Below are 56,294 nucleotides of genomic sequence, written 5' to 3' on the forward strand. Positions count from 1 at the left end.
CACTGACCTCAATGATCTATCTCTGCCTGGGCGGGCTCCACCCTCAGCTACCCACGAGAAGGTGAGGAGTAGCACACATGTTCGAACATTCTGGTATCGGGGCCGGCGGTGTGCCGGTCCACGATGCCGGCGTGGTCGACTTGATGATCCACTTCGCGCGGGTGGAAAACCAGTGCGCTGCGGGCCGGCTGACAGCCGTCGCCGACCTGGCGATGCTGCGGGTCGATGATCAGGATGGCCGGCAGTGGTGGGCCTGCGATGGTTGGGACGCCGCGGTCGCCGAAGTCGGGGCGGCGCTGGGGATCGGGAAGCGCGAGGCGTCGGGGCAGTTGTCGATCGCGGTGGCGTTGCGGTTCCGGCTACCTCGGGTGGCGGCGGTGTTCGCCGACGGTGGAGTCTCGGCGCGGACGGTCGGGGCGATCTGCTGGCGTACTCGTCTGGTCGAGGACCCCAACACGCTGGCGGTGATCGACGCCGCGCTCGCGGGAGCACTGTCGGAGTGGGCGGGGTTGTCGCGCAAGAAGATCGAGAAGAAGATCGACGGTTGGGTGCAGAAGTTCGACCCCGCCGCAGTCCTGAAAGTCCGCTCAGCAGCGCGCCGCCGTGGGGTCGGGGTGGGCAAGCCTGATGACGAGACCGGCGTGGCCTCGATCTGGGGTGCACTACTGGCCACCGATGCCGAACTGCTGGATCGGGTGCTGACCGAGATGGCCCGGCAGGTGTGCGAGAACGATCCGCGTACGTTCGGGCAGCGCCGCGCTGACGCCCTGGGAGTCCTGGCAGCACGCGGGGACCTACTGGCCTGCCAGTGCGGCAATCCCGACTGCCCGGCGGCTGGGCCTGATGCGCGGGCGACGGCGGTGATGATTCATGTGCTGACCAATGGGCTGCCGGCGCCGGTGCCTGACCCGCTGCTCAGCGGGGACCCGGCCGCGCCGCTGGTGCCCACGCCGGCCCCGTCTGCGCCGGAGCCGGTGTTCACGCCTGAGCCGGTCTTCGCACCTGCACCTGCGCCAGCAGCCGAGCCGGCGAACGACATGGCGTCGACGCCCATGCCTATGTCCGAGCCGGCGCCGGTGGCCGATTCGCGGGCCGCTGAAACCCTGGCGCCTGTTGCGTTCGAACCAGCCAGCGACAGCACGTCCACACCGGTGGTCGACGCGGCGCCCACGCCGGCGACCGCGCCGGTGCCTGAGTCGGCGCCCGCACCGGCGCCTGCGCGGCCTCCGGCGCCGGTGCGGGCGCCGGTCGGTTATGTCCTCGGCGGCGGCGTGATCCCGCCGACAGTGTTGGCGGACCTTGTCGCCCGGGGCGCGAAGGTCCGTTCGGTCGCCTCCGCCGCCGACCTGGATGAGGTGCCGCGATACCGGCCGTCGGCCGCGATGGATGAGTTCGTGCGGATGCGGGCGATGACGTGCATGTTCCCGGGCTGCGATCACCCGGCCACCGCCTCCGATATCGACCACACGGTGCCGTGGCCGGCCGGTCCCACCCATCCGGGCAACCTGAACCCCAAGTGCCGCAAACACCACTTACTGAAAACGTTCTACGGCGGCCCCGACGGCTGGCAGGACCGTCAACAACCCGACGGCACCATCGTGTGGACCGCACCGACCGGGCACACCTACATCAGCGTGCCCGAAAGCCGAATCCTGTTCCCCCGCACCATCACCGACACGCCACTGCCCAATCCACCACCAGAGACCGTCGATCTGGACACTGTCACGGCCCCCGGCCGGAGCATCATGATGCCCATCCGCCGCCGCACCCGCGCGCAAGACCAGGCCCAACAGATCGCCTACGAACGCGCACTCAACGAAGCCGAGCTGCAAAAAATCGCAGACGGCGAAGAAGCCGCCGCTCGCCGCCATGCGGCGCGCGAAGCCGCCCGCCAGGCCGAAGAACAACAGCAATCGCGGGAGGCGGCCGAGCCCCCGCCAGCAGATAGCGACGTCCCACCGCCACTCTGACCGACACGTGAATACCCCTGGAAAAGAATGAATTTCAGGGGTATGCGCGCTTGGCACTCGCTGATGAGACTACTGCTTGGCCTCGATGACGCCAGCCAACAGCTGACTGTAGGTCAAGCGCCCGAGGAGCTGAAAGCAGGCATCCTTTTGGTGCCGCGCTCGTACCAATACACTTCCCAGGCGCCTTCAGGGGACTGCTCGACAGCCCACGCGTAGTCCGCATGCCCACCGAGCGCAACGGTCGCAGGCGAGATGCCGATTGATTCCAGAGCCCTTGCCAATTCGGTGAGCGTCAACTTTGTTCTCCTTCGCCTCGGCTGCTTCCGCTACAACGCCAGTTCGGATGGCGGCCGAAGGGGGGCGAGTCGGTCGACAGGTCCTAGCCGTAGGGCGATCAGTTGGACGTGGATGCAGTACGTCCGCCACCCTCAGCCGTATCCACCATAGGGTCAGGGTCGTCGAGCGGTGGAACGTCTTGGCCGTCGAGCACTTTGCGCATGCGGTCCTTGTCGAGTTGTCCTTCCCAAGCGGCCACGACGAACGTCGCGACACAGTTGCCCAGCAGGTTCACTGAGACACGCATCGAATCCATGATGCGGTCGGCGCCCAGGAGCAGGGCCACAGCGGCAACCGGGATGGCGCCGTGGCCGATGGCGGCTACGGTCGCCGACAGCGCGAGGAATGACGATCCGGGCACTCCGGCCATGCCCTTCGATGTCAGCATCAGCACCAGGACCGCGGTGATCTGTTCGCCGAGGCTCAGGTTCACGCCCAAGGCCTGGGCCAGGAACAGCACACAGATCGAGAGGTAGAGGGTCGCTCCGTCGAGATTGAACGAGTAGCCGGTCGGCACCACCAGACCCGTCGTGGTGCGTGAACAACCGGCATTGGTCAGCTTGGCCATGATGCGCGGCAGGACGACCTCGGTGGACGCGGTGCCGAGCGCCAGGAACAGCTCGTCCTTGATGTAGACGACGAACTTCCACAAGTTCACCCCGGCAAAGACCCTGGCGACGACCCCGAGCACCACGATGAAGAGCGCGGCCGCGAGATAACAACAGCCGATCAGCTTGGCGAAACTGCTCAGGGAACCGATGCCGTACTGGCCGATGATGTAGGCCATCGCCCCGAACGCGCCGATCGGCGCAAGTCGCATCACCCAGCCGATGACGGTGAAGAACAGGTGGCTCAGGTGGTCGACGATCTCGAGGATGACGGGCGGCCCCTTCTCGCCGAACTTGGCCAACGCCAGCCCGAATAGGACGGCGAAGAACAGCACCTGCAGCAGGTTGTTGTCGGTGAATGCCTTGAACACCGACTCCGGGATGATGTTCAGCAGAAAGTCGACGGTGTGGGGCAGTTCCTTGTTCTGGGTCTTCTTCGCGATCGCGTCGGCCCCGGCCGCCAGCGTGGCGGCGTTGACGTGGAAACCTGCCCCGGGTTTGACGATGTTGCCGACCACCAGCCCGAAGAGCAGCGCGAAGGTGGTCACCGCTTCGAAGTAGATCAACGCTTTGACGCCGATCCGGCCGACCGACTTGAGGTCGCCGACGTGCGCGATGCCCAGCACGACGGTGCAGAAGATGATCGGCGCGATCAGCATCTTGATGAGCTTGATGAAGCCGTCGGCGAGCGGCTTGAGGTCCGCGCCGACTTTCGGCTGCAGCCAGCCCACCAGGATCCCGGCGACGATTGCGACGAGCAACTGCACGAAGAGCGACGTGTACCAGGGTGGCTTGTTCGCGAGCCGGATCATCTCGCTTTTGGGAGGTTCGATCTTGGTCGCCATCGCGCGAAAGTACTGATCAGGCGTCACCGTGCGATTTCTGCGATGTTTCTGTGACGTCGCGCAGCAGATATATCCAATCCAGCAATTAGTCTCGCCACGTGCTGATCGCAATCGAAGGCGTCGATGGTGCCGGGAAGAACACCCTGACCCAGGGCCTGCGGGCGCAGTTCGAGGCCCACGGCAAGTCGGTGACCACCGTGGCGTTCCCGCGGTACGGCCGCTCGGTCGAGGCGGACATCGCGGCCGAGGCGCTGCACGGCCAGCACGGCGACCTGGCGGAGTCGGTGTACGCGATGGCGATGCTGTTCGCGCTCGACCGCGCGGGCGCCAAGGCGGAGATCGCGGAACTGAGCGACGCGCATGATGTGGTGATCCTCGACCGGTACGTCGCCTCCAACGCCGCCTACAGCGCGGCCCGGCTGCACCAGGACGCCGACGGGGAAGTCGTCGCCTGGGTGCGGCAACTCGAGTTCGAGCGGTTGGGGCTGCCGGTGCCGGATTGGCAGCTCTATCTCAACGTGCCGACCGATCTCGCCGCGGAGCGGGCGGCGCGCCGGGAAGCGCAGGACGCGACGCGGACCCGCGACGCCTACGAGCGAGACGGCGGACTGCAGGGCCGCACCGCGGCGGTTTACACCGCGCTGGCGGGCGAAAACTGGGTCGGCAGTTGGGCTTTGGTGGCACCTGACGTCGACCCGGGGGAGCTGGCCGCCACGCTGCTGGGGTGATCGGGCCACGTCGCTTACCAGCAAGTTGTCAGGTAGAAGGCAAAACACCCATCGGAGATCACAGCTTTATCGCGATCTGGTGACACCATGGACGCCATGAGGCAACGCATTCTGGTCGTCGACGACGACCCATCTCTGGCCGAGATGCTCACCATCGTGCTGCGGGGCGAAGGCTTCGACACCGCCGTCATCGGTGACGGCAGCCAGGCGCTGACCGCGGTCCGCGAGCTGCGTCCGGATCTGGTGCTGTTGGACCTCATGCTGCCCGGAATGAACGGCATCGACGTCTGCCGTGTGCTGCGCGCCGACTCGGGCGTGCCGATCGTCATGCTGACCGCAAAGACCGACACGGTCGACGTGGTGCTGGGCCTGGAGTCCGGCGCCGACGACTACGTCATGAAGCCCTTCAAGCCGAAGGAACTCGTGGCGCGGGTGCGGGCGCGGTTGCGCCGCAACGACGACGAACCGGCAGAGATGCTGTCCATCGCCGACGTCGACATCGACGTGCCGGCCCACAAGGTGACGCGTCAGGGCGAGCAGATTTCGCTGACGCCGCTGGAGTTCGACCTGCTGGTCGCTCTCGCCCGGAAGCCGCGCCAGGTATTTACTCGTGACGTGCTGCTCGAACAGGTGTGGGGCTACCGCCACCCGGCGGATACCCGCCTGGTGAACGTCCACGTGCAGCGCCTGCGGGCCAAGGTCGAGAAGGACCCCGAGAACCCGCAGGTGGTGCTGACCGTTCGAGGAGTGGGATACAAGGCCGGACCGCCGTGATCGGACGGCTCGTCACGCCCGAGCCTGAGACCGTAGGGCGCCGGTGATCTGGGGATCCCGACGGCGTATCCGTGGCGGTTTCGGCTCGGGCGCTTTCGTGCGCGGGCTGGGTGCCGTCGGCCGGGTGGTCGGCTACGCCTGGCGCCGCTCGCTGCAACTTCGCGTGGTGTCCCTGACGCTGGGGTTGTCCCTTGCGGTCATTCTCGTGCTCGGTTTCGTGCTGACCAGTCAGATCACCGATCGGATCCTCGAAGCCAAGGTCCGCGCCGGTACCGAGGAGGTCGAGCACGCCCGCACGACGGTGAGCGGCATCGTCGGCGGCGAGGAGACGCGCTCGCTCAACAGCAGCCTGCAGCTGGCGCGCAACACTCTCATCGACCGCAAGGTCGATTCGGGCTCGCGGCTGGCCGGTGCGTTCGACGCGGTGCTGGTGGTGCCTGGTGACGGTCCGCGGGCGGCCACGTCGGCCGGGCCGGTGGGCGAGATTCCGAACTCCTTGCGGGACTTCGTCAAAGCCGGTCAGGTCAGCTATCAGTACGCGACGGTCCACACCGACGGGTTCTCCGGTCCGGCGCTGATCGTCGGTAGCCCGACGTCGTCGCAGGTCACGAATCTCGAGCTGTACCTGATCTTTCCGCTGAGCAACGAAGAGAGCACCATCGCTCTCGTACGCGGCACCATGGCCACCGGCGGCATCGTGCTGCTCGGCCTGCTCGCGGCCATCGCCCTTTTGGTGGCGCGGCAGATCGTGCTGCCGGTGCGCTCGGCGTCGCGCATCGCCGAGCGGTTCGCCGAAGGGCACCTCACCGAGCGCATGCCCGTGCGCGGCGAGGACGACATGGCGCGCCTGGCGGTGTCGTTCAACGACATGGCCGAGAGCCTGCACAAGCAGATCACTCAACTCGAAGAGTTCGGAAATCTGCAGCGCCGCTTCACTTCTGACGTCAGTCACGAGCTGCGGACGCCGCTGACGACGGTGCGCATGGCCGCAGACCTGATCTACGACCACAGCGAGGAACTCGACCCGGCGCTGCGGCGCTCGACAGAGTTGATGGTCAACGAGCTCGACCGCTTCGAGACGCTGCTGGCCGATCTACTGGAAATCTCCCGGCACGACGCCGGTGTGGCCGAACTGTCGGTGGAGTCGGTCGACCTGCGTGACACCGTGCAGAGCGCGCTCGACAACGTCGGCCACCTGGCCGACGACGCGAACATCAAACTCGCCGTGCATCTTCCCGACGAGGCCGTCATCGCCGAAGTGGATCCGCGCCGCGTCGAGCGCATTCTGCGCAACCTCATCGCCAACGCGATCGACCATGCTGAGAAGAAGCCCGTTCAGATCAAGATGGCCGCCGATGTGGATACCGTGGCAGTGACGGTCCGCGATTTCGGCGTGGGTCTGCGACCGGGCGAGGAGAAGATGGTGTTCAGCCGGTTCTGGCGCTCTGACCCCTCGCGGGTACGGCGCTCCGGCGGCACCGGCCTCGGCCTGGCCATCAGCATCGAGGACGCCCGCCTGCACCAGGGCCGGCTGGAGGCCTGGGGCGAGCCCGGGCACGGCGCCTGCTTCCGGCTCACGCTGCCGCTGGTGCGCGGTCACAAGGTGACCACCAGCCCGCTGCCGCTCAAACCCACTGGCCCCAAATCGGTTACGGCCCTCTCGTCCGGCGAACTGCCCGCGGGGGAGACGTCATGAAAGGGGCACTGGCGCTCTGCGCGGTGCTGATGCTGGTCCTGACGGGATGCGCCGGCGTACCCAGTTCGTCGGCACCGCAGGCTGTGGGCACGGTCGACCGTCCGGCCCCGCGGAATCTGCCGACGCCGTCGCCGGGCATGGACCCGGACCTGCTGCTGCGCGAATTCCTCAAAGCGACCGCCGATCCCGCGAACCGGCATCTCGCGGCACGCCAGTTCCTCACCGAATCGGCCTCCCGCTCCTGGGACGACGCCGGTAGTGCCCTGCTGATCGACCGCGTCGTGTTCGTGGAAACCCGTGGCACGGACAAGGTTTCGGTGACCATGCACGCCGACATCCTGGGTTCGCTGTCGGATGTCGGGGTGTTCGAGACCGGCGAGGGCGCGCTGCCCGACCCGGGCCCCATCGATCTGGTGAAGACGCCGCGGGGCTGGCGCATCGACAAGCTGCCCAACGGGGTTTTCCTGGACTGGCAACAGTTCCAGTCCACCTATAAACGGGACACACTGTACTTCGTCGACCCGACCGGCAAGACCGTCGTGCCCGACCCGCGCTACGTCGCGGTGTCCGACCCGGACCAACTCGCCACCGAACTCGTCACCAAGCTGTTGTCCGGGCCGCGCCCCGAGATGGCCAGCAGCGTGCGGAATCTCATGGCCGCACCGCTGCGGTTGCGTGGTCCCGTGACGCGGGCCGACGGCGGCAAGACCGGTGTCGGGCGGGGCTACGGCGGCGCCCGCATCGACCTCGAGAGCTTGTCGACCACCGACCCGCACAGCCGGCAACTGCTTGCGGCACAGATCATCTGGACGCTGTTCCGGGCCGGCGTCAACGGCCCGTATGTGATCAACGCCGACGGTGCCGCCCTCGACGACCGCTTCGCCGAAGGGTGGAACACCTCCGACGTCGCGGCCACCGATCCGGGTGCCGATCCCGGCGCGGCGGCCGGACTGCATGCCCTGGCCGGGGGATCGCTGGTGTCGCTTGAAGGAGACAACGCGCCGCGGGTTGCCGGCGCGTTCGGCCAACTGCCGGGCCAGACCTCGGCGGCGTTGTCGCGTAGCGGGCAGGAGGTCGCCTCGGTGGTGACGCTGCGGCCCGGCGCGCCGGACATGGCGCAGTCGCTGTGGGTGGGTCCGCTCAACGGCGATGCGGCCCAGGCGCTCGACGCGCACACGCTGACGCGTCCCAGCTGGTCGCTCGACGATGCGATCTGGATCGTCGTCGACGGCACCAACGTCGTGCGCGCGATCCAGGAGGCGGCGTCGGGCCAGCCCGCCCGCATCCCCGTCGACTCGTCGGCCGTGGCCACCAAGTTCCCCGGTCCGATCAGCGCGCTGCAGCTGTCCCGGGACGCCACCCGTGCCGCCATGGTGATCAACGGCCAGGTGATCCTGGCGAGCGTCGAGTTGCGTGAGGGCGGCCAGCTCGCGCTCACCTATCCACGCCGGCTCGGCTTCGGTCTGGGCAACACGGCGCTGTCGCTGTCCTGGCGCACCGGCGACGACATCGTGGTGACCCGCACCGACGGCGCGCATCCCGTGTCATACGTCAACCTCGACGGCGTGAACTCCGACGGACCCACCCGGAACCTGGTCGTCCCGGTGTCCACCGTGGCGGCCAATACCTCGACGGTGTACCTCGCCGATCAGCGCGGGATTCTGCAGCTGTCGGGTTCGGCAGCGGACAACAACCTGATGTGGACCGATATCCGGCCGCTGATGGTCGCGGGCGCGCTGCCCGTGCTCCCTGGCTGATCGGGCTGGTGTCGTACCCCCGAGTCATGCTGACCCCATGCTCGACCTGGTCTTGCCCGTCGAATGTGGTGGCTGCGGCGCGCCGGCGACGCGCTGGTGTCCCGCCTGCGCGGCGGAACTGACGGTCCGCCCCGACGAGCCGCACGTCGTCACGCCGCGTGAGGACCCGGGGGTGCCGGTCTTCGCGCTCGGGCGCTACGCCGGAGCCAGAAGACGGGCCGTCGTCGGACTCAAAGAGCACGGCCGCACCGATCTCGTGGCGCCGCTGGCCGACGCGGTCGCCGCGGCCCTGCGGACGTTGATCACCTGGGGTCTGATCGTGCCGCCGTTGACGGTGGTGCCCGCGCCCACCCGCAGCCTGGCCGCCCGGCGCCGCGGCGGCGACCCCGTCGCGAAGATCGCACGCGCCGCGGCCGCGGCTCTTCCGGGAGTGACGGTCCAGCCGGCGCTGGCCATGCGGGCCTTCACCAGAGACTCCGTCGGCCTCTCCAGTGCGCAACGACAGCGCAACATCCGCGGCCGGGTTCGACAGCGCACACCGGTGGCGGGGGAGACCATTGTGTTCGACGATGTGGTGACGACCGGTACGACGGCAGCCGAGGCCGTTCGGGTCCTGCAAACATCCGGAGCACAGGTGGCGGCGGTGCTCGCAATAGCACACGCGTGAGCCTCGAGACGGCACGACACGGCCGGAGCAGTACCTACATCAACTCGATATGAAGTTCTCAAAACCGGTATGCGAAATCGGTGGCACGACTAGGTGAACTCGGACTACCGTCGGCTGCAACCACCCGTGAAGCCTCACGGCGGTACCGACATATTCACTCGGTACCAAATCGCTGACAGCGGTAGGAGGTGAGTAGTCAACACCTTGCGCCGGGCTGCGGCGACTTGCAGACCCGCTCGGCGCGTAGTTCAGACCGTGTGCAAGAAGAGCCACACGTGCACTGCGAGAGAGAAGCGAGTTGCTAAGCATGACAACCCAATCCGTGGATTCTGCCCGCTCGACCATGTTTGCCGACGACACCGAGCCTGCGCCCGAACCGCACGCCGACGTCGTCGTCAAGGGCCGCAACGTCGAGGTCCCCGAACACTTCCGCATCTACGTTTCCGAGAAGCTCGCTCGATTGGAGCGCTTCGATCGCACCATCTACCTGTTCGATGTCGAACTCGACCACGAGAAGAACCGGCGCCAGCGCAAGAACTGCCAGCATGTCGAGATCACGGCACGCGGCCGCGGGCCGGTCGTTCGCGGCGAAGGCTGCGCCGACAGCTTCTACGCGGCCCTCGAATCGGCCGTCGGCAAACTCGAGAACCGGCTCAGGCGCAGCAAGGACCGCCGCAAGATCCACTACGGCGACAAGACGCCGGTGGGCCTGGCCGAGGCGACGTCCATCGTCCCGCCCGAGGATCTGCCGGAGGTGCCGAACCAGACCGCAGCCGCCGAGGTCGACGACCATGTGCCCGGTCAGGTGGTCCGCGTCAAGGAACACCCGGCCAACCCGATGACGGTCGATGATGCGCTCTACGAGATGGAGCTGGTCGGACACGACTTCTTCCTGTTCCATGACAAGGAGAGCGACCGGCCGACGGTGGTCTACCGCAGACATGCCTATGACTACGGATTGATCCGTCTGTCCTGAGGTCCCGCTGATGCGCCCCCGGCCGAACCGCCGGGGGCGCACTCTTATCTGCCGATTCCGCCGGTCACCTACGATGGTCACGTCTAACCCGCCGACGTATATCCGTTCCAGACCCACAGGGGAAAAGCGTGCTGTCGAAGTTGCTCCGCATCGGTGAAGGCCGCATGGTCAAGCGCCTGCAAAAGGTCGCCGACTATGTCAACACCTTGTCCGATGACGTCGAGAAGCTGTCGGACGACGAGCTGCGCGCCAAGACCGAAGAGTTCAAGAAGCGCATCGCCGGTGGCGAGTCGCTCGACGACCTGCTGCCCGAGGCCTTCGCCGTCGCCCGCGAGGCGGCCTGGCGCGTGCTGGACCAGCGCCACTTCGACGTCCAGGTGATGGGCGGCGCGGCGCTGCACTACGGCAACGTCGCCGAGATGAAGACCGGTGAGGGCAAGACCCTGACCTGTGTGCTCCCGGCCTACCTCAACGCGCTCTCCGGCAAGGGTGTGCACGTCGTCACCGTCAACGACTACCTGGCCAAGCGCGACAGCGAGTGGATGGGCCGCGTGCACCGCTTCCTCGGCCTGGAGGTCGGGGTGATCCTGTCGCAGCTGACGCCGGAGGAGCGTCGCGCCGCGTACAACGCCGACATCACCTACGGCACGAACAACGAGTTCGGCTTCGACTACCTGCGCGACAACATGGCGCACTCGGTCGACGACATGGTCCAGCGCGGCCACAACTTCGCCATCGTCGACGAGGTCGACTCGATCCTCATCGACGAGGCCCGTACCCCGCTGATCATCTCCGGCCCCGCCGACGGCGCCTCGAACTGGTACACCGAGTTCGCGCGCATCGCGCCGCTCATGGAGAAGGACGTCCACTACGAGGTCGACATCCGCAAGCGCACCATCGGTGTGCACGAGGCCGGCGTGGAGTTCGTCGAGAACCAGCTGGGCATCGACAACCTCTACGAAGCCGCCAACTCACCGCTGGTCAGCTACCTGAACAACGCCATCAAGGCCAAGGAACTGTTCCAGCGCGACAAGGACTACATCGTCCGCGACGGCGAGGTCGTCATCGTCGACGAGTTCACCGGCCGCGTGCTGGTCGGCCGCCGCTACAACGAGGGCATGCACCAGGCCATCGAGGCCAAGGAGCACGTCGAGATCAAGGCCGAGAACCAGACCCTGGCCACCATCACGCTGCAGAACTACTTCCGCCTCTACGACAAGTTGTCCGGCATGACCGGTACCGCGGAGACCGAGGCCGCTGAGCTCCACGAGATCTACAAGCTCGGGGTGGTGCAGATCCCCACCAACCGGACCATGATCCGCCAGGACCAGTCCGACCTCATCTACAAGACCGAAGAGGCCAAGTACATCGCCGTCGTCGACGACGTGCAGGAGCGCTACGAGAAGGGCCAGCCGGTCCTGATCGGTACCACCAGCGTCGAGCGGTCGGAGTACCTGTCCAAGCAGTTCACCAAGCGCCGCATCCCGCACAACGTGCTCAACGCCAAGTACCACGAGCAGGAGGCGAGCATCATCGCCGAGGCGGGCCGGTTGAAGGCCGTCACGGTTGCCACCAACATGGCCGGCCGCGGTACCGACATCGTGCTGGGCGGCAACGTCGACTTCATCGCCGACGCGCGCCTGCGCAAGCGCGGTCTGGACCCGGTCGAGACCCCGGAGGAGTACGAGGCGGCCTGGCACGAGGAGCTGCCGAAGGTCAAGCAGCTGGTCGAGGAGGAGGCCAAGAAGGTCCGCGAGGTCGGTGGCCTGTACGTGCTGGGCACCGAACGGCACGAGTCGCGTCGTATCGACAACCAGCTCCGCGGTCGCTCGGGCCGTCAGGGTGACCCGGGCGAGTCCCGGTTCTTCCTGTCGCTGTCCGACGAGTTGATGCGCCGCTTCAACGGTGCCACCCTCGAGGCGCTGCTGACCCGGCTGAACCTGCCGGACGACGTGCCGATCGAGGCCAAGATGGTGACCCGCGCGATCAAGAGCGCGCAGACCCAGGTCGAAGGGCAGAACTTCGAGGTCCGCAAGAACGTCCTCAAGTACGACGAGGTGATGAACCAGCAGCGCAAGGTCATCTACCGCGAGCGCAAGGCGATCCTCGAGGGTGAGGACGTACAGGACACGGCGCACAAGATGCTGGTCGACGTCGTCACCGCCTACGTCGACGGCGCCACCGCCGAGGGCTACGCCGAGGACTGGGATCTGGCCAAGCTGTGGGACGCGCTCAAGACGCTGTACCCGGTCGGCCTGGACTACCACAACCTGATCGACTCCGACGAGGTCGGCGAGCCGGGCGAGCTGACGCAGGACGAGCTGCGTGAGGCGCTGATCGCGGATGCCGAAAAGGCTTACGCCAAGCGCGAAGCCGACCTGGAGGCCATCGCCGGCCCCGGCGCCATGCGGCAGCTGGAGCGCAGCGTCCTGCTGAACGTCATCGACCGCAAGTGGCGCGAGCACCTCTACGAGATGGACTACCTCAAGGAGGGCATCGGCCTGCGGGCCATGGCGCAGCGCGACCCGCTGGTCGAGTACCAGCGCGAGGGCTTCGACATGTTCACGGGCATGCTCGAAGGCTTGAAGGAGGAGTCGGTCGGCTTCCTGTTCAACGTGCAGGTCGAGGCTCAGCAGGCGCCGCAGGTGGCCCCGGTCGCCGCGCCGCAGGGGCTCGCGCAGTTCGCCGCGGAGGCCGAGCAGAACGCCGCCCAAGAGCAGGCCGCACCGGCCGCGTTGCGCGCCAAGGGAATTGAGGACAAGGCCCCGGCCATGACCTACAGTGGTCCAGCAGAGGACGGGTCCGCGGAGGTGCGTCGCGAGGGTGGCCGGCACGCGGCGGGCCCGGGCTCGCGTCGGGAACGCCGTGAGGCCGCGCGCAAGCAGAAGCGGCGGTAACCCGCTCAACCCAGCTGCAGGGCCACGAATTGCCAACGCCCGCCGAGCATTTCGATGCGTCCGGCGGCGGCGTGCAGACGTGGCCCGCGGCTGAAGGTGGCGAACACCTCGGCGGCCGTGGGCAACCCGTCCTGTTCACGGGCGGTGCGTAGCCGCACCTTGCGCAGCGCTGCCGTGCCGTCGCTCCGGTTGTGGTGGGGCCATGACGACATGGCGTCGAACAGTGTCGAGGTGACCAGCGGACGCAGCTGCGCCATCGGCCGGCGCCGGTCGCTGACCTCCAGGACCCGGCGCAGGGCGGCGTCGGCGAACATCAGCGCGGCCGTGGGCGGCGCGACCTCGTGCCGAGATACGACGGCGGATACGGTCGCGCAGTCCGGTTCGGGATCGGCCACCACCTGCAGTCGGTTGGGGGCACGCACCGCCGCGCCGGTCTCGATCGGCGCAGGCTCGTAGTCGACGATCGGCGCCGTGAGGTCGATGTCGATGCGGGTCGATGCGGTCATGAAATCTCTCCAGCCGTCGGTCAGGTGCGTGACGCATCTGCTGGAGAGTTGCAGACCGCTAAATCATCGCACCGGTTTCACCAGGTGCTCGACGCCAATTCGCCGATCCGGTGCTGCGGGGGACCGGTCCCGGGGATACCGTGACGGGGTCGATCCGCCAGGGGTGAAGGAGAGCGGGCTGCATGGTGACCCGGTTGTCGGCGTCGGACGCGTCGTTCTACGGGCTGGAAGACTCATCGACACCCATGTACGTCGGGACGCTGTCCATTCTGCGTAAGCCGCGGGCCGGCCTGAGCTACGAGACGCTGCTGGCGACCGTCGAGGCCAGGCTGCCGCAGATCCCGCGCTACCGGCAGAAGGTCCGCGAGGTCACGCTCGGCCTGGCCCGGCCGGTCTGGGTCGACGACCGCGACTTCGACATCACCTATCACATCCGGCGCTCGGCGCTGCCGTCCCCGGGCAGTGACGCTCAGCTTCATGATCTGGTGGCCCGGCTGGGCTCGCGACCGCTGGACAAGACCCGGCCGTTGTGGGAGATGTGCCTGGTCGAAGGCCTCTCTGACAATCGCCTGGCGATCTACACCAAGACCCACCAGGCGCTCGTCAACGGCATGACGGCGCTGGAGATTGGGCACGTCATCGCCGACCGCACGCAGAAGCCGCCCGAGTTCGGCGAGGACATCTGGATCCCGGGCCGCGAACCCAGCGACGCCTCGCTGCTGCTGGGCGCCATCGGGGAGTGGATCACACGCCCGACGGCACAGCTGGCCGCCGTGCAGTCGGCGGCGGCGGACATGATCTCCAGCACCGAACAGTTCGTCGAGGCCGGCCGGCGCGTCATCGACATGGCCCGCACGCTGGTCCGGGGCACCGCCCCGAGCAGTCCGCTGAACGCCACCGTGTCCCGCAACCGGCGATTCACCGTCGCCAAACACGAGCTGGAGGAGTACCGCCAGCTACGGACGCGCTTCGACTGCGACGTCAACGACGTGGTGCTGTCGGTGGTGACCGGCGCGCTGCGGAACTGGCTGATGTCCCGCGGTCAATCGGTGTCGACGGGCCTGACAGTGCGGGCCATGGCGCCGATGTCTGTCTATCCCGAAACCGACCATCTGGAGACCGCCGGCCCCGGCCAGGCGATCAGCGAGGTGACACCGTTCCTGGTCGACCTGCCGGTGGGCGAGAACAACGCGCTCGTCCGGCTGTCCCAGATCGCGCACGCCACCGAGACCCAGGCCACGACGACCACCCCGGTCGACGCGCGCACCATCGTCACGCTGTCGGGTTTCGCGCCGCCGACGCTGCACGCCATGGGCACCCGGGTCGCGACCAGCTTCCCGGCGCGCCAGTTCAACCTGTTGATCACCAACGTCCCCGGCGCGCAGAAGCAGATGTACGTCGCGGGCACCAAGCTGCTGGACACGTACGCGGTGCCGCCGCTGCTGAACAACCAGGTGCTGGCGCTCGGCATCACGTCGTACAACGGCAGCCTCTACTACGGCATCAACGCCGACCGCGAGGCCATGAGCGACGTCGACGTGTTCCCGAGCCTGTTGCGCGAGGCGCTCGACGAGCTGCGCGAGGTGGCGCGCTGATGGCGTCCAGGAAGGCCCGCGCGAACTCACCACCTATGTGCCAGATCACGTGGCCGAGCTGATGGGCGATCCCGAGAGATCCCTTTAGAGTGCCCTGGTGCGTGTCTATATTCCGGCGACCCTGGCGATGCTGTCGCAACTCGTGGCAGACGGGGTGATGCCGGCCCGCAGCGGTACTGCGTTCGCGGTGACGCCGACGTTGCGTGAGGCCTACGCGCACGGCGACGAGGACGAGCTCGGCGAGATCGCGCTGCAGGAAGCCGCGCTGGCGTCACTGCGGCTGCTGGCCGGCGAAGGGGTCGGCGAGGAAGCCGGGTTGCCGCCGCGGCGGGCGGTGCTGGTGGCCGAGGCCGAAGAAGTGACGGTTCGCCCGGATCTGGACGACGCGGTGGTGCGCCTGGTCGGGCCGGTCAAGCTGGCCGACGTGATCGCGGCGTACGTCGACAACTCGGCGGCCGAGCCGGCGGTGCTTGCTGCGGTGGCCGTCGTCGACGCCGCCGACCTCGGTGACGAGGACGCCGAGCTCACCGTCGGAGATGCTCAGGATCATGATCTGGCGTGGTACGCCGCTCAGGAGTTACCGTTTTTGTTGGAGCTTCTATAGCCCTTGTCCCTGGCTTGCAGGGGTAGCTACTTGTGCGTAGGTTACGGTACCGTAGGTTAGGACGACCAACCGAGCGGGAGTGAACGTGGCCAAGAACACCATCAAGGTCTCGGCCAATGTGGTCGACACGGTGCGGCCCAAGGTTGCCGGCGCCAAGGAACGGCCGGGGTGGCACGCGCTGCGCACGCTCGTCGGGCGCATCACCACACCGCTGCTGCCGGACGACTACCTCAAGCTGGTCAATCCGCTGTGGTCGGCACGGGAGCTGCGCGGCAAGGTTGTCGAGGTGCGCCGCGAGACCGAGGATTCGGCAACCCTGGTGATCAAGCCGGGCTGGGGCTTCTCGTTCGACTACCACCCGGGGCAGTACATCGGCATCGGCTTGCTGGTGGACGGCCGCTGGCGGTGGCGCTCGTACTCGCTGACCTCGAGCCCGGTGGAATCGCGCGGCGACCACACCATCACCATCACGGTGAAGGCCATGCCCGAGGGCTTCCTGTCGACCCACCTGGTCGGTGGCGTGGCGCCCGGCACCATCGTGCGACTGGCCGCGCCGCAGGGCGAGTTCGTCATGCCGGATCCCGCGCCGGGCAAGGTGCTGTTCCTGACCGCCGGGTCGGGCATCACCCCGGTGATGTCGATGCTGCGCACCCTCGCGCGCCGGGACCAGATCACCGACATCGTCCACCTGCACTCGGCCCCGACCGCGGCCGACGTCATCTTCGCCGACGAGTTGGCGAAGCTGGCCGAGGCTCACCCGAGCTACCAGTTGCGGGTGCGGGCCACTCGTACCGAGGGACGCCTGGACCTGTCGAAGCTGGACGAGGAAGTCGCCGACTGGCGGACGCGCGAAGCGTGGGCGTGTGGCCCGGAGGCCATGCTCCACGACGCCGAGCGTGAATACGCGGCGGCGGGGCTCGGGGTGCGCCTGCACCTGGAGCGCTTCGCGGCGTCCCGGGCTGCGGTCGAGGGCACCGGTGGTTCGGTGACCTTCGAGCGCAGCGGAAAGACCGTCGTCGCCGATGCGGCGACATCGCTGATGGAGGCCGGCGAGCAGGCCGGCGTGCAGATGCCGTTCGGTTGCCGGATGGGTATCTGCCAGTCCTGCGTGGTGAGTTTGCTGGAGGGTCACGCACGCGATCTGCGGACCGGAGCGGAACGGGAACCGGGCAGTCGGGTGCAGACGTGCGTTTCGGCTGCGGCCGGCGACTGTGTGTTGGATATTTAACAAAACCGCAGATCTGGGAAATATAGAATTTGCTGTCTAGCAACCTACGGTTGAGTAGGTTACGCTAGCGTAGGTAACTGGAAGGAGGTCGATATGGCAGTCACTGACGTACCTGAATTCACGCACTTGACCGAAGCCGATATCGAGGCTCTGGGCGTCGAGCTGGACGCGATCCGGCAAGACATCGAGGAAAGCCGCGGCGTTCGCGACGCGCGCTACATCCGCCGCACCATCGCGGCACAACGTGCTCTCGAAGTGGCCGGCCGCCTGCTGCTGTTGCGCAGCTCGAAGCGGTCGTACTGGTGGGCCGGGGCAAGCACCCTGGGCGTGGCCAAGATCATCGAGAACATGGAGATCGGCCACAACGTCATGCACGGCCAGTGGGACTGGATGAACGATCCCGAGATTCACTCCTCGACGTGGGAGTGGGACATGAACGGGGTCTCCAAGCACTGGCGGTTCACCCACAACTTCATGCACCACAAGTACACGAACATCCTCGGGATGGACGACGATGTGGGCTACGGCCTCATTCGCGTCACCCGGGACATCCGCTGGAAGCCCCATCACCTGTTCAACCTCGGGTTCAACACCGTCCTGGCGTTGTTGTTCGAGTGGGGCGTGGGTCTGCAGCACCTGGAGCTCGGCAAGATCTTCAAGGGCCGCGACGACCGCAAGGCCACGATGATCCGCGTGCGTGAGTTCGGCACCAAGGCCGCGCATCAGCTGGGCAAGGACTACGTCGCGTACCCCGCGCTCACGTCCCTGTCACCGGGCGCCACGTTCAAGTCGACGATGAAGGCCAACTTCCTGGCCAACGTCATCCGCAACGTGTGGGCCAACGCGGTGATCTTCTGCGGCCATTTCCCCGATGGCGCCGAGAAGTTCACCAAGACCGACATGGTCGGCGAATCCAAGGGCGAGTGGTACCTGCGCCAGATGTTGGGCAGCGCCAACTTCAACTCGGGTCCCGTGCTGCGCTTCATGAGCGGCAACCTGAGCCACCAGATCGAGCATCACCTGTACCCGGACCTGCCCAGCAACCGGCTGTACGAGATCTCGATCCGCGTTCGGGCGCTGTGCGAGAAGTACGACCTGCCCTACACCACCGGGAACTTCCTGGTGCAGTACGGCAAGACGTGGCGCACCATCGCCAAGCTGTCGGTGCCGAACAAGTACCTGACCGACACCGTCGACGATGCCCCGGAGACCCGGAGCGAGCGGATGTTCGTCGAGCTCGACGAGAGCTTCGGCGCCATCGACCCGGCGACCGGCAACAAGCGCGGTCTGAAGACGGCCATCGCCGCCGTGCGCAGCCGCCGTCGGGCCAAGCGCGCCGCAGCCGCCGCGTAAAGCAGTCGTGAAAACCCCCAAAACCGCCCGGTTTTGGGGGTTTTCACGTTTCCCTGCGGTCCTTCTGGCAGTGGCGCTCGCCGTCGCCTGCTCGCCGGGGCAGGCGCGGCCCGACACCGCCGCCGTGCAACTGGGCCACGAGTTCGTCCTCGCCGGCGGGCAGTCCGCGGTAATTGACGGCTCAGCGGTCGACACCGCGCCACTGCGGCTGAAATTCGATCGGGTGCTTGATGATTCGCGCTGCCCGAAGCGAGTGTCGTGCGTCTGGACGGGTGCGGCCCGGATCGCGGTCATCGCCACGCCCGATGGTCAGCAGTCGACGACGCTGGAGTTCAACACCAATCCCGCGCCGGGACAGACGCACCTGATCGAGACGGTCGGTGGCTACATCGTCGAACTGCGGTCGCTGGACCCGTATCCCGAGACGCCGGGCACCATCCCGCTGCCGGACTACCGCGCGACGATGCTGGTGGCGCGTTAGTACGTCGGCTCGTTCAGGACCGCGAGGAGACGACGGGCCGCCGCGACGCGGTCGACGGCCGCGCCGGTGAGCGTGTCCAGCGCGCATTCCGGATCGGCCGGTGGGCCCATGTGCCCGCAGCCGCGGGGGCAGTCCTCGATGGCCTCGGCGAGGTCGGAGAACGCCATCAGCACGTCGTCGGGCTGGATGTGCGCCAGCCCGAACGAGCGGATACCCGGTGTGTCGACGACCCAGCCGTCGTCGAGCGGCAGTGCCACCGACTGCGTCGAGGTGTGCTTGCCCTTGCCGACGCCCGACACGTCACCGGTGGCCCGGTCTGCTTCTGGCACAAGGCGATTCACCAGTGTCGATTTGCCGACGCCGGAGTGGCCGAGCAGCACGGTGATCTGACCTTCGAGCAGGGGGGCCACGGCGTCGAGCGGGTCGTCGCGGCCCGCGGTGATGATCGTCAGATCCAGGCCGGTGAACTCGGCGGCGAACGGTTCGGCGGGAGCCAGGTCCTGCTTGGTCAGGCACAGGATGGGCCGCAGCCCACCGACGTACGCGGCGATGAGGGCACGCTGCACCAGCCCGGCACGCGGCGGCGGATCGGCCAGCGCGACCACCATCAACAACTGGTCGGCATTGGCGACCACCACCCGTTCGGTGGGGTCGGTGTCATCGGCGGTGCGGCGCAGCACCGTTCGGCGCTCGTCGCGGCGGACGATGCGCGCCAGGGTGTCGGGCTTGCCGGACAGATCGCCGACGATGCCCACCGAGTCGCCGACCACGATCGGGGTGCGGCCCAGTTCGCGGGCCCGCATCGCGGTGACAATGTGGTCGGGATTGCCGTCCAGCGCACAGCCCCACCGGCCGCGGTCGACGGTGACGACCATGGCCTCGCGCGCGTCGGCGTGGGTCGGCCGGTTCTTGGTACGCGGCCGCGAACCTTTGCCCGAGCGCACCCGGACATCGGATTCGTCGTACTCCCGCAAGCTATTTCCCGGCCAGCAGGTCGGCCCACATACCGGGGAAGTCTGGCAGTGTCTTGGCCGTGGTGGCGATGTCCTCCACCTGGACGCCGGGCACCCGCAGCCCGATGATCGCGCCGGCGGTGGCCATGCGGTGGTCGGCGTAGGACCGCCAGAGGCCGCCGTGCAGCGGCACCGCCGTGATCACCAGATCGTCGTCGGTCTCGCGGCACTGGCCGCCCAGCCCGTTGATCTCGGCGGTCAGCGCGGCCAGGCGGTCGGTCTCGTGCCCACGCAGATGCGCGATTCCCGACAGCGTCGACACCGAACCCTCGCTGGCCAGCGCGGCGAGCGCGGCCATCGACGGCGCCAGCTCGCCGACGGCCTTCAGGTCGGCCTCGAAGCCGCCGTAGCTCTGCGCGCCCCGGACCTCCAGGAACGAATCGACCACCTGGACAACGGTATTCAGCTTGCCCAGTAGCTCCAGGACGTCAGCGGTCGGCTGCACGCTCTGCTGCGGCCAGTGGGCCAGCCGCACCGTGCCGCCCGTCACCGCGGCGGCGGCCAGGAACGGCACCGAATTCGACAGGTCGGGTTCGATGGCCCAGTGCCGCGCCGCGATCGGGCCCGACGCCACGTGCCAACGGTTCGGCTCGCTGTGGTCGACCTCGACGCCCGCCTCGCGCAGCATCGTGATGGTCATCTCGATGTGTGGCTGCGACGGCACCGTCGCACCGGTGTGGATCACTGTCAAACCGTCGCGGAAAGTGGCTCCCGCCAACAACAGTCCGGACACGAACTGCGACGACGACGAAGCGTCGATCCGCACCTCGCCGCCGGCCACCGACCCGGTGCCCGACACGGTGAACGGCATGCCGTCGCCGTCGATGTCGACGCCGAGACCGCGCATCGCGTCCAGCAGGGGCGTGATGGGACGGGTCTTGGCCTGCTCGTCACCGTCAAAGATGACGCGTCCGGTGCCTTGCGCGGCGACCGGCGGGACGAACCTCAGCACGGTGCCGGCGAGCCCGCAGTCGATGCGTACGTCCCCGGCGGGGGAGATGGCGCCACCGACGGTCAGTTCGGTGCCGTCACCGGTGATCGTCACGCCCAGCGCCTGCAGTGCGCCGATCATCAGGTTGGTGTCGCGGCTGCGCAGCGTGCCGCTGATGGTCGAGGTGCCCTGCGGTGTGGCCAGGGCTGCCAAGATCAGCGCCCGGTTGGTCTGCGACTTCGATCCCGGCACGGTGACAGTGGCCTGCACCGGACCGGTCACCGACGGTGCGGGCCAGAGTTCCATGCCCCTATCCTGCCTGGTATGTGCGGGCGATTTGCAGTCACCACCGACCCGGCGCTGCTGGCCGAGAAGATTCAGGCTCTCGACGAGACGAATGCCAAGGCGTCGGACGTCACCAAAGACGGCGGTGAACAGGGCGGCACCCTGCCGTCGGCCAACTACAACGTGGCGCCCACCACGACGATCAGCACCGTGGTGCGGCGGCATTCCGAGCCTGACGACGAGCCCACCCGCCGGATCCGGTCGATGCGCTGGGGCCTGATCCCGCCGTGGGTCAAGACCGCGGCCGACGGCGCGCCGGACACCAAGGGGCCGCTGCTGATCAACGCGCGTGCCGAGACGCTCACCACGTCGCCGGCGTTCCGCGGATCGGCGAAGTCGAAGCGCTGCCTCGTCCCGATGGACGGCTGGTACGAGTGGCGGCCCAACCCGGCCGCCGACGGCAAGAAGGCCACGAAGACGCCGTTCTACATGCACGCCGCGGACGACGACCTGCTCTTCATGGCGGGTCTGTGGTCGACGTGGCGGCCGGCCGGCGCGCCCAAGGACAGCCTGCCGCTCGTCAGCTGCACCATCATCACGACGGAGTCGGTCGGGCCGCTGGCCGGCATCCACGACCGCATGCCACTGACCATCAGCGCCGGTGACTGGGACCGCTGGCTCGATCCCGACGCACCCATCGACGAGGGGCTGTTGCGCGGGCACGGCGACCTGGACCGCATCGTCACCCGTGAGGTGTCCAAGTTGGTCAACAGCATTCGCAACAACGGCCCCGAACTCATCGAGCCCGCGAAGAACGAACCCGAAGGGACCCTGTTTTGACCGCCCTGGACCCGCTGTTGGTGGAAGCCCTCGGCGCTGATCTGCGCTCGGCCGGTTACACCACCGACGGCGTGGCCGAACTGCTCGGCGACGACGCGAACGCCGCGATGGGCCGGGGCGTGTGGTGGCCGGCGCTGCGCGCGACTGCCGGCGGCGGCCGCCTGGCCACGCTGGCGCGGTTGTTCCTGCTGGGCACCGACGAACCGGCGGATCAGGTGCGGGCGGCGTTCCCGTCGGCCGGTCTGGCCGAATTGGCGGCGGCCGGCGTGCTGGAGGAGGTGGGCGACACCGTCAGGGCGGCCCTCGACATCCGGCCGCACAGTGATGGTGAACGCGATTTCTACGTCGTCTCCGATCAGGACGCCGCCCTGCGCGGCGGGGCCGTCGAACATGAGCATGTGCTCGGCATCGGTGGTGCGTCGATGTCGTTGGCGCGGGCCGTGATTCGCACCCCGGTGCAACGCGCGCTCGATCTGGGTACCGGCTGCGGCATCCAGGCGCTGCACCTGAACGGGCACTGCGCCGACATCGTCGCCACCGACACCAACCCGCGGGCGCTGACGCTGGCGCGGGCCACCGCGGGGCTCAACAGCATGTCGTGGGACCTGCGGCCCGGCAGCCTGTTCGAGCCGGTGGCGGGGGAACGGTTCGACCTGATCGTGTCCAACCCGCCGTTCGTGGTGGGCGCCGGTGCCCAGGACTACATCTACCGCGACTCGGGGGTGGCCGGAGATGGACTGTGCCGCACCATCATCGAGAACGTCGGCAACTACCTGACGCCGGGTGGCACCGCGCAGATCATGGCCAATTGGATTGTCCGGGATGACGATTGGCGGACCCGGGTGCAGGACTGGCTGGCCGGCACCGGACTGCACGCCTGGGTGGTGCAACGGGAACTGGCCGACCCGGTCAGCTATGTGTCGCTGTGGCTGGCCGATGCGGGGGAGTCCGCGGAGCAGATCGCGCAGCGCGGCGCGGACTGGCTGGACTGGTTCGACGCCGAGGGCATCACCGGGATCGGCATGGGACTGATCTCGCTGCGCGTGCCGCGTCCCGGTGAAGCGCCCGAGCAGATCCTCGAGGAGATCACCGACGAACCCATCACGGGTATCGAGGTGGAGGCGTTCTTCGCCCGCCGGGCCTACCTGCGCGCCACCTCCGACGAGGCGTTGCTCGCCGCTCGGCTGTCGACCGCTCCGGTACTGCTGGAACAGCATTCACTGCCGGGGCCGGACGGCTGGCAGGAGATCGGGTGCGCGGTCCGTCGCCCCGGCGGGCCGGGCGCGGTCCTCGGGGTGGACGAGGTGTTCACCGCGCTGCTGGCCGGCTGCCGCGGTGAAGTGCCGCTGGGCACACTGATCGGGCTGCTCGCCGCGCATCACGGTGTCGATGCCGACGCCCTGGCGGAGGCGGCGCTGCCGGAGATTCGCGAGGCCATCGCCCGCGGAATCCTGTATCAGGCCAACTGAATTCAGCTCCGGCGCCGCGCCGTGATCACCGCGTACGGCGCGTCGAAGGCGACGGTGCCGTCGGGTGATTCGTGCGCGGCGAACGCTGCGGTGAAGGCCGCGACGAGTCGGCTCCGGGTCTCGTCGTCCAGGTACGTCAACGTGGTGACGTGCATGGGTGATTCGTCGGTGACGAAGCGCACCGCGTCCGCCACGGAGCCGAATCGCCAGACGAGAACCCTGTTTTCGATGGCGACGTCGGCGAAACCGGTGTCCAGCCGCTCGTGGACGAGCTCGGGTACGCCCCACTGATCGGGTGAGTACGGGCCGGGCTCTGGTTGCCCCAGAACCTCGACGACCGGGGTGAAGAACGGATTGTCCCCGGCCTTGACCCATGTCGAAAACCCCAGGGCGCCACCGGGTTTGAGCAGCCTTGCCAGCTCGGCGACCATCGTTGTCGGTTCGACGAAGATGACGCCCATGTTGGACACCGCGGTGTCGAAGGAGGCGTCGGGCAGTCCGGTGGCCGACGCGTCGGCCGCGACCCACTCGACAGCGTCACCACCGGGTTTGGCCGCGGCGATGGCGACCAACTCCGGCGTGATGTCGACGCCCGTGACCTGGGCGCCGAGGCCGGCCGCGTGCAGCGACGCGTTACCGGTCCCGCAGGCCAGGTCGACCAGTGCGGTGCCCGGCCCATGCGGCACCGCGTCGACCACCTCGAAGGCGATGGGTGCGATGAATTCGGCGACGGCCTCATACCGTCCGACTGACCACGTCGACATGCGGCCACTGTATGCCTAGGTTGAAAGCACCATGACCGACGACGAAGAACGTGCACCGGGCATCTTCGGTTTCGAGATGACGATCGCGGAGTGGCTGGGCACCGCCGCCATGCTCGCCGCGCCGTATCTCGTGCTCGGCGTGCTGTGGGCCGTGACCCACACCGGCGCGTTCGAAGCGGCACACGGCCCCGAACGGGTGCTGGTGTTCGCCCGGACCGTGGTGTTCTGGCCGATGCTGCTGCTGACGAACATGTGCCTGCCATGACGGGCGACCCATCCGCGCTGACGCTCGCGGACTGCCGCATCCAGATTCGGCGCCGCACCGCGCGCTGGGACGAGTACCCGGTGACCATCGCCGACGCCGCCGACTTCTGGGGCGCGGCGGCCAGCGCCGCCAACGTCATCATGCAGCTGTCGTGGCCGGGTGTCGGGTACGGCGTGGTCGAGAGCAAGGTGGACTCGGGGAATCTGCTCAAACATCCGTGGAAGCGCGCCCGCACCACGTTCCAGTACCTCGCGGTCGCCATCCTGGGCAATGACGAAGACCGGGCCGCCATGCGCAAGGCCGTCGACACCGCACACCGGCAGGTGCAGTCCGGCCCCGACAGCCCGGTGCGCTACAACGCTTTCGACCGCGACCTGCAGATGTGGGTCGCCGCATGCCTGTTCGTCGGCATGGAGGACGTCTACCAACTGCTGCGCGGCGAGCTGACACCCGAACTGGCCGAACAGTTCTACCGGTCGGCCGCCCCGTTGGGCACCACGCTCCAGGTCACCGCCGACCAGTGGCCCGCCACCCGGGCCGATTTCGACGACTACTGGACCGCGGCCTGCGCCAAGGTCGCCATGGACGACGCCGTCCGCAATTACCTGACGGACCTCGTGCGCCTCAAGATGATCAATCCGGTTCTGGCACTGCCGTTTCGGCCGCTGCTGGCGTTCCTCACCGGAGGTTTCCTGGCACCGGTGTTCCGGGACGCGATGCGCATGTCGTGGGGCAGCGGCCGCCAGTATCTGTTCGAAACACTGTTCCGGCTCGTCGCATTCGTCAACCGGTTCCTGCCGCTGTTCATCCGGCAGGCCGGCAGCTACGTGCTGCTGGCCTACGTCCGCAGGCAGATTCGCCGAGATGGGGAGTTGATCTGATGCGACGCTTGCTCAGCCGGCGGGTCAGCGTCGGCGCGATGGCCGAATTCCTGCTGTGGCTGGCGCTGCCGTACCTGCTGATCGGGATGGCCTGGACGTTTCTGCACCCGCATGCGGTGCAGCAGGTGCAGAAACAGTGGGACCGGGCATTTCCCGCGATCGCGCCGCTGGCCGCGCTCGTCGAGGTGACGGTGGCGTGGCCGCCCATGGTCACGGGCGTCGAGATCTGCCCGGCCACCGATTAGGGGCCGGTGTATCCGGGCGGGTTGGGGGTGTCCACCCACAGGTCGACGCCGAGCTCGGCGTTCGGGGTGCAGTTGTACACCGACAGGTCGGTGACGCCGGACTCCAGCAGCACGTCCTCGCACAGCAGGCTCTGCCCGGTGTATTCACGGGCCGGCTTGTTGAAGATGGCGTAGGCGGCGTCGGAGTACACCTCGGGCTTGCGGGCCTTGGCCATCGCCTCGTCACCACCGAGCAGGTTCTGCACCGCGGCAGTGGCGACCAGGGTGCGCGGCCACAACGTGTTCGAGGCGATGCCGGCCTCGCGCATCTCTTCGGCGATACCCAACGCGCACAACGTCATTCCGTACTTCGCCATCATGTACGCGGTCGGCTTCAGCCACTCCGATTCCATCCGGATGGGCGGCGACAGGGTCAGGATGTGCGGGTTCTCGCGGCCCTTCATGTGGGGGATACACGCCTGCGAGACGGCGTAGGTGCCGCGGATCTGGATACCGTTCATCAGGTCGAAGCGCTTCATCGGCACCTCTTCGATGGAGCCGAGGTTGATCGCCGAGGCGTTGTTGACGCAGACATCGATGGCGCCGAACTGCGCGACCGCCTGGGCCACGGCGGCGGTGACCGAGTCGGGGTCGCGGACGTCGCCGACGATCGGCAGCGCCTGGCCACCGACCTCCTCGATCTCCTTGGCCGCGGTGTAGACGGTGCCGTCCAGCTTGGGATGGGGCTCGGCGGTCTTGGCGAGCAGCGCGACGTTCGCGCCGTCGGCCGCGAACTTCTTGGCGATGGCCAAACCGATGCCACGGCTGGCACCGGAGATGAACATGGTCTTCCCGGACAGTGTCATGCGCACACCCTATGCCGCCGGAGTTACCGCGGAGTACATATCTCGGCAGTCACCGCCGAGGTGGCGGCCACCAGGTCTGCGGGGGCCAGCACGAGGTCCAATCCGCGTTTGCCGGCGCTGCACAGCACCCGGTCCCAGTCGAGTGCCGACCGGTCCACGACCGTGGGCAGCGATCTGCGTTGCCCCAGCGGGGAGATGCCGCCGACGACATAGCCCGTGGCGCGTTGTGCGGCGGCCTGCTCGGCCATCTCGGCCTTGGGTACGCCGAGCGCCGCGGCGGCGGCCTTGAACGACAGCTTGTCGGGCACGGGCAGCACCGCGACGGCCAGGCCACCGGGGATCGCCAGCACCAGCGTCTTGAAGATCTGCGCCGCGACGAACCCCTCCGCCGCCAGCTCGATGACGGCCTCGTCGCCGAACGACGTGGCCCGCGGGTCGTGCCGGAACTGCCGGATCTCGTAGCCGATTCCCGCGGCCTGCAGGGCCTTGATCGCCGGGGTTGCCGCGCTCGCCATGGCTGGCAAGCGTAGAGGCCGGGAACAACTGTGTGGTGCGGTGCTGTTACTCCCGTCAGCATGGTCAATTAATGGCTCGCGAACTTGTCGGTCGCAGCCTCTAGGATCGGACGGAAGGGGACACAGGTGCCAACGGCATGTCTGGAACGTCCGGTCGAGTTACCGGACCTGTTGCGTGGCGCCGCGACAGAAGGGACGGTCTCGATCACGATGACCGACATCGACGGGCTGGGTTCCGCGGTCGAGAGCGACGCGGAGCTGACGGCGCGGTTCGAGCGCGATGCGATTCCGCTGCTCGATCAGCTCTACGGCGGCGCGCTGCGCATGACGCGCAATCCTGCGGACGCCGAGGACCTGGTCCAGGAGACCATGGTGAAGGCCTATTCGGCCTTCCACTCGTTCCGTGAGGGCACGAACCTCAAGGCGTGGCTGTACCGGATCATGACCAACACGTACATCAACAGCTACCGCAAGAAGCAGCGGCAGCCGGCGGAATACCCGACTGACGAGATCACCGACTGGCAGCTGGCGTCCAACGCCGAGCACTCGTCGACCGGTCTGCGGTCAGCTGAGGTTGAAGCGCTGGAGGCGCTGCCGGACACTGAAATCAAGGCGGCGCTGCAAGCGTTGCCGGAAGAGTTCCGGATGGCGGTGTACTACGCCGACGTCGAGGGCTTCCCGTACAAGGAGATCGCCGAAATCATGGATACCCCGATCGGGACGGTGATGTCCCGCCTTCACCGTGGCCGCAAGCAGCTGCGTGAACTGTTGACGGGCGTCGCCCGCGACCGGGGCTTCCTCCGTGGAGAGAGCCTCGACACCCAGGAGGTGTCCTGATGGGCGAGGAGTTCACGCGCCCCGAGGGGCACGACTTCCAGCCGCCGATCGGCCCGGTCGACCCGGAGCATCCCGAATGCGCCGCGGTGATCACCGAGGTATGGACGCTGCTCGACGGCGAATGCACCACGGAGACGCGCGACAAGCTGCGGGTCCACCTGGAGGAATGCCCCACCTGCCTGCGCCAGTACGGCATCGAGGAGCGGGTGAAGGCACTGATCGCCACCAAGTGCAGCGGCGAGAAGGCTCCTGAGGGCCTGCGGGCGCGCCTGAAGCTCGAAATCAGCCGCACCACCATCGTCCGCGGCTGACAACGAAAAACCGCCCGGTTCCGTGAGGAGCCGGGCGGTTTTTTGAAGGCGTGGGTCAGGCGTTGGGACGCCGGCCGTGGTTGGCCTTCGAGTGCTTACGGTCACGCTTCTTGCGGCCACGCTTGGCCATGATGGTCCTCCAAAGGTTCGGTTGCTCGCCCTACAGTGTCGCACGGCCACGCCACCCAATTGCAAACCGTGGTGCTGTGGTGCAATAGAGGCCGCAGGGACCGCCTGCGTACAGATACGTAGACGAGTGGGGTGAAGATGGCCGAGGACGTTCGCGCTGAAATCGTGGCCAGTGTGCTCGAGGTCGTGGTTCGCGAGGGCGACCAGATCGGCGAGGGTGACACGGTGGTGCTCCTCGAGTCGATGAAGATGGAGATTCCGGTGCTGGCCGAGGTCGCCGGCACGGTGACGTCCGTCAACGTGGCTGTCGGCGACGTGATCCAGGCCGGCGACCTGATCGCCGTCATCGGCTAGGCAACCCCCAGAATGGGATAACGAGACGTGTCCACACTCGGTGATCTGCTCGCCGAGCACACGGTCCTGCCCGGCAATGCGGTCGACCACCTGCACGCCGTGGTCGGTGAATGGCAGCTGCTTTCCGACCTGTCGTTCGCCGATTACCTCATGTGGGTCCGGCGCGACGACGGGGCACTGGTGTGCGTGGCCCAGATTCGGCCCAACACCGCGCTGACGGTGCTGTTCGCCGACGCGGTCGGGACCATCAACTCTGCCGCGGACATGCCCGCCGTCACGGCGGCCTTCGAGACCGGGCTCATCGGCCGGGGAGCCGAAAGCGCCGCCGTACAAGGTGATTCGCGACTGAACCTGGAGGCCGTCCCGGTCCGCTACGGCAATGACGTGGTCGCGGTGCTCACGCACCAGACTGCGCTCGCCGACCGCCGCAAGGTGGCGCCGCTCGAGCGGGCCTATCTGGACTGCGCCCGCGATCTGCTGCGCATGCTGGCCGAGGGGACGTTCCCGAACGTCGGTGACGTGCCGATGTCGCGGTCCAGTCCACGCGTCGGTGACGGCCTGATCCGGTTGGACGTCGACGGCGTCGTGACGTTCGCCAGCCCCAACGCCATCTCGGCCTATCACCGCATGGGGCTGGTCACCGAGCTCGACGGCCAGAACCTGATCAGCGTTACCCGGCCGCTGATCTCCGATCCCTTCGACGCGCAGGAACTGGCGAACCACGTCCGGGATCTGCTGGCGGGCGGCTCGAGCATGCGCATGGAGATCGACGCCGGCGGCGCCGCGGTGCTGCTGCGCACCATCCCGCTGTCCGTGGGCGGGCAGGCCGTGGGCGCGGCGGTACTGGTCCGCGACGTCACGGAGATCAAGCGGCGGGACCGCGCGCTGTTGTCCAAGGACGCCACGATCCGTGAGATTCACCACCGCGTGAAGAACAACCTGCAGACGGTGGCGGCATTGCTGCGGCTGCAGTCCCGGCGCATGAACAACGCCGAGGCGCGGGAGGCGCTGCTGGATTCGGTGCGCCGGGTGTCATCGATCGCCCTGGTGCACGACGCCCTGTCGCTGTCGGTGGACGAGGAAGTGAACCTCGATGAGGTCATCGACCGCATCCTGCCGATGATGAACGACCTGGCCTCGCTGGGCGCCCCCATCCGGGTGCGGCGGGAGGGCGATCTGGGAGTCCTGGACGCCGACCGCGCGCACGCGCTGATCATGGTCATCACCGAGCTGGTGCAGAACGCCATCGAGCACGCTTTTGATCCGAGTACCGAGCAGGGCAGCGTGACCATCAAGTCGGACCGGTCGGCGCGCTGGCTCGACGTCGTCGTGCACGACGACGGCCACGGCTTGCCCGACGGCTTCACCCTCGAGAACTCGGACCGGCTGGGGCTGCAGATCGTGCAGACCCAGGTGTCGTCGGTTCTCGACGGGACGCTGAGCATGAATGCGGCGCCGGGTGGTGGCACCGATGTGGTGCTGCGGGTCCCGATCGGTCGCCGCGGCCGGGCCGCGCAGTAGGTGCAGGGGCCGAGCCGCGCAGTAGGTACAGCGGCTCGCTCAGTAGGTACACCGCAATAACCCAGCAGCGCAAGCTATTTTCGCGTCTGGGTCACCCACCGTGAGCGTGCACACAGATCGCGATTTTCGACAGATCCGCGATCTGACGGCACGTTCGCGGCGCCGCTCGGCGCAAAAAATGACCCCGGCTCGTCGCCGGGGTCATTTTTCGAATGCCGTGGCTAGACGCTGGTGCGGGCCTTGGTGCGGGCGTTGCGACGCTTCAGCGCGCGACGCTCGTCTTCGCTCATGCCGCCCCAGACACCCGCGTCCTGGCCGGACTCGAGTGCCCAGCTCAGGCACTCGGTGGTCACCGGGCAGCGGTTGCACACGAGCTTCGCGTCAGCGATCTGAGCGATGGCCGGGCCGCTGTTTCCCACGGGGAAGAACAGTTCCGGATCCTCGTCGCGACAGACCGCCTTGTGGCGCCAATCCATGGTCAACACTCCTCACTGGGCGCGCAGCAAAGCGCGCAATGTTTTTTCACTTCGGCTGTTAACGGGTGCACACGAAATGTTTCTGCACTGTTGCATCTGATGTTTTCACAGGCTGGACAGATGTCAATAGCGGCGCGTTAACTCGTGGGCAATGTCACTGCGGACCCGCGTTGGCAGGCCCCTGAACCAGTTGTACTACACTGGGCCCACCTGCGCCCTAAATTTTGCAAAGTGTTACCAAGATCGCTGGTCACTGTGTTTTTGCTGGGGGCGCGACCACATTGAGAGCCGCCGGCACCGACGTGAACGTCATGCTTTCGCGCAGGCCAACGAAATCTCCGTCGATCTGACACGCGACAGGTGTGTCACTTGTCACGCGCAGCCACGGCAGGTCGTCATCGCGGATCAGGTGCGGGCCTTCAATCTGTGGCGTACGCGACAGCATCCGTCGTAGCAATCGCAGGTTGGCCCAGATGCCCATGCTCGTGGTCGCGAACACGCCCAGCCCCGTTTCGAACGTCGTCGTCGGGTTGGTCCAGACCGGCCGGCTGTTGGCGTAGGTCCACGGGCTGGCATTCGACACGAACGCGAAGTGCACACCGGTGACCGGCTCGCGGTCCGGCAGGTGCAGCGTCAACCGCGGGGGCTTGCGGGCGCTGCCGACGGCCTCGCGGATCGCCACCCGGATGTACCGCGACGCGGTCACCTTGCGGCCTTTGGCCCGCTGCGCCTCGACGGCCGCCACGACCTCACCGTCGACGCCCATACCGGCGGTGAACACCGACCAGCGGTCACCGCAGTCCATCAGCCCGATGCGGCGCCAGGGCACGCCCCGGCGGTAATCGCTGAGCAGGTCGACGAGCTGGTTCGTCGCCTCGAGTGGATCGGGGCTGATGCCGAGGGCCCGGGCGAACACGTTCGCCGAGCCGCCGGGCACCACGCCGACGGCGGTGTTGGAGGCGCCCGGCACGCCGTTCGCGTGCCCGAGGATGCCGTTGACCACCTCGTTCACGGTGCCGTCGCCGCCGTGCACGATCACCACGTCGGTGCCGTCAGCGGCGGCCTGGTGCCCGATCTCGATGGCATGGCCACGGTGGTCGGTATGCGCGACGGTGAGGTCGACGCGGCTCTCCAGCGCGTGGGCAAGGAGGTCCCGGCCTGCCGGGGTCGTCGAGGTTGCGTTCGGATTCACGATCAGCACGGCACGCACGGGTGACGAGCCTATCCGCGCCGCGACCGTCGGCAACTCGGTCGCCGGCGGCTAGTCCACGAAGTCGCCGTCGACGTACAGCCAGCGGCCATCGCTGCCGCGGGCGAATCGGCTGCGCTCGTGCAGGATGTGCCGGCTGCCGTCGCGCACGTACTGCGCGCGGAACTGCACGACGCCGGTCGGGTCGTCCGTGCCGCCGGCCTCGGTGTCGACGATCTGCAGCCGGCGCCATGTGACGGCGTCATCGAGGTCGAGGTCTGCCGGTCGGGTGTCCGGATGCCAGGTCGCCAGCAGGTAGTCGACATCACCGAGGGCGAACGCGGTGAACCGCGAACGCATCAGCGCCACTGCGGTGGCAGCGGAACGCTCGCCGCGGTGCAGCGGGCCGCAGCAGGCGGCATACACGGCCCCGGTGTCGCAGCGACACGGTGGATTGTTGGTCGGCACCGGACAATTCTGCCTGTTCGCAGCCGGTACCGTGAGTGGGTGACCGATCGCCGCCTGCTCCTCGTCAACGGGCCCAACCTGAACCTGTTGGGCACTCGCCAGCCGGAAATCTACGGCTCGACCACGTTGGCGCAGATCGAGCAGGCCGTCACCGACCTCGCGGCGCAACTGGGCTTCTCCGTGCGCGCGGTGCAGAGCAACCACGAAGGTGAACTGGTCGACGCGATCCAGGCGGCGCGCACCGACTGCGTCGGCATCGTGATCAACCCCGCCGCGTACAGCCACACCTCGGTGGCCATCGCTGACGCTCTCACCGCAGCCGAATTGCCGGTCGCCGAAGTGCATTTGAGCAACATCCACAAGCGCGAGGCCTTCCGGCATCACTCCTACGTGTCGGCGGTGGCCGAGACGGTGATCGCCGGCGCCGGGCCCATCGGCTACGAGCTGGCGGTGCGGTACCTGGCAGATCGGTTGTCGCAGTGAGTGATCCGGCGATCCATCCGCCGGCCGTGCGCCGGGCCGGGTTCCTGGTGGCGGCCGAAGGTGCGCTCGGCCTGATCGGCGCCGTGGTGTACGTGGTGCGCGGGCTGGCCGGCGCAGACCAGCACATCGTCAGCGGTTACGGCAACGCGATCTGGCTGGTGTGCGTCGGCGGGGCGGTGCTCGCCGGCGGCTGGGCACTGATCACCGGGCGGCGCTGGGGCCGCGGTATCGGGGTGTTCGCCAACCTGCTGCTGCTCGGCGTCGCCTGGTACGTCTTCCAATCCGGCCAGCTGCAGTACGCCATCGTGGTTGCGCTCGTCGCCATCGTCACGCTGGGGTTGTTGTTCAGCCCGTCCACGGTGGAGTGGATCTCCAAGCGGGAGTGACGGTTTCAGTCGGCACTCAGCAGGCGCCGGGCGTGGGCCCGGCGGTCTTCGATGATCCGGCCGAATTCCTGTAGCAGCACCGGATTTCGCTGCACCACGGTCTCGATGTGGTCGCGTTCCACGTGCACCACGGTGACTTCGTCGAGGGCGTGGGCATTGCCGATGACCGGCTGCCGGGTCAATGTGCTCTGACCCAGATAGCTGCCGTTCTCGAGGATTCCGATCAGCGTCTCGGCTCCATCGTCACCGCCGGCAGTCAGCTGAACACGTCCGGAGAGGATGAACGTCATGCGGTCGGGCACCTCTCCGACGCGCTGGACCAGTTCGCCGATGCCGTAGCGTTCCAGATTCGCCGCACTCAGCAGTTCGCGTTGTTGGTCGGCACTGAGCCGCAGGGTCGGTGCGACGACTTCGGCGACGGCCTCGGCCAGCCGTTCGGTTGTGGAGAAGTCGTCCTCGGCTTCGTCCAGGTGCAGACCGGCCCGCCGTGATGCATACCAGACCCATTGCAGGAAAAGCTTTCTCGTCTCTCCGTCGTCGGCGGGGGAGTGCAGCGGGATGGTGGTCTGATATTCGAGCCCGCCTGCGGGCGTTGCCGACACGGTGCCGTCAGGACGCCGCATCGGCAGGTCCGCGGCCAGGCGAGTGAGCAACGCGCACACCTGGTTCGGCGGATCGTCGAGGGAGAAGATCGTTGTCACGGTGATCGAGTGCGCGTCGGCCGGCCGGCTCAGATTGGTGAACGACGCCCCCGCCAGCACCGAGTTCGGGGTGATCTGGGTTCCGGCGCCGGTTTCCAGATGCACGGCACGCCAATTGACTTCGACCACCCGGCCGCGTGCGGCGGCCGTGTCCAGCCAGTCGCCGATCTGAAACGGCTGCTCGAACAACATCAACAGGCCCGAGATGATCTGGCCCACCGAATTCTGCAGTGTCAGGCCGATGACGATCGAGGTGATACCCAGTGCGGTGAACAGGCCGCGGACGTTCGCTCCCCAGATGTAGGAGAAGATCACCGCCAGGCCGACCGCGATGAGGACGAACCGGGCGACGTCGACGAAGATCGTCGGGACGCGCTTGCGCCAGGTCCCCGCGGGCGCCCCCTGGAACAGGGTGGCGTTGACGCCGGACAGCAGCAGGATCAGCACGACGAACGCGAAAAGCGTTGCGACGGTGCGGACCGAGGTGGCTGCGGCCGGTACCTGCCGGGCCTCGGTCAAGAGCAGCAGCAGTGCGCCCAGGGGCAGCAGGTAGTTGCGCAGCACGGTCACCGGCCGCACCAGGAAGCTGTGCCTGCGGCGCAGCGCGTGCTGCCATTCGGTGAGCACGACGAGCCCGATCGGCAGCCCGATCGCGATGCCCACGGCCCAGTAGAACCAGGCCGAGGTGAACACGTCAGCGATCATTCCGGCACCACCAGTCGCCAGATCGGCTCGTCCTGCCCGTCGACGGACATGGTGCCGACCGACGTGAACGTCATGGTGGCCTGCAGCGCCTGATAAACCCGGTCGGTGACGTCGATTCCGGGTTGCGGTGAACCGCTCTTGACCTGGTAGGCGACGTTGACCGCGGCGCCCCACATGTCGTAGACCACGGAGTACTCGCCGCCGAGGCCACTGCTGACGGTGCCGGTGTCGATGCCGGCACGCAGGCCCAGGTGGTTACCCGTCTCGCTGTTGAACCGGTCGATGATGCGCTGGCATTCCAGGGCGAAGTCGACGGTCCGCCGGACGTTGTCGAGCCTCGGGGTGTTGAGGCCGCAGCTGCCCAGGTAGCCGTTCCGGATCGCGCGGACGCGTTCGATGCCGAGACTGTCTGCGGCCGCGTCGAATTGGCGTTCGAGCTCGGTGACGACGGCGAGCGACCCCTGCGACGTCAACTGGGCCTGCAGTCGATCCAGCCCGATGACCTCGGTGAAGATCACCGTGACGTTCTGGTGCTCCTCCGGGACGATCTCCTCGCCCTGCTGGTAGCGCTCGACGACCGGTTCGGGCATCAACAGCGTCAAGAGCTTGGCGTTCTCCTTGCGCTGCGCGACGAGCAGCTCCTCCTTGACCGTCAGGCTCCGGCTCATCTCGTTGAAAGCCTCTGTCAGCTCGCCGATCTCGTCGCGTGTCTCGACGGGCACGTTGATGTTGTAGTCGCCGGCGCTGATGCGTTGCGCGCCCGCCTCCAGCCGCCGGATGGGCCGCACGAAGAGTTGGGCGAGGAACATCGCGGCGATGCACACGACGAAGATGATGCCGACGGTCGTCAGCACGATGGTCCGGGTGAACGCGGTCTCCCGCTGGAACGCCTCCGCGGTGTCGATCTTGCCGATGATGGTCCAGTGCAGTTCGGCATCGGGAATCGTGATGGGTGCGTAGGCCAACAGCACCTCATGGCCGAGATAGTCAGTGGCCAGCCGGGTTCCGGACTCGCCCCGCAAGGCTTGCTTGTTGGTGGTCGGTGGCACCGGTTGCACCAGGGTGGTGCCGCCCAGCTGGATGGCCCGGTCGGCGACGTCGGCCGGCGTGCCGGCCGCGACGACGTCGTTCTTGTAGGTCTGCCGATCCTGCAGGAACATCCGCGAATCCGAGCGCATCAGGTCGTCGGGACCGACCAGGAAGACTTCGCCGGTGTTACCGAGGCCCGATTCCTTCCAGCGCTGGTCGAACGTCATCAGGCGGTTGATCTTCGAGATCGGGAACTGGAGGGCGAGCACCCCCATTGCGCGTCCCGCCGTCACGATCGGGGTGACCATCCAGGCGGTGGGTTGGTTCTCCGCCGGTTGGTATATCTCGAAATCGGTGATGTCCACGTAGTCGACGGAGTTCGCGGACATCGCTTTCTCGTATGCGCCACGGAGTTTGGAGCCGCTGTAGGGACCGGTCAGGATGTTGGTGCCCAGGTCGACGTCCTTGTACGCGCTGTAGACCATGTTGCCGCGGTTGTCGAGCAGGATCGCGTCCTGGAATTCGAACCGGTTGACGATCTGCCGGAAGAAATCCTGGTACCGCGCGTTCGCCGCTGACCACGTGCTGCCGTCATGTGCGTCGTCGACCTTGACCGCCGTGTCGTCGTCCTTCCGTACGGCGGTGTAGTTCGCCTGCAGGTAGCGCTGGGCGTTGTCCCTCGGGAGGAGCTGATCGACATTCAGTTTGGCGCCGCTGGACTGCTCGACCTCTTTGAGAAAGGTGTTGGTGTAGTAGTCCGTGATCGACTGCGACTGCGCCGGACTGATGGGTTTGTCCGCCAGCGCGTCGAATCCGGCGGTGAACTCAGCCAGCGCACCCTGGGTGTGCGCGCCGCGCGCATAGATGATCATCGAGTTCTTCAGATCCGACAGCTGGTCCTTCAATTCGCGCGACTGCGATTGCCGAAGTTCGGTGAGCCGGTTCAGGACCGAGTCGCGCAGTGAGGCGCGACCGGCCCGGAACCCGATGACACCCACGACGGTCGCCGCGACGATGGTGCACAGCACCAGCATCACCACGAGCTTCGACTGGATGCTCACCCTGGACAGCAGTTGGCGACGCTGGAATCGCATTGCCGTCCCTTCGCCGGCCCGGCCTCATCGGTCGGGCCGCGGATCACCACCGATGGTGGCAGCTGAGGCCCACGTGCAGAAGGGAATTGGGGAAGAAATTTGCGAGGAACGTCAGCGGTGGCCGGATCAGCCCTCGGCCAGAGCCGTCAACTCCGGTCCGGACACCCGGTAGGTGGTCCACTCGGTCTGCGGTTTCCCGCCGACCTCGTCGTACAGGGCGATGGCATTCACGTTCCAGTTCAGCACCGCCCACTGCAGCCGCGTGTAACCGCGCTCCACGCATTCCTGCGCCAGTGTCGACAGGAGCTTGCGGGCCAGGCCGCGGCGCCGGAAGTCGGGACGCACGAACAGGTCTTCGAGGTAGATGCCGGAGACGCCGTCCCACGTCGAGAAGTTCAGGAACCACAGTGCGAACGCGGCCGGCCGGCCGTCGACCTCGACAAAATGACCCGAGACGGCGGCCTGACCCGATTCGGCGCCACCGAACAGCGCGGTCCGAATCTGCGCTTCGGTCACGGTGCACTGGTCGGCGGCCTTCTCGAATGCGGCCAGTTCGTGGATCATCGCGGTGATCTCGACTTCGTCGCCGGGCTGCACCGGGCGGATGGTCACGGTCATACGGGTACTCCCAACGCGGTCAGCATCGTCCTGAATTTTGTTGTGGTCTCGGTGACTTCGTCATCGGGATCGGATTCGGCGACGATACCGCCGCCGGCGCGGGCGTCGATGGACAGCCGGTCGGCCGACAGCTGCCCGCACCGGATCGACACCACCCACCGGCCGTCGCCGGCGCTGTCACACCAGCCGACCGCACCGGCGTAGAACCCACGGTCGCCTTCGAGTTCGTGGATCAGCCGCACCGCCGCTTCGGTGGGGACCCCGCCGACGGCCGGCGTCGGATGCAGTGCGATGGCCAAATCCAGTGCGGTGGTCGATGTTTCGCGCAGTCGTCCCACGATCGGGGTGCTCAGATGCCAGACGGCCGTGGTGGCGCTCACCTGGGGCTCGGCGGCGATGTCGAGTTCGCTGCACAGCGGTTCGAGCGCCTCGCGCATGATGTCGACCACCAGCTGGTGCTCATGCCGATTCTTGGCCGACGCCGCGAGCGCGGCGCCGTTGGCGGCGTCCGTCTCGGGGTCGGCGGACCGCGGTGCCGAGCCGGCGAACGGCTTGCAGGTCACCACATCGCCGCGGCGGGCGACGAGCAGTTCGGGACTCGCGCCGAGCAACGCGGTGCCGGAGTACGGCGCCCCTGCCGCGCTGAGATCGGTGAAAAACGCTGTGGCGCTGTGGTCGTCGGCGAGACGGCTCAGCACGACGTACGGGTCCAGGGTGTCGTCGGCGACGAGCTCCAGGGCTCGGGCGAGCACCACCTTGTGCAGGCCGGCCGCCGGATCGCGCAGGGCCCGTACCGCCGCGGCCACCCGGGCCCGGTGTTCGTCGGGCGAGGGCACGCTGGCCGCGATCCGGACCGCCGGCAGCCGGTCATCGGTGAACGGCAGCGTGTCGGCATAGGTGACCGATGCCGGCGCCATCAACGCAGCGGGGGAGTCGAGATCAAAAGGCAAGGCGCCCACCAGGATCGGCACGTCGTCGGCGGCCAGCGCCCGTCGTGCCTCGTCCAGATCGGGGAATGCCCGGGCCGGGCCGTCTGCCAGCATCACCCCGTCGGGACCCGCCAGCACGAAAACCGGGGTCACTCGGGCAGGCACGGGTTGGGGTGGCCGGTGAGACCGAGCGCGACCAACTGGCGCACGCGGTGCTCGAAGCCGCACACCGAGATCGAGGCCGCCGCCATCGAGATCCGGATGCCGTCGGTGATCGGGAGCTCCATCCAGCGGGTCATCACGGCCCGGGAGAAGTGACCGTGCCCGACGAACACCACGTCGCGCGTCGCCATGCGCTCGAGGGCCAGCGCGACGGCGCGGTCGGCGCGGGCACTGACGTCGGCCAGGCTCTCGCCGCCGGGGCAGCCGTGCGTCCACACCAGCCAGTCGGGCACCTGCTCGCGAATCTGCGGTGTGGTCAGGCCTTCGTAGTCGCCGTAGTCCCACTCGGCCAGCAGTTCGGTGGTCTCGGCGACGTCCAGCCCGGCGAGTTCGGCCGTGACCACGGCCCGCCGGCGCGGACTGCTGATCACCAAGGGGTTGTCGAGCTTCAGTTCGGCCAGCGCCGAGGCGGCACTGCGGGCCTGCTGCAGGCCTTCCTCGGTCAACTCGAGGTCGGTGCGTCCGGTGTGCCGGCCGCTGCGCGACCATTCGGTCTGGCCGTGCCGGAGCAGGATGAGCCGGTGTGTCAGCAGTTCGCCTGCCGGGTCGACGCCAATACTCACGCCCGAGATTCTGCCCCACGGTGAGCGGCGCCACTTGGCCGCGTGTCAGGATGGGCACCGTGACACGGGTACTTGCGGTCGCCAACCAAAAAGGTGGGGTCGCAAAAACGACGACAGTGGCGTCGCTGGGTGCAGCGCTGACCGAGGAAGGGCAGCGCGTACTGCTCGTCGACCTCGATCCGCAGGGCTGTCTGACCTTCTCTCTGGGCCAGGACCCCGACAAACTGCCGGTCTCGGTGCATGAGGTGCTGCTCGGCGACGTGGAACCCGATGTCGCGCTGGTCTCGACCGCCGAGGGCATGACCCTGCTGCCGGCCAACATCGACCTGGCCGGTGCCGAGGCGATGCTGTTGATGCGGGCCGGCCGGGAGTACGCGCTCAAGCGCGCGCTGGCGAAGATCGCCGACCAGTTCGACGTGGTGATCATCGACTGCCCGCCGTCACTCGGCGTGCTGACCCTCAACGGCCTGACTGCCGCCAACGACGTCGTCGTGCCCCTGCAGTGCGAGACGCTGGCGCACCGCGGTGTCGGCCAGTTCCTGCGGACCGTCAACGACGTGCAGCAGATCACCAACCCCGACCTGCGGCTGCTGGGCGCGCTGCCGACGCTGTACGACGCCCGCACCACGCACAGCCGCGATGTCCTGCTCGACGTGGCCGACCGCTACAGCCTCGTGGTGCTCGCCCCGCCGATCCCGCGGACGGTGCGCTTCGCCGAGGCCAGCGCCTCGGGTGCGTCGGTCCTCGCGGGCCGGAAGAACAAGGGCGCCATCGCCTATCGCGAACTGGCGCAGTCGCTGATCAAGCACTGGAAGAAGAACAAGGCGCTGCCGGTCTTCACCCCTGAGGTGTGACCCCGCGGGTCACTGACCCAGCGCCACCAACTGGCTGCCGCGCTGCTCCAGCAGCACCGAGCCGGCCAGGGCCGGGATCACCGCGGAGTTGACCGGCTGTCGCGCCAGCGCGATGTGCGTCTGACCGGCGCCGCTCTGCGCGTCGAACGTGTCGTAGCCGCTGGTCACCGGAACCAGCAGATGCCCTGCCAGCATGGTGGCCGGGCCGATCGGTGCCTGCCCACCCTGGGCGCTGACGGTGTACTTGTAGCGCAGCCCGTTGCTGTCGAAGACCAGCACCGAGTCGCCCGTGTACCAGGTGACGACGTCACCGACGCGCGTCGTCGCCGTCACCGGCGTCGCGGCATGCGGCAGCAGCGTGCTGGCGATGGTGTTGCCGGTCTCGTCGATGACGTTCACGCACGGCTGCGGCGTCGGCAGGTAGACCGCCACCTTGGTGTCCGACACCGCGATCACCTGTGCGTCGGAGTCCACGCTGACGCCGGGCAGCGATACCCGCTTGACGTCCGGCTGGTCCTCTTCCTTGGCGGCCTTCAGCAGTGTCAGCCGCAGGTCGTTCTGCTTGGGGCAGGCCTCCATGACGGCCACCGACGCCGAGCTGGCCGCGGCGGACACCAAGCGGCACAGGGGAGAGGCCGGGACGCCGGGTTTGACCACCGCGTCGAGGTAGCCGTAGCTGATCATCCGCACCAGGTCGGAACGCCACTGCTCCAGGCGGCTGTCGCCGTACGACAGGATCGTCGTCCCGTCGGTGGACAGCTTCACCTCGGCGTCGGCGAGGCTGCTGCGGGCCGGTCCGCGGCGTCCGGTGCCGGCGTCGATGGCGCTGGCCTGTCCGCAGCCGCGGCCGTCGGGGTACACCGCCACCGCGTACTGGTACACGGTGGTGACGCCGCACAGCTCGCGGGCGCGCGAGTAGCTCCACAGCGTGTTGCCGGTCGCCGGGTCGCGGCCCAGCATCTGATCGCCGTCGCCGGTCACCACGACGCCGCCGACGACCGACGGCTGGGTGGTCTTGCCGCTGGCCGCGGTCCACAGCTCGCGCAGCGTCGTGGGCACCGTCTTGGCGGCGTGCAAGGCCGGGATGGGACGGTCGGCTGGCCGGCTGACGGTGGCGCGCGCGTCGCTGTTCCACCAGATCAGCGCTGCGCTGACCGCGACCACCACGACGATGGCCGCGGCGGCGATCAGATCAGCTCTGGTACGTCGCTCCGGTTTGACCATAGGGCTCGGGCGGCCTGCGGCTATTCGGCGGCAGGTGCTGCGACGGCCGCGGCCTCCGAGGCGGCCTTGCTCGGACGACGACGCCGGCGGCGGCGACCCGAGTGGCTCGACTCGGCCGGGCTGTCACCGGCCGGGGCGCCGGCTTCGGCGGTGTCGCCCTCGACTGCGCCCGCTGCCTCGACATGACCCGTGGCCGACTCACCGGCGCGGGTGCGGCGGCGCGACCGGCTGCGGTTGCGGGCGGGACGGTCCTTGTCGGCGCTCGACTCGCGCTTGAGCTCGGGGTCCGAGGACTTCTTGGCGGGCTTGGCCCGCGAGGCGCCGATCGAGCCCGTGACATCGGTGGGGATGTCGAGCTCTTCGTACAGGTGCGGCGACCGCGAGTAGGTCTCGGCCGGGTCCGGGCAGTCCAGGTTCAGGGCCTTGTCGATGAGCGCCCAGCGCGTCAGCTCGTCCCAGTCGACCAGCGTCACGGCGATACCGGTCTTGCCGGCGCGGCCGGTACGGCCGATGCGGTGCACGTAGGACTGCTCGTCCTCGGGGATCTGGTAGTTGATGACGTGTGTGATGTCGTCGATGTCGATACCGCGGGCGGCGACGTCGGTCGCGACCAGAACGTCGATGTCGCTGTTGCGGAAGGACTTGAGCGCCTTCTCACGGGCGATCTGGCCCAGGTCACCGTGGACGGCGCCGACCTTGAAGCCGCGCTCGGCGAGCTCGTCGGACACCTTCTGCGCGGTGCGCTTGGTGCGGGTGAAGATCATGGTCGCGCCGCGGCCGTTGGCCTGCAGGATGCGGCTCACCATCTCGACCTTGTCCAGCGCGTGGGCGCGGTAGACGAACTGCTTGGTGGTGTCGTGGGTCGCCGCCGAGTGCGGGGCCTCGGCCCGGATGTGCGTCGGCTGGTTCATGAACGTGCGGGCCAGCGTGATGATCGGGTCCGGCATGGTGGCCGAGAACAGCATGGCCTGGCGGGAGTCCGGGGTCAGCCGCAGGATGCGCTCGATGTCGGGCAGGAAGCCCAGGTCCAGCATCTCGTCGGCCTCGTCGAGGACCAGAACGCTCAGGCCGCCGAGCTGCAGGTGACCCTGCTGAGCCAGGTCCAGGAGCCGGCCCGGGGTACCGACGATGACGTCGACGCCCTGCTGCAGGGCCTCGATCTGCGGCTCGTAGGGGCGGCCGCCGTAGATGGCCTCGACGCGGAGTTTGCGCTCCCCGTTCTCGCCGGCCTTGAGGTGTTTGCTGGCCATCGTCAGGTCGCCGTGCACCTGGATGCAGAGCTCACGGGTGGGGACGACGACGAGCGCGCGCGGGGTGCCGGTCAGCGGCAGCGAGGCGTCGGATGCGACGCGGTGCAGCAGCGGCACACCGAATGCCAGGGTCTTGCCCATACCGGTGCGGGCCTGGCCGATGAGGTCGTCGCCGGCCAGCGCGAGCGGGAGGGTCAGCTCCTGGATCGCGAACGGGTGGGCCTTGCCGTCCTCGGCGAGTGCCTGGACGATTTCGTCCCGAACGCCCAGGTCGGCGAATGTTTTTTCTTCGGTTGTCTTTGCAGTCAATGCGGTCATGAGGTGGCGTGGATGCCTTCCAGTGTCATCGGAGTCTGTGCTCGCTGTTTGTCCACGCGCGCACGAGTCTGACGATCAACACTTGGGCCCTCGGGGCGGTTCTGCCGAATCAGCCGGGTGTTCCGGCGAGCTGGAGAACCGTCTACCGCGTCGGTCGCGGATGGAGGTGGGCCAACACGTGCACGCACATTTCCTTGGTCGCAGCCGGTCGCGCGTTGCCCGCGCCGGACCTTTTCCCGATCCGGAACTTGCCCGGAACTGGCTACAGCCGAGACCATTGTAGCTGGTCGCATCGCCGGTCGGCTGTGACGCGAGTCGCGGTCTACAGTTGGGGCCATGCCTTCCCCGTCGCCTTCGAGGTCCCAGGCGCTGCCCGAGCAGACGGCAACTCCGGCGCAGCCGGCGGTGACCGGCGATCATCCCGGTATCAACGAGTTGTTCGCCCTGCTCGCGTACGGCGAGGTCGCCGCGTTCTACCGGCTGACCGAGGAGGCGCGGATGGCGCCGAACCTGGCCGGTCGCATCAATCTGGCGCGCATGGCCGCCGCCGAGATGGGGCACTTCGACGTGCTGCGCGAGGCGCTGCTGCGCCGCGGTGTCGACGTCGTCCCGGCGATGACGAAATACGCTCCGGCACTGGAGAACTACCACCGGCTGACCACACCGAGCACGTGGCTCGAGGCGCTGGTCAAGACCTACGTCGGCGACGCCCTGGCAGCCGATTTCTACCTGGAGATCGCCGGGTCGCTGCCCGCCGAGGCCGCCGACGTGGTGCGCGCGGTGCTGTCGGAAACCGGGCACTCCCAGTTCGTGGTGGCCGAGGTGCGGGCCGCGGTCAGCGCCAGCGACCGGCAGCGGCACCGGCTGGCGCTGTGGTCGCGCCGGCTGCTGGGGGAGGCCATCACCCAGGCGCAGTTCGTGATGGCCGAGCACGACGAGCTCGTCGACCTGGTGCTGTCCAGCGGCGAGGGTCTGACCCAGATGACCGAGTTCTTCGAGCGCCTGCAGGAGACACACAAGAACCGGGTGCGCGAACTCGGCCTCGGCTGAGCTCACACACCCGGTCCTGGATGCCTGTGGCGATTACTTCGTGCAGGTGGTGATCATCGTGTTGTTGCTCTGCACGGCGACCGGCTGTCCCGAACCGTCGCTGATCGAGCAGTTCAGCTGACCGGTGACGCTGGTGGCGGTCACCGAACTCAGCGTGACGCCCGGGTTCAGCGTGACCGTCTTGGCCCACGGCAGTGCCACGTTGACGTCCGTCTGCAGCGCACCCTGCCCGTCGGTGTAGATCACCGTCACGAGGTCGAGTAGCGACTTGTTGCCGGTGATGCGGTAGGTGACCGTGTTCGGGCCGGGTGCCGCGGGGACGGCGGCGGGGTCGACCGGCGGTACGGCCTCGGCCGGTGTGGGCGCCGCTGCGGTCGGGGTGACGGTCGTGACGGTCTCGGGAGCCAGCGAGGCGGTCGGCGGCGCCGCCGTCACCCGGGGACGCGGTGCGGCCGACGGCGTGGCGGAGGCCGTCGGCGTGGCCGACTGGCTCGTGCTGGGCGGCGTGATCGGCGCCGTGACAGGCCCGCTGTCACCGCCGCCGAGGATGACGACGGTGCAGATGACCGCCACCAGCAGGATGGCGCCGGCGACACCGGCCACCCACACCCAGCGCCGGTCGATGCCTTCGTCGTACTCGTAGATCTCGTCGTCGTAGTCGTCATACGCCGCGTCGTCATAGGCCGCGTCGGCGTCGCCACCGGCGTAGTCGGTATCGGCTGCGGTGAACCGATCGGTGTCGCCGTAGGTGCTGCTGTACTCGCGCGTGGGGCGGTCGGCCAGGTCGGTGGCGGAGCCGTACGAGCCGTACGAGCTGTACGAGTGGGTCCGGTCGCTGCCGTACCCGGTGCTGGAGCCGTAGCTGTAGCTGTAGCCGCGGTCGTAGCCCTGGTGGCTCGGGGTGTCCCCGTAGCTGCCGGTGGACGCCCCCGACGGTGTCGAATATCGCGAATATGTCCTGCTCATGGCGACTTTCCCCGGTCGAGTATCACTTACCTCGTCGATGCTAATGGTGCAAAAGTTACGGATGAGGTCGGCTCGCTGACCGTCGGATAACGGTCGGGACTCGGTTCGGTCGACCGCGCCGAGACGACCTGTCGCGACCTCGAAAAGCGGTGCCGCCGGGCCGCGTTTCCGGGCCGACAACTGTGACGACGTCGTGACCTCGGCGCCGGCGTTCGCACCGGTTCGCCACCGGCGAACGGCCCGCGGCCACCACGGCGGCCGTCGTCCACTAGCCTCCTGAGGAGAGTTCGACAGCAGCTCGACCGAAGTCTTGAAAACGAATGAAAGGGGTCAGCGTGGAGGTCAAGATCGGTGTCACCGACAGCCCGCGCGAACTGTTCCTCAACAGCGCGCAGACTCCCGAGGAAGTGGAGAAGTTGGTGACCGACGCGCTCGGTCAGGATTCGGGCGTGCTTGCACTGACCGACGAGAAGGGTCGCCGGTTCCTGGTGCAGACCGCAAAGATCGCCTACGTCGAGATCGGCGCTGCCGACGTCCGCCGCGTCGGCTTCGGCGTCACCGGCAAGGACTGACACCGCCCACACGCAAAAGCTGCCCCTTTCCACCATGGAAAGGGGCAGCTTTCTTTGTTCTGGCCGCGTCAGCGGGTGAGTGGAACGTGTGACAGTCCACCCCAGGCGAACTGCACCGTGCCGTCGACGGCCGCGTCCTTGGAGATCGGCCGGTCGTTGTTGATCCAGTAGCGGGCACAGTCGACGCTGATCGCGACGAGCCCGACGGCGATCATCCGGGCGCGATGGGGCTCCAACCCGGAATCGCTGCTCACCAGGTCGAACACCGCGTCGGTGCATGAATCGGTCGCGACCTTCACCTGCGCCGACACCTGCGGCTCGGTGACGTAGTCGTTCTCGAAGATCAGCCGGTAGCCCTGGCTGTCGTGCTCGATGAAGTCGAAGAACGCCTCGACGGCCGCACGCAGGCGCAGCCGGTTGTCGGTGGTGGCGCTCAGCGCGCCGCGCACGCCTTGCAGCAGGTTGTCGACGTGCCGCTGCAGCACGGCCAGGTACAGCTCCAGCTTCGACGAGAAGTGTTGGTACAGGACGGGTTTGCTCACGCCGGCGCGTTCGGCGATCTCGTCCATGCCGGCTGCGTGGTAGCCGCGGTCCACGAAGACGTCGCTCGCCGCGATCAGCAGCTGTCCGCGGCGTTCGTCGCGAGGCAGCCGGTTGCCCCGTCGATTCGTGGTCGGGCCGCCCTGCGCACCGTCGGTTCCGGCTTGCGTGCCTCTGGCGTCTGAGGTGTTGGCAACCTCGCTCATTACGTCCTCAATCTGGCATTGTCCGATCTGGACCCCGCTGTTCATGGCCGCCCAACGTGTTGTTCAGGTTGACCGACCCGGCAGTTTATCGCCACGACACTACTACCGTTAGTTCGCGGCTTTCGCGTGCTACCAGCGGTTCGGCGATTGTGTCCGGTCCCACTTGAACAACCTGGTGGCGTGCCATTACCGGCGTACGCCCAGCTCTGTGCCATCCTGGTTCGGTGACCTACGACCCGGGCCGAGGCACCGGTCGCGTCCCTGTGGTGCGCAATGAGTGGCGTGAGCCGTTGCGCGCGCAGCGGGATCCGGTGGCCGAGGACTCCGGACGGCTGCGGTCCAACCGGGACGACCGGCAGCAGTGGCGCAAGCAGTCCTGGCTGGGCCGCTTCGTATCCACCTACGGGTGGCGCGCCTACGCCCTGCCGGCCCTGGCCGTCGTCACCGGAATCGTGGTCTACCAGAGCATCTCCGGTCCGGCGCCGATCACACCGTCGCATCCGCACGTGCCGATGGTGGGCCAGCCCACCATCAACTCGGCGAGCACCGCGATCGTCGGCGCACCGCCCAAGGGCCTGACGCAGTTCGACGTCAACCTGCCCACCGGCATCCTCCCGGACGGCGGGCCGTTCACCGAGGCCGGCGCCAAGGCCTGGCACATCGTGCCGGGTACCACCGGCAAGATCGGTCAGGGCACCACCAAGTCGGTGACCTACACCGTCGAGGTCGAGGACGGCGTCGACACCACCAGTTTCGGCGGTGACGAGGCGTTCGCCCGGATGGTCGCCGAAACCCTCGCGAACCCCAAGAGCTGGACGCATGACGGGAAGTTCGCCTTCACCCGGCTCGACGCGTCGTCGCCGGAGACACCGGATTTCCGGGTGTCCCTGACCTCGCCGATGACGGTCCGCGAGGGCTGCGGCTACGACATCCAGCTGGAGTCGTCGTGCTTCAACCCGGCGTACTTCCCGGCCGACGGTGGCAAGGCACAGTCCCGCGTCTTCATCAACGAGGCACGCTGGGTGCGCGGCGCGGTGCCGTTCCAGGGCGACATCGGCTCGTACCGCCAGTACCTGATCAACCATGAGGTCGGCCACGCCCTCGGCTTCCGGATGCACGAGCCCTGCGGTGACAACGGCGGGCTGGCGCCGATCATGATGCAGCAGACCTTCTCGACCAACAACAACGACGACGCCAAGTTCGACCCGGAGTCGGTCAAGCCCGACGGCAAGACCTGCCACGTCAACTCCTGGCCGTACCCCATTCCTTAGCCGCCCCTCCCGCGAGCGGCCGTGTCTGTACCCCGACACGCCGTATTCGGCGTACAGGGAGCGCACGCTCGTCGCCGCCGAGCGGCCCCGAAATGTCATGCGAAGCCGCTGATTACTGTTGAGGGCATGGCATCCCCGTCCGGACGCAAGGAGGAAAACGGCTCCTTGCCGCCGCTGGTGCAGCCGGCAGCCGAACTGACCCGCGACGAGGTGGCGCGATACAGCCGCCACCTGATCATCCCGGACCTCGGCGTCGACGGGCAGAAGCGGCTCAAGAACGCACGGGTGCTCGTGATCGGCGCCGGGGGACTGGGTTCCCCGACTCTGCTCTATCTCGCGGCGGCGGGCGTCGGCACCATCGGCATCGTCGAGTTCGACGTCGTCGATGAATCTAACCTGCAGCGCCAGATCATCCATGGCCAGTCCGACGTCGGCCGGTCGAAAGCCCAGAGCGCCCGCGAATCGATCCTGGAGATCAACCCGCTGGTCACCGTCAATCTGCACGAATTCCGGCTCGACACCGACAACGCGGTGCCGCTGTTCGAGCAGTACGACCTGATCCTGGACGGCACCGACAACTTCGCCACCCGCTACCTCGTCAACGACGCCGCGGTGCTGGCGCACAAGCCGTACGTCTGGGGCTCGATCTACCGGTTCTCCGGCCAGGTGTCGGTGTTCTGGGAGGACGCCCCCGACGGGCGCGGGCTGAACTACCGCGATCTCTACCCGGAGCCGCCGGCCCCGGGCACGGTGCCGTCATGCGCCGAGGGCGGCGTGCTGGGGATTCTCTGCGCGTCTGTCGCCTCGGTGATGGGCACCGAGGCCATCAAGCTGATCACCGGTATCGGCGAGTCGTTGCTGGGCCGGCTGATGATCTACGACGCCCTCGACATGACCTACCGCACCATCGCGATCCGCAAGGACCCGGCGACCCCGAAGATCACCGGACTCATCGACTACGACGCGTTCTGCGGCGTGGTGTCCGACGCGGCCGCCGAGGCGGCGGCCGACTCGACGGTGACTCCGCTCGAGCTGCGGGAGCTGATCGACTCCGGCAAGCCCGTCGCCCTGATCGACGTGCGGGAGCCCGCGGAGTGGGCCATCAACCGCATCGAGGGTGCCGAACTGATTCCCAAGTCGACGCTCGACTCCGGGGCCGGGCTGGCCCGGGTGCCACAGGACCGAATTGCGGTGCTGTACTGCAAGACCGGGATCCGCTCGGCCGAGGCCCTGCTCGCCCTCAAACAGGCCGGATTCGCCGACGCGTTGCACCTGCAGGGCGGAATCGTGGCCTGGGCCCGGCAACTCGAGCCCGACATGGTCATGTACTGACGTCAGGTCTGGCCGGGCACACCTTAGTCTGATCGGGTGACCGTCGACCGTCCTCCCGAACATGTGCTCACGGCGTTCGGCCTGACCGGTCTCCGGCCGGTGCCGCTCGGCTCGAGCTGGGAGGGCGGCTGGCGCTGTGGCGAGGTCGTGCTGTCCATGGTCGCCGACAACGCGCGGGCGTCCTGGTCGGCCAAGGTGCGCGAGACGCTGTTCGTGGACGGCGTCCGGCTGGCCCGCCCGGTGCGTGCCACCGACGGCCGCTACGTCGTCGCCGGCTGGCGCGCTGACACGTTCGTCACCGGGACACCGGAACCGCGGCACGACGAGATCGTCTCGGCGGCGGTGCGCCTGCACGAGGCGACGGCCAAGCTCGAGCGTCCACGGTTCCTGACGCAGCCGCCCGCGGTGCCGTGGAGCGACGTCGATGTCTTCATCGCCGCCGACCGCGCCGCGTGGGAAGACCAGCCACTGCAGTCGTTGCCGCCCGGCTCGCGGGTGGTACCCGGGACCACCGACGGCCGCCGTTCGATCGAGCTGATCAATCAGCTTGCGTCGCTGCGCAAGCCGACCCGCAACCCGAGCCAGCTGGTGCACGGCGACCTCTACGGCACCGTGCTGTTCGCCGGCACCGCCGCGCCGGGCATCACCGACATCACGCCGTACTGGCGCCCGGCGTCGTGGGCCGCGGGCGTGGTCGTCGTCGATGCGCTGTCCTGGGGCGAGGCCGACGACGGTCTCATCGAACGCTGGGCATCGCTGCCGGAGTGGCCGCAGATGTTGTTGCGTGCCTTGATCTTCCGGCTCGCTGTGCATGCCCTGCACCCCCGGTCGACGGCCGCGGCTTTCCCGGGGCTGGCCCGCACCGCAGCTCTGGTCCGCCTGGTGCTGTAATTCCGCGCACCGTCGTTCGAATGGCAGCGCGCCCCGTTCGGTGGGAAAGTTACCTCGCATGACGGCTGTTGAACCCACCACCGACGGAACCTACAAAGACCGGATCGCTGCGGTCGAACCCGGTGGCAACGAGTTCATCGCCGAGGCGGACCGGCACGGCAAGCCGAGCCAGCTGTTCTGGACGTGGACGTCGCCCAACATGGAATTCGCGACGGTGTTCGTCGGCATGCTGGCCGTCCTCGCCTTCGGCATGAGCTTCTGGCAGGCGGTCGCCGGGATCGTCGTCGGGACGGGGCTGGGTGCCATCGCGCACTATTTCCTGTCCGCGCGTGGGCCGCTGCACGGCGTGCCGCAGATGGTGCTGGGCCGAATGGCGTTCGGGTTCAAGGGCAATGCGTTGCCGGCGACGCTGATGTCGATCACCGCGGGCGTCGGTTGGTTCGCCACCAACAGCGTCAGCGGTGCGTTTGCCCTGTCCACCCTGTTCGGCTTCGGGCCGCTGATCGGCCTGATCATCATCGTGGTGCTGCAGACGGCGTTCGCGTTCTTCGGTCACAACCTGGTGCAGGCGTTCGAGCGGTGGTCGTTCCCCGCGCTCGTCGTCGTCTTCGGCGCGGCATCGGTCGGAATCTTCGCGCACGCGAATCTGGGTGCGCCCGCGCCGTCGGGCGGCGTCGGCGGACTCGGCGGCTTCCTGCTCACCGTCGGCACGTCGTTCGGCTACGCGGCCGGCTGGACCCCGTACGCCGCGGACTACACGCGCTATCTGCCGTCGGCGGTGTCCACTTTCGCGACGGGGTTCTTCGCCTCGACCGGGTTGTTCATCTCGTGCGCGGTCCTGGAGATCGTCGGGGCGGCATCGGCGACGTTCGGCACCGCGAGCCTGGCCAATCCGACCGCGTCGTTCACGGCCGAGCTCGGGCCGTGGCTGGCCAAGGCGACCCTGCTGGCCATCGCGATCGGCGCGATCGCCGCCAATGCGCTCAATATCTATTCCGGGGCAATGGCTTTCGTGACCATCGGGATCACGTTGCCGCCGCATATCGCGCGGGCGCTGGTGACCGTCTTCTTCGGCGTCGCCGGTTTCCTGATCGCCTGGTGGGCGTTGCCCGACGCCGCGCACAGCTATGAAGCGTTCCTGCTGGTGATCGCCTACTGGATCGGACCGTGGCTGGGTGTGGTCTTCGCCGATCAGTATCTGCGTCGCGGGCAACACATTGCCGGGTACCTCTACGACCGCTCGTACTCGAACTGGCCCGGGCTGCTGTCCTTCGCGCTGGGACTGGGCCTGTCGGTGCTGTTGTTCTCCAACCAGGAGAAGTTCGTCGGTTACATCGCCCGTGCGGTGCCGAAGCTCGGCGACATCACCTTCTTCGTCGGCTTCGTCATCGCGGGTGTCGCGTACCTGGTGTTGTGTCGAAAGAAGATCGCCGCGGAATGCGCCGCCGTATGACCCCTGAGCAGATGCTCGACGTCGCGGTCGCCGAAGCCCGAAAAGGGCTGTCCGAAGGCGGCATTCCGATCGGCGCGGCGTTGTTTCGCGCCGATGGTGAACTCCTGGGCGCCGGGCACAACCGCCGGGTGCAGAACGATGATCCCTCGGTGCACGCCGAGACCGACGCGTTCCGCGCGGCCGGGCGCCAGCGCGGCTACCGCTCGACCATCATGGTGACGACGCTGTCGCCGTGCTGGTATTGCAGCGGGCTGGTGCGGCAGTTCGGCATCGGCGCGGTGGTGATCGGGGAGGCCCGCACGTTCCACGGCGGTCATGACTGGCTGGCCGAACATGGTGTGGCGGTTACGGTATTGGACGACGAGCGGTGCGTGGCCATGATGGAGGACTTCATCGCGGCCCACCCCGAATTGTGGGCGGAGGATATCGGCGAATGAGTGCCATTGCGACAGTGGATATTTCCCGCTGGTATGCCGGCGGAGCCGAGGCCGATGCGTTGGCCGCCGAGGTCGACGAGGGGCTGCAGCGCGCCGGTTTCATCGTGGTCACCGGTCACGGGGTGGACCAGGGGTTGGCGGCTGCGGTGCGCGCGGCCAGCCGGGAGTTCTTCGCGTTGCCCGACGAGGTCAAGCAGCGGTACTCGGTGCCGGTCGGCGGGCACGGCTGGATCGGCCCGGGTGCCGAGGCCAACGGTTACGCCGAGGGCACCGAGACACCACCCGATCTCAAGGAGAGTTTCAGCCTGGGCGCGGAAACGTCGACGGGGGATCCGGAGGTGGACCGAATCTGGTTCGCCCCCAACGTATGGCCCGCCGAGGTGCCCGCATTGCAGACGTTGGTGGATGAATACACCGCCCAGATGCGCCGATTGTCCGACGATCTGCTGGCCCTGTTCGCGCACGCGCTGGGACTGGCGGCGAATCCTTTTGCGGCGCTGGCAGATCGGCCGACGTGGACCATGAACATCAACCACTACCCGCCGGTGAGCGTCGTGGGCGAACCCGAGCCGGGGCAGTTCCGCATCGGCCCGCACACCGATTTCGGCACCGTCACGGTGCTCGACCGGGAGCCGGGCGCCGGTGGGCTGCAGGTGTATTCCGAGGCAGCGGGCTGGGAGGACGCGCCCTGGGAACCGGGCGCGCTGACGGTGAACATCGGAGACCTGCTGGAGTATTGGAGCGGACGACGCTGGCCGTCCGGCCGCCACCGCGTGCTGCCGCCGCAACCGCACGCACCGGAAGAGGACCTGGTGTCGCTGATCTACTTCTACGAAGCCAACCACGACGCGCTGATCACCCCGTTGCAGCCGCCCATCGGTGCGGTGTCCGGGCTCGCGCCGGTGGTCTCCGCGGATTTCATCAAGGAACGGCTGGACGCCATCACCGTCGGCTGAGCGGCCCTCAGAACTCGTGCCGGTACTCCCGCAACCGAACCCGTCCGTCGACCGCCAGCACCCCTTCGGCGCGCAGCCGTTCCAGCTGCCGCGTCGCCAGATGCGCTGCCGGCCGGCCTGATGCGCTGATCACGCGGTGCCAGGGCAGGTCCGAGGAATCGGTCCGCATGATCCAGCCGACGATCCGCGGGCTGGAAAGCTCTGCGGCATCGGCAATGTCGCCGTACGTCGACACCCGACCGGACGGTATCGAGGCGACGAGACCCCGCACCTTCTCCACCTGCTCGTCGGTGACAGCCGCCACGATCAGACCAGGTGACGCCGGATCACGTCGGCGGTTTCGGCGGGCATGGCGTGCGGCACCATGTGGTCGCAATCGAATTCGGTCAGCACGAAGTCGGCGCCGAGCCGGGCCTGCAAACCCGACACGAGCTCGCCGGTGACGTAGGCCGGATGGGTCCGTTTGGCCAGCACCAGCGTCGTCGGTGTGCCCTGCGGCGGCAACACGATCGGGCGGGCCAGCTCACTCCAGTAGGACATCATGGCGGGCAGGCTGATGCGCCAGCCGACGCGTCCGCCCGGCAGGGCGACCAGGTGCTCGTCCAGGTCGCGCTCGAGTTCGCCGGGGTACTTCGCCGAGACCTCGCCCCACGATCCGTTCACCTTCTCGGCGTGGGCCTCCTGACGGTCCGGGTAGTCGGGGGAGCCGAGCATGGCGTCGGCGATCTCGCTCATCCAGCTGCCGTCCAGCCCGGTCGCCGGGTCCAGCAGCACCAGGCCGGACACCAGATCCGGATGGGCGGCAGCGAGATTGAGCGCTATCGCGCCACCGAATGAATGTGCCACCACGACCACCCGCCCGTCGGCCTCGGCCTGGAGGAGGGCCGCCAGGGCCGCGACGTTCTCGTCGATGTTCCACGGCGCCGCCCACGACGAATGGCCATGTCCCAGGAGGTCGGGCGCCAGTACCGCATATTCGGCCAGATACCCGTCCGCCAGTGTCTGCCAGCGCTTTCCGTGGCCGGTCAGGCCGTGCAGGGCCAGGATCTGTGCCGGCCGCGCCGGTCCGTAGCGGTACACCTGCAAGCTCACCCCGTTGATGCTGCCAGACATCGCGGCCGGACGTCGCCGTCGGCCGAACTTGTCGTACCCCCGTGGTTGCATTCCTGCCATGGCCGCCCCGCACTCCGCACTCACCGCGCCCGGCTCGGTTAATGCCCTGACCGAGCCCGGGCAGCGCGGTGTCGTGCGGGTGCTGGGCGGCCCCGGAACCGGCAAGACCGAGCTGCTGATCCGCACGGCGGCAACACATATCGCGGCGGGAACCGATCCGGAGTCGGTGCTCCTGCTCACCGGTTCGGCGCGGCTGGGCAGCCGGGTCCGCGGCGCCATCACCTCGGCGCTGCTGGGCGATACCGGCCAGGTCACCCGGGAGCCGCTGGTTCGCACCCTGCACTCCTACGCGTTCGCCGTGCTGCGGCTCGCCGCGCAGCGTGCCGGTGACCCGCCGCCGCGCCTGATCACCAGTGCCGAGCAGGACGGCATCATCCGCGAGCTCCTCGCCGGTGATCTGGAGGATGGCGACGAGGCGAGCGTGGACTGGCCGCCGCACCTGCGGCCGGCGTTGGGCACCGCGGGGTTCGCGACCGAATTGCGGGACCTGTTGGCCCGCTGCACCGAACGCGGCGTCGACCCCGCGGATCTGCGCCGGATCGGCCGCAAGGCCGGCCGTCCGGAGTGGGTGGCGGCGGCTCGGTTCGCGCAGGTCTACGAGCAGGTCATGCTGCTGCGCAGCGCCGTCGGCATGGCGGCCCCGCAGGCGACGGTGCCCGCGCTGGGCGCGGCCGAGCTGGTGGGCGCCGCGCTCGAGGCCTTCGCGGTCGATCCCGCATTGCTGGACGCCGAACGCGCCCGCATCAAGCTGTTGCTCGTCGACGATGCGCAGCACCTCGATCCGCAGGCCGCGCTGCTGGTGCGGGTGCTGGCGGCCGGTGCCCAGCTGACGGTCATCGCCGGTGACCCGAGCCAGACCGTGTTCGGCTACCGCGGCGCCGAGCCGACGCTGCTGTACGGCCCCGATGACCAGCCGCAGGTGGTGCTGACCGAGTCTCACCGGTGCTCGCCCGCAGTGGCCGGAGCGGTCGCGGCCGTCGCGCGGCGGCTGCCCGGCGTGGACGCGTCCCGGGCTCTGACGCCGGCGACGACGGATCAGCTCGGCTCGCTGGCGGTGCGCGTCGCCAGTTCTCCGCATGCCGAATCCGCGTTGATCGCCGACGCCTTGCGGCGCGCGCACCTGGTCGACGGCGTGCCGTGGTCGCAGATGGCCGTCATCGTGCGGTCGGTACCGCGGGCCGGGACAGCGCTGGCCCGGGCCCTGAGCGCCGCCGGGGTTCCGGTGCAGCAGCAGGCCGGCATGGCGCCACCCGCGCAGCATCCGGCGGTGGGCGCGCTGCTCACGGTGCTGGACTGCATCGCCGACCAACTGACCGGTGACCGGGCACTGGCTCTGCTGACCGGCCCCATCGGCCGCGTGGACCCGGTGTCACTGCGCCAGTTGCGGCGCGCGCTGCGCCGCGCCGACGGCAGCGGTCGCGATTTCGGTGACCTGCTCGTCGAGGCGCTGACCGGAAGTACCGAACACTCGCTGTCCGATCAGCTGGCACGGCCCGTGCGGCGCGTCCGCGCGGTTCTCGACGCGGCGCGCCGGTCGGCGACCGCGGGCCAGGATCCGCGTTTCGTGCTGTGGCAGGCCTGGCACGCCAGCGGGTTGTCGCGCCGGTGGCAGGCCGCGGCAGGGCGTCCGGGTGCGGCGGGGGTGGCGGCAAACGCCGATCTGGATGCCGTCACCGCGCTGTTCGACACCGCCGACCAGTACGTCGCTCGCACCGCGGCGGCGTCCCTCGCCGGCTTGATCGACCACGTCCGCGCTCTCTCCTGGGCGGGTTCGGCTCCCGAGCGCGCCGAGGCCGACGAGGTGGCCGTGCTCAGTGCCCATGCTGCGCTGGGGCGGGAGTGGGACTTCGTGGTCATCGCGGGCCTGCAGGAAGGGTTGTGGCCCAACACCGTTCCGCGTGGGGGCGTACTCGGCACCCAGCAGCTCCTCGACATCGTCGACGGGGTGGGTGACGTGCGCGGCATGTCGGCCACGGCGCCGCTGCTGGCCGAGGAACGGCGACTGCTGGTCGCCGCGCTGGGACGGGCCCGCAACCGCGTGCTGGTGACGGCCGTCGACAGCGACAACGGTGACGAGGCGTTGCTGCCGTCGACGTTCTTCGAGGAGCTGGCGGCCCTGGCCGGCGGCACCGACCCCGACGCCGACGAGCTCCCGGTGCATGCGCCCGCCGTGTTGTCGCCGTCGGCATTGGTCGGCAGGTTGCGGTCGGTGGTGTGTGCTCCCGACGGCGCGGTCGAGGAAACCGACCGGCTCTGTGCGGCAGCGCAATTGGCCCGGCTGGCCGAGGCCGGCGTGCCGGGCGCCGACCCGGCGCAGTGGTACGCCAGCACGGCGCTGTCCACTGCCGAGCCGCTGTGGTCGGGCGACGACCACGTCGTCACGGTGTCGCCGTCGACCGTGCAGACCCTGACCGACTGCCCGCTGCGCTGGATGCTGGAGCGCCACGGCGGCAGCGACGGCCGCGATCTGCGGTCGGCGTTGGGCTCGCTGGTGCACGCGCTGGTTGCCGATTCGGGTCGCAGCGAGGCGCAGCTGCGGGGTGAACTCGAAAAGGTCTGGCAGCAGCTGCCTTTCGATTCGAACTGGTATGCCGACAACGAGCTGGAGCGGTACCGCGCCATGCTGGCGACGTTCACGACGTGGCGGCAGGAGACCCGCGGTGAGCTGACCGAGGTCGGTACCGAACTCGAGGTGTCCGGCACGATCGCCGA

Annotated in this window: 57 protein-coding genes (1 of these 57 running past the window's edge); 34 read left to right on the top strand and 23 right to left on the bottom strand. The window is 68.1% G+C overall.

Going from position 1 to position 56,294, the window contains the following annotated elements:
• The first annotated feature begins 77 nt into the window (after positions 1-77).
• Positions 78-1,970 (top strand): DUF222 domain-containing protein, encoded by a 1,893-nt coding sequence (locus ACJH6H_RS01885; protein WP_406774132.1) that lies wholly within the window; start codon positions 78-80, stop codon positions 1,968-1,970.
• Between the two features lie 113 nt (positions 1,971-2,083).
• Here ACJH6H_RS01885 and ACJH6H_RS01890 read toward each other — a convergent pair whose 3' ends face one another.
• Both ACJH6H_RS01890 and dctA read right to left on the bottom strand, forming a co-directional pair.
• Positions 2,084-2,266 (bottom strand): hypothetical protein, encoded by a 183-nt coding sequence (locus tag ACJH6H_RS01890; RefSeq protein WP_131808711.1) that lies wholly within the window; start codon positions 2,264-2,266, stop codon positions 2,084-2,086.
• A 98-nt stretch (positions 2,267-2,364) separates the two neighbouring features.
• Positions 2,365-3,759, bottom strand: coding sequence for a C4-dicarboxylate transporter DctA (dctA, locus tag ACJH6H_RS01895; protein ID WP_318984100.1), 1,395 nt, complete (start codon positions 3,757-3,759; stop codon positions 2,365-2,367).
• A 98-nt stretch (positions 3,760-3,857) separates the two neighbouring features.
• Here dctA and ACJH6H_RS01900 point away from each other — a divergent pair, with 98 nt between their 5' ends.
• The 7 genes from ACJH6H_RS01900 to secA all read left to right on the top strand — a co-directional run bounded on the left by ACJH6H_RS01900 (position 3,858) and on the right by secA (position 13,254).
• Positions 3,858-4,487, top strand: coding sequence for a dTMP kinase (locus ACJH6H_RS01900; protein WP_060999048.1), 630 nt, complete (start codon positions 3,858-3,860; stop codon positions 4,485-4,487).
• A gap of 87 nt (positions 4,488-4,574) precedes the next feature.
• Positions 4,575-5,261, top strand: a complete 687-nt coding sequence (mtrA, locus tag ACJH6H_RS01905) for a two-component system response regulator MtrA (protein WP_020102929.1) — start codon at positions 4,575-4,577, stop codon at positions 5,259-5,261.
• 43 nt (positions 5,262-5,304) lie between these two features.
• Positions 5,305-6,957, top strand: a complete 1,653-nt coding sequence (mtrB, locus tag ACJH6H_RS01910) for an MtrAB system histidine kinase MtrB (RefSeq protein ID WP_060999049.1) — start codon at positions 5,305-5,307, stop codon at positions 6,955-6,957.
• Entirely contained in the window at positions 6,954-8,714 is a 1,761-nt protein-coding gene (lpqB, locus tag ACJH6H_RS01915; protein ID WP_135355349.1) for an MtrAB system accessory lipoprotein LpqB, read from the top strand. The genes mtrB and lpqB overlap by 4 nt, the downstream gene beginning before the upstream one ends.
• 37 nt (positions 8,715-8,751) lie before the next feature.
• Entirely contained in the window at positions 8,752-9,381 is a 630-nt protein-coding gene (locus ACJH6H_RS01920) for a ComF family protein (RefSeq protein ID WP_060999053.1), read from the top strand.
• Positions 9,382-9,724: 343 nt separating this feature from the next.
• The gene (gene hpf / locus ACJH6H_RS01925; RefSeq protein WP_406774253.1) at positions 9,725-10,357 is read left to right on the top strand and encodes a ribosome hibernation-promoting factor, HPF/YfiA family; all 633 of its coding nucleotides are present in this window, start codon (positions 9,725-9,727) and stop codon (positions 10,355-10,357) included.
• A 128-nt stretch (positions 10,358-10,485) separates the two neighbouring features.
• Complete coding sequence (gene secA, locus ACJH6H_RS01930) at positions 10,486-13,254, top strand: preprotein translocase subunit SecA (RefSeq protein WP_060999057.1); 2,769 nt, start codon at positions 10,486-10,488, stop codon at positions 13,252-13,254.
• Between the two features lie 5 nt (positions 13,255-13,259).
• Here secA and ACJH6H_RS01935 read toward each other — a convergent pair whose 3' ends face one another.
• A complete protein-coding gene (locus tag ACJH6H_RS01935; protein ID WP_060999059.1) occupies positions 13,260-13,760 on the bottom strand; it encodes an Rv3235 family protein in 501 nt (166 codons plus the stop codon).
• 182 nt (positions 13,761-13,942) lie between these two features.
• On the opposite strand from ACJH6H_RS01935, the gene ACJH6H_RS01940 reads away from it, so the two are divergent.
• The 5 genes from ACJH6H_RS01940 to ACJH6H_RS01960 all read left to right on the top strand — a co-directional run bounded on the left by ACJH6H_RS01940 (position 13,943) and on the right by ACJH6H_RS01960 (position 19,021).
• Positions 13,943-15,355, top strand: a complete 1,413-nt coding sequence (locus ACJH6H_RS01940) for a wax ester/triacylglycerol synthase family O-acyltransferase (RefSeq protein ID WP_064858407.1) — start codon at positions 13,943-13,945, stop codon at positions 15,353-15,355.
• Positions 15,356-15,449: 94 nt separating this feature from the next.
• Positions 15,450-15,959 carry a DUF6912 family protein gene (locus ACJH6H_RS01945; RefSeq protein WP_406774254.1) on the top strand — a complete coding sequence of 170 codons (510 nt, stop codon included), beginning with the start codon at positions 15,450-15,452 and terminating at the stop codon, positions 15,957-15,959.
• 85 nt (positions 15,960-16,044) lie between these two features.
• Positions 16,045-17,187: a ferredoxin reductase gene (locus tag ACJH6H_RS01950; protein ID WP_060999164.1), complete on the top strand. Its 1,143-nt coding sequence runs from the start codon at positions 16,045-16,047 to the stop codon at positions 17,185-17,187.
• 93 nt (positions 17,188-17,280) lie between these two features.
• A complete protein-coding gene (locus ACJH6H_RS01955; RefSeq protein WP_060999066.1) occupies positions 17,281-18,540 on the top strand; it encodes a fatty acid desaturase in 1,260 nt (419 codons plus the stop codon).
• A 70-nt stretch (positions 18,541-18,610) separates the two neighbouring features.
• Positions 18,611-19,021 (top strand): hypothetical protein, encoded by a 411-nt coding sequence (locus tag ACJH6H_RS01960; RefSeq protein ID WP_406774133.1) that lies wholly within the window; start codon positions 18,611-18,613, stop codon positions 19,019-19,021.
• On the opposite strand, the gene rsgA is transcribed toward ACJH6H_RS01960, so the two are convergent.
• Together rsgA and aroA are read right to left on the bottom strand one after the other, a co-directional pair.
• Positions 19,018-19,995 carry a ribosome small subunit-dependent GTPase A gene (rsgA, locus tag ACJH6H_RS01965; RefSeq protein ID WP_406774134.1) on the bottom strand — a complete coding sequence of 326 codons (978 nt, stop codon included), beginning with the start codon at positions 19,993-19,995 and terminating at the stop codon, positions 19,018-19,020. The genes ACJH6H_RS01960 and rsgA overlap by 4 nt on opposite strands.
• Before the next feature lies 1 nt (position 19,996).
• Positions 19,997-21,271 carry a 3-phosphoshikimate 1-carboxyvinyltransferase gene (gene aroA, locus ACJH6H_RS01970; RefSeq protein ID WP_406774135.1) on the bottom strand — a complete coding sequence of 425 codons (1,275 nt, stop codon included), beginning with the start codon at positions 21,269-21,271 and terminating at the stop codon, positions 19,997-19,999.
• An 18-nt stretch (positions 21,272-21,289) separates the two neighbouring features.
• Between aroA and ACJH6H_RS01975 the strand changes: the two genes are divergently transcribed.
• Both ACJH6H_RS01975 and ACJH6H_RS01980 read left to right on the top strand, forming a co-directional pair.
• Positions 21,290-22,090, top strand: coding sequence for an SOS response-associated peptidase (locus ACJH6H_RS01975; RefSeq protein ID WP_406774136.1), 801 nt, complete (start codon positions 21,290-21,292; stop codon positions 22,088-22,090).
• A complete protein-coding gene (locus tag ACJH6H_RS01980; protein WP_406774137.1) occupies positions 22,087-23,559 on the top strand; it encodes a methyltransferase in 1,473 nt (490 codons plus the stop codon). The genes ACJH6H_RS01975 and ACJH6H_RS01980 overlap by 4 nt, the downstream gene beginning before the upstream one ends.
• Positions 23,560-23,561: 2 nt before the next feature.
• Here ACJH6H_RS01980 and ACJH6H_RS01985 read toward each other — a convergent pair whose 3' ends face one another.
• Positions 23,562-24,323, bottom strand: a complete 762-nt coding sequence (locus ACJH6H_RS01985; protein WP_406774138.1) for a class I SAM-dependent methyltransferase — start codon at positions 24,321-24,323, stop codon at positions 23,562-23,564.
• A 31-nt stretch (positions 24,324-24,354) separates the two neighbouring features.
• On the opposite strand from ACJH6H_RS01985, the gene ACJH6H_RS01990 reads away from it, so the two are divergent.
• Genes ACJH6H_RS01990 through ACJH6H_RS02000 form a run of 3 tightly spaced genes read left to right on the top strand, consistent with a single transcriptional unit; the run spans position 24,355 to position 25,714 of the window.
• Positions 24,355-24,588, top strand: coding sequence for a hypothetical protein (locus tag ACJH6H_RS01990; RefSeq protein WP_064980081.1), 234 nt, complete (start codon positions 24,355-24,357; stop codon positions 24,586-24,588).
• A complete protein-coding gene (locus tag ACJH6H_RS01995) occupies positions 24,585-25,469 on the top strand; it encodes an oxygenase MpaB family protein (RefSeq protein WP_406774139.1) in 885 nt (294 codons plus the stop codon). The genes ACJH6H_RS01990 and ACJH6H_RS01995 overlap by 4 nt, the downstream gene beginning before the upstream one ends.
• Positions 25,469-25,714 carry a hypothetical protein gene (locus ACJH6H_RS02000; protein WP_406774140.1) on the top strand — a complete coding sequence of 82 codons (246 nt, stop codon included), beginning with the start codon at positions 25,469-25,471 and terminating at the stop codon, positions 25,712-25,714. The genes ACJH6H_RS01995 and ACJH6H_RS02000 overlap by 1 nt, the downstream gene beginning before the upstream one ends.
• Here ACJH6H_RS02000 and ACJH6H_RS02005 read toward each other — a convergent pair.
• Together ACJH6H_RS02005 and ACJH6H_RS02010 are read right to left on the bottom strand one after the other, a co-directional pair.
• Positions 25,711-26,559, bottom strand: coding sequence for an NAD(P)-dependent oxidoreductase (locus ACJH6H_RS02005; RefSeq protein ID WP_212806575.1), 849 nt, complete (start codon positions 26,557-26,559; stop codon positions 25,711-25,713). The two genes, ACJH6H_RS02000 and ACJH6H_RS02005, sit on opposite strands and share 4 nt — an antisense overlap.
• A 23-nt stretch (positions 26,560-26,582) precedes the next feature.
• Positions 26,583-27,074, bottom strand: a complete 492-nt coding sequence (locus tag ACJH6H_RS02010) for an aminoacyl-tRNA deacylase (RefSeq protein WP_406774141.1) — start codon at positions 27,072-27,074, stop codon at positions 26,583-26,585.
• Between the two features lie 210 nt (positions 27,075-27,284).
• Between ACJH6H_RS02010 and ACJH6H_RS02015 the strand changes: the two genes are divergently transcribed.
• Both ACJH6H_RS02015 and rsrA read left to right on the top strand, forming a co-directional pair.
• Positions 27,285-27,911: a sigma-70 family RNA polymerase sigma factor gene (locus ACJH6H_RS02015; protein WP_168176135.1), complete on the top strand. Its 627-nt coding sequence runs from the start codon at positions 27,285-27,287 to the stop codon at positions 27,909-27,911.
• Positions 27,911-28,222 carry a mycothiol system anti-sigma-R factor gene (rsrA, locus tag ACJH6H_RS02020; RefSeq protein ID WP_406774142.1) on the top strand — a complete coding sequence of 104 codons (312 nt, stop codon included), beginning with the start codon at positions 27,911-27,913 and terminating at the stop codon, positions 28,220-28,222. Before ACJH6H_RS02015 ends, rsrA begins: the two co-directional genes overlap by 1 nt.
• 55 nt (positions 28,223-28,277) lie before the next feature.
• On the opposite strand, the gene ACJH6H_RS02025 is transcribed toward rsrA, so the two are convergent.
• Positions 28,278-28,352, bottom strand: a complete 75-nt coding sequence (locus tag ACJH6H_RS02025; RefSeq protein ID WP_085976028.1) for a 50S ribosomal protein bL37 — start codon at positions 28,350-28,352, stop codon at positions 28,278-28,280.
• 137 nt (positions 28,353-28,489) lie between these two features.
• Here ACJH6H_RS02025 and ACJH6H_RS02030 point away from each other — a divergent pair, with 137 nt between their 5' ends.
• Complete coding sequence (locus tag ACJH6H_RS02030; RefSeq protein ID WP_036421130.1) at positions 28,490-28,705, top strand: biotin/lipoyl-binding carrier protein; 216 nt, start codon at positions 28,490-28,492, stop codon at positions 28,703-28,705.
• A 27-nt stretch (positions 28,706-28,732) separates the two neighbouring features.
• A complete protein-coding gene (locus tag ACJH6H_RS02035; RefSeq protein ID WP_406774143.1) occupies positions 28,733-30,226 on the top strand; it encodes a sensor histidine kinase in 1,494 nt (497 codons plus the stop codon).
• Between the two features lie 221 nt (positions 30,227-30,447).
• Here ACJH6H_RS02035 and whiB1 read toward each other — a convergent pair whose 3' ends face one another.
• The 3 genes from whiB1 to ACJH6H_RS02050 all read right to left on the bottom strand — a co-directional run bounded on the left by whiB1 (position 30,448) and on the right by ACJH6H_RS02050 (position 32,359).
• Entirely contained in the window at positions 30,448-30,702 is a 255-nt protein-coding gene (whiB1, locus tag ACJH6H_RS02040) for a transcriptional regulator WhiB1 (protein ID WP_020102963.1), read from the bottom strand.
• 250 nt (positions 30,703-30,952) lie between these two features.
• On the bottom strand, positions 30,953-31,912 hold the full coding sequence (locus tag ACJH6H_RS02045) for a diacylglycerol/lipid kinase family protein (RefSeq protein ID WP_406774144.1): 960 nt from the start codon (positions 31,910-31,912) through the stop codon (positions 30,953-30,955).
• A gap of 51 nt (positions 31,913-31,963) precedes the next feature.
• Entirely contained in the window at positions 31,964-32,359 is a 396-nt protein-coding gene (locus ACJH6H_RS02050) for a YchJ family protein (protein ID WP_212806570.1), read from the bottom strand.
• A gap of 39 nt (positions 32,360-32,398) precedes the next feature.
• Between ACJH6H_RS02050 and aroQ the strand changes: the two genes are divergently transcribed.
• Positions 32,399-32,842, top strand: a complete 444-nt coding sequence (gene aroQ, locus ACJH6H_RS02055) for a type II 3-dehydroquinate dehydratase (protein WP_020102966.1) — start codon at positions 32,399-32,401, stop codon at positions 32,840-32,842.
• Positions 32,839-33,228 (top strand): hypothetical protein, encoded by a 390-nt coding sequence (locus ACJH6H_RS02060; RefSeq protein ID WP_212806569.1) that lies wholly within the window; start codon positions 32,839-32,841, stop codon positions 33,226-33,228. The genes aroQ and ACJH6H_RS02060 overlap by 4 nt, the downstream gene beginning before the upstream one ends.
• Positions 33,229-33,233: 5 nt before the next feature.
• On the opposite strand, the gene ACJH6H_RS02065 is transcribed toward ACJH6H_RS02060, so the two are convergent.
• From ACJH6H_RS02065 to ACJH6H_RS02085, 5 genes are all read right to left on the bottom strand, one after another.
• Complete coding sequence (locus ACJH6H_RS02065) at positions 33,234-34,631, bottom strand: mechanosensitive ion channel family protein (RefSeq protein ID WP_406774255.1); 1,398 nt, start codon at positions 34,629-34,631, stop codon at positions 33,234-33,236.
• Entirely contained in the window at positions 34,631-36,757 is a 2,127-nt protein-coding gene (locus ACJH6H_RS02070; RefSeq protein WP_406774145.1) for an adenylate/guanylate cyclase domain-containing protein, read from the bottom strand. The genes ACJH6H_RS02065 and ACJH6H_RS02070 overlap by 1 nt, the downstream gene beginning before the upstream one ends.
• A gap of 126 nt (positions 36,758-36,883) precedes the next feature.
• Entirely contained in the window at positions 36,884-37,375 is a 492-nt protein-coding gene (locus ACJH6H_RS02075; protein WP_060999103.1) for a GNAT family N-acetyltransferase, read from the bottom strand.
• Entirely contained in the window at positions 37,372-38,418 is a 1,047-nt protein-coding gene (locus ACJH6H_RS02080) for an isochorismate synthase MenF (RefSeq protein ID WP_406774256.1), read from the bottom strand. Before ACJH6H_RS02080 ends, ACJH6H_RS02075 begins: the two co-directional genes overlap by 4 nt.
• A gap of 35 nt (positions 38,419-38,453) precedes the next feature.
• The gene (locus ACJH6H_RS02085; RefSeq protein ID WP_406774146.1) at positions 38,454-39,089 is read right to left on the bottom strand and encodes an acid phosphatase; all 636 of its coding nucleotides are present in this window, start codon (positions 39,087-39,089) and stop codon (positions 38,454-38,456) included.
• Between the two features lie 50 nt (positions 39,090-39,139).
• Here ACJH6H_RS02085 and ACJH6H_RS02090 point away from each other — a divergent pair, with 50 nt between their 5' ends.
• Complete coding sequence (locus ACJH6H_RS02090) at positions 39,140-39,943, top strand: AAA family ATPase (RefSeq protein ID WP_318984118.1); 804 nt, start codon at positions 39,140-39,142, stop codon at positions 39,941-39,943.
• A gap of 9 nt (positions 39,944-39,952) precedes the next feature.
• Here ACJH6H_RS02090 and ACJH6H_RS02095 read toward each other — a convergent pair whose 3' ends face one another.
• Together ACJH6H_RS02095 and ACJH6H_RS02100 are read right to left on the bottom strand one after the other, a co-directional pair.
• The gene (locus ACJH6H_RS02095) at positions 39,953-41,167 is read right to left on the bottom strand and encodes a hypothetical protein (RefSeq protein WP_406774147.1); all 1,215 of its coding nucleotides are present in this window, start codon (positions 41,165-41,167) and stop codon (positions 39,953-39,955) included.
• A gap of 20 nt (positions 41,168-41,187) precedes the next feature.
• A complete protein-coding gene (locus tag ACJH6H_RS02100; RefSeq protein ID WP_212806562.1) occupies positions 41,188-42,735 on the bottom strand; it encodes a DEAD/DEAH box helicase in 1,548 nt (515 codons plus the stop codon).
• A 336-nt stretch (positions 42,736-43,071) separates the two neighbouring features.
• On the opposite strand from ACJH6H_RS02100, the gene ACJH6H_RS02105 reads away from it, so the two are divergent.
• Positions 43,072-43,785: a ferritin-like fold-containing protein gene (locus tag ACJH6H_RS02105; RefSeq protein ID WP_244872814.1), complete on the top strand. Its 714-nt coding sequence runs from the start codon at positions 43,072-43,074 to the stop codon at positions 43,783-43,785.
• Positions 43,786-43,818: 33 nt separating this feature from the next.
• Here the strand turns inward: ACJH6H_RS02105 and ACJH6H_RS02110 are convergent, their stop codons facing one another.
• Entirely contained in the window at positions 43,819-44,751 is a 933-nt protein-coding gene (locus ACJH6H_RS02110; protein WP_346416436.1) for a hypothetical protein, read from the bottom strand.
• Positions 44,752-45,086: 335 nt separating this feature from the next.
• On the opposite strand from ACJH6H_RS02110, the gene ACJH6H_RS02115 reads away from it, so the two are divergent.
• Positions 45,087-45,323 (top strand): DUF3107 domain-containing protein, encoded by a 237-nt coding sequence (locus tag ACJH6H_RS02115; RefSeq protein ID WP_135355331.1) that lies wholly within the window; start codon positions 45,087-45,089, stop codon positions 45,321-45,323.
• A gap of 68 nt (positions 45,324-45,391) precedes the next feature.
• Here the strand turns inward: ACJH6H_RS02115 and ACJH6H_RS02120 are convergent, their stop codons facing one another.
• The gene (locus tag ACJH6H_RS02120) at positions 45,392-46,069 is read right to left on the bottom strand and encodes a TetR/AcrR family transcriptional regulator (protein ID WP_212806560.1); all 678 of its coding nucleotides are present in this window, start codon (positions 46,067-46,069) and stop codon (positions 45,392-45,394) included.
• Positions 46,070-46,293: 224 nt separating this feature from the next.
• Here ACJH6H_RS02120 and ACJH6H_RS02125 point away from each other — a divergent pair, with 224 nt between their 5' ends.
• From ACJH6H_RS02125 to ACJH6H_RS02150, 6 genes are all read left to right on the top strand, one after another.
• Positions 46,294-47,340 (top strand): DUF3152 domain-containing protein, encoded by a 1,047-nt coding sequence (locus ACJH6H_RS02125; RefSeq protein WP_212806559.1) that lies wholly within the window; start codon positions 46,294-46,296, stop codon positions 47,338-47,340.
• Positions 47,341-47,466: 126 nt separating this feature from the next.
• On the top strand, positions 47,467-48,672 hold the full coding sequence (gene moeZ / locus ACJH6H_RS02130) for an adenylyltransferase/sulfurtransferase MoeZ (RefSeq protein ID WP_346416434.1): 1,206 nt from the start codon (positions 47,467-47,469) through the stop codon (positions 48,670-48,672).
• Positions 48,673-48,708: 36 nt separating this feature from the next.
• Positions 48,709-49,563, top strand: a complete 855-nt coding sequence (locus tag ACJH6H_RS02135) for a TIGR02569 family protein (protein WP_406774148.1) — start codon at positions 48,709-48,711, stop codon at positions 49,561-49,563.
• 58 nt (positions 49,564-49,621) lie between these two features.
• Complete coding sequence (locus ACJH6H_RS02140) at positions 49,622-51,016, top strand: cytosine permease (RefSeq protein WP_318984122.1); 1,395 nt, start codon at positions 49,622-49,624, stop codon at positions 51,014-51,016.
• A complete protein-coding gene (locus tag ACJH6H_RS02145) occupies positions 51,013-51,453 on the top strand; it encodes a nucleoside deaminase (protein WP_318984123.1) in 441 nt (146 codons plus the stop codon). The genes ACJH6H_RS02140 and ACJH6H_RS02145 overlap by 4 nt, the downstream gene beginning before the upstream one ends.
• Entirely contained in the window at positions 51,450-52,409 is a 960-nt protein-coding gene (locus ACJH6H_RS02150) for a 2-oxoglutarate and iron-dependent oxygenase domain-containing protein (protein ID WP_318984124.1), read from the top strand. The genes ACJH6H_RS02145 and ACJH6H_RS02150 overlap by 4 nt, the downstream gene beginning before the upstream one ends.
• 7 nt (positions 52,410-52,416) lie before the next feature.
• Here the strand turns inward: ACJH6H_RS02150 and ACJH6H_RS02155 are convergent, their stop codons facing one another.
• Both ACJH6H_RS02155 and ACJH6H_RS02160 read right to left on the bottom strand, forming a co-directional pair.
• Positions 52,417-52,713: an MGMT family protein gene (locus tag ACJH6H_RS02155; protein ID WP_406774149.1), complete on the bottom strand. Its 297-nt coding sequence runs from the start codon at positions 52,711-52,713 to the stop codon at positions 52,417-52,419.
• Positions 52,714-52,715: 2 nt separating this feature from the next.
• Positions 52,716-53,522, bottom strand: a complete 807-nt coding sequence (locus ACJH6H_RS02160; protein ID WP_406774150.1) for an alpha/beta fold hydrolase — start codon at positions 53,520-53,522, stop codon at positions 52,716-52,718.
• Positions 53,523-53,580: 58 nt separating this feature from the next.
• On the opposite strand from ACJH6H_RS02160, the gene ACJH6H_RS02165 reads away from it, so the two are divergent.
• Positions 53,581-56,294: the 5' portion of an ATP-dependent helicase gene (locus ACJH6H_RS02165; protein ID WP_406774151.1), read on the top strand. 418 nt of this gene lie beyond the right edge of the window; the window shows 2,714 of its 3,132 coding nt (coding positions 1-2,714); the start codon lies at positions 53,581-53,583; the stop codon falls past the right edge of the window.

The organism is Mycobacterium sp. SMC-21 (assembly GCF_045310825.1).
Taxonomy (GTDB): domain Bacteria; phylum Actinomycetota; class Actinomycetes; order Mycobacteriales; family Mycobacteriaceae; genus Mycobacterium.

Coding starts and splice junctions, on each gene's coding strand:
- dctA (WP_318984100.1), bottom strand. CDS start 3,759: ATGGCGACCAAGATCGAACCTCCCAAAAGCGAGATGATCCGGCTCGCG.
- ACJH6H_RS02030 (WP_036421130.1), top strand. CDS start 28,490: ATGGCCGAGGACGTTCGCGCTGAAATCGTGGCCAGTGTGCTCGAGGTC.
- ACJH6H_RS02110 (WP_346416436.1), bottom strand. CDS start 44,751: ATGAGCAGGACATATTCGCGATATTCGACACCGTCGGGGGCGTCCACC.
- ACJH6H_RS01940 (WP_064858407.1), top strand. CDS start 13,943: ATGGTGACCCGGTTGTCGGCGTCGGACGCGTCGTTCTACGGGCTGGAA.
- ACJH6H_RS02000 (WP_406774140.1), top strand. CDS start 25,469: ATGCGACGCTTGCTCAGCCGGCGGGTCAGCGTCGGCGCGATGGCCGAA.
- ACJH6H_RS02145 (WP_318984123.1), top strand. CDS start 51,013: ATGACCCCTGAGCAGATGCTCGACGTCGCGGTCGCCGAAGCCCGAAAA.
- ACJH6H_RS02120 (WP_212806560.1), bottom strand. CDS start 46,069: ATGAGCGAGGTTGCCAACACCTCAGACGCCAGAGGCACGCAAGCCGGA.
- ACJH6H_RS01985 (WP_406774138.1), bottom strand. CDS start 24,323: ATGTCGACGTGGTCAGTCGGACGGTATGAGGCCGTCGCCGAATTCATC.
- ACJH6H_RS01975 (WP_406774136.1), top strand. CDS start 21,290: ATGTGCGGGCGATTTGCAGTCACCACCGACCCGGCGCTGCTGGCCGAG.
- ACJH6H_RS02160 (WP_406774150.1), bottom strand. CDS start 53,522: ATGTCTGGCAGCATCAACGGGGTGAGCTTGCAGGTGTACCGCTACGGA.
- lpqB (WP_135355349.1), top strand. CDS start 6,954: ATGAAAGGGGCACTGGCGCTCTGCGCGGTGCTGATGCTGGTCCTGACG.
- ACJH6H_RS02105 (WP_244872814.1), top strand. CDS start 43,072: ATGCCTTCCCCGTCGCCTTCGAGGTCCCAGGCGCTGCCCGAGCAGACG.
- moeZ (WP_346416434.1), top strand. CDS start 47,467: ATGGCATCCCCGTCCGGACGCAAGGAGGAAAACGGCTCCTTGCCGCCG.
- rsrA (WP_406774142.1), top strand. CDS start 27,911: ATGGGCGAGGAGTTCACGCGCCCCGAGGGGCACGACTTCCAGCCGCCG.
- ACJH6H_RS02075 (WP_060999103.1), bottom strand. CDS start 37,375: ATGACCGTGACCATCCGCCCGGTGCAGCCCGGCGACGAAGTCGAGATC.
- ACJH6H_RS02095 (WP_406774147.1), bottom strand. CDS start 41,167: ATGGTCAAACCGGAGCGACGTACCAGAGCTGATCTGATCGCCGCCGCG.
- mtrA (WP_020102929.1), top strand. CDS start 4,575: ATGGACGCCATGAGGCAACGCATTCTGGTCGTCGACGACGACCCATCT.
- hpf (WP_406774253.1), top strand. CDS start 9,725: ATGTTTGCCGACGACACCGAGCCTGCGCCCGAACCGCACGCCGACGTC.
- ACJH6H_RS02150 (WP_318984124.1), top strand. CDS start 51,450: ATGAGTGCCATTGCGACAGTGGATATTTCCCGCTGGTATGCCGGCGGA.
- ACJH6H_RS02070 (WP_406774145.1), bottom strand. CDS start 36,757: ATGCGATTCCAGCGTCGCCAACTGCTGTCCAGGGTGAGCATCCAGTCG.
- whiB1 (WP_020102963.1), bottom strand. CDS start 30,702: ATGGATTGGCGCCACAAGGCGGTCTGTCGCGACGAGGATCCGGAACTG.
- aroA (WP_406774135.1), bottom strand. CDS start 21,271: ATGGAACTCTGGCCCGCACCGTCGGTGACCGGTCCGGTGCAGGCCACT.
- ACJH6H_RS01990 (WP_064980081.1), top strand. CDS start 24,355: ATGACCGACGACGAAGAACGTGCACCGGGCATCTTCGGTTTCGAGATG.
- ACJH6H_RS02010 (WP_406774141.1), bottom strand. CDS start 27,074: ATGGCGAGCGCGGCAACCCCGGCGATCAAGGCCCTGCAGGCCGCGGGA.
- ACJH6H_RS01920 (WP_060999053.1), top strand. CDS start 8,752: ATGCTCGACCTGGTCTTGCCCGTCGAATGTGGTGGCTGCGGCGCGCCG.
- ACJH6H_RS01955 (WP_060999066.1), top strand. CDS start 17,281: ATGGCAGTCACTGACGTACCTGAATTCACGCACTTGACCGAAGCCGAT.
- ACJH6H_RS02140 (WP_318984122.1), top strand. CDS start 49,622: ATGACGGCTGTTGAACCCACCACCGACGGAACCTACAAAGACCGGATC.
- ACJH6H_RS02080 (WP_406774256.1), bottom strand. CDS start 38,418: ATGCTGGCAGACGGCCCGGCCCGGGCATTCCCCGATCTGGACGAGGCA.
- ACJH6H_RS02090 (WP_318984118.1), top strand. CDS start 39,140: ATGGGCACCGTGACACGGGTACTTGCGGTCGCCAACCAAAAAGGTGGG.
- ACJH6H_RS01995 (WP_406774139.1), top strand. CDS start 24,585: ATGACGGGCGACCCATCCGCGCTGACGCTCGCGGACTGCCGCATCCAG.
- ACJH6H_RS02100 (WP_212806562.1), bottom strand. CDS start 42,735: ATGACCGCATTGACTGCAAAGACAACCGAAGAAAAAACATTCGCCGAC.
- ACJH6H_RS02015 (WP_168176135.1), top strand. CDS start 27,285: ATGACCGACATCGACGGGCTGGGTTCCGCGGTCGAGAGCGACGCGGAG.
- ACJH6H_RS01935 (WP_060999059.1), bottom strand. CDS start 13,760: ATGACCGCATCGACCCGCATCGACATCGACCTCACGGCGCCGATCGTC.
- ACJH6H_RS01885 (WP_406774132.1), top strand. CDS start 78: ATGTTCGAACATTCTGGTATCGGGGCCGGCGGTGTGCCGGTCCACGAT.
- ACJH6H_RS02005 (WP_212806575.1), bottom strand. CDS start 26,559: ATGACACTGTCCGGGAAGACCATGTTCATCTCCGGTGCCAGCCGTGGC.